Genomic DNA, 41,942 nt, shown 5'->3' on the forward strand with positions numbered 1-41,942 from the left:
ACGGTGATCTTGCCGCCCACCACGGAGACCTTCTTCCAGGTCTGGCCGTAGTCGTACGACACGTACACCGTCAGCGACTTGAGGTTGCCGCCCTTCGCCGAGCCCTCGACGGTCACCGGGATCTTGACCGTCTTGCCGGCCTCGACCTTGCTGCCGAGGTCCGTGGTCGCGTTGAAGCGGACCGTGGACGCCGGAAGCTTGGTGAGGGCGGACGGTTTCTTCGAGCTGAACGTCCAGCTCGCGTCGATCCGGGTGGACGCGGCCGCGACCTTCACACTGCGCTTGACCGACGTCGTCAGCTTGTACGACGCCTGGCCGGCCGGCACCTTGAACGCCTTCTCGCCGAACAGCGGGTCGTCGTTGGAGCCGACCTTGGCGCCGTTGCGGTACAGGGTCGTGGCGACCGAGGTGAAGGCCGAGGAACCGGCGTGCGCCGACGAGTCGGCGAACAGCGGGACCACGCCGTAGATGTTGTTGCCGTCACGGTAGAGACCGAAGTCGGCGTTCAGGTGCGGGCCGAAGACCGCCCGGTTGAACGTCTTCGAGTAGGTCTGGCCCGCCTTGAACGTCTGCGCGGCACCGAGCGTGTAGTACGCCTCGGAGACCGGGAAGCCGTCCGAGCCGACACCGCCGTCCTGCTCGAACTCCATCTCCCACTTGACGCCGTTGGTGGCCGACAGGTGCAGCTTCCGCGTGGAGGGCAGCGTCTGGCTGATGCCGATCGCGGAGGCTCCGCCGCTGAACGGCAGCCAGCCGTACGCGCTGACCGAGCCCTTCTTGCCGCTCGCCGCACCGCCCAGGCCGACGTTGACCGTGGCCAGCTCGCTCGTCTTCCAGTGCTTGGTGAAGCCGGTGGCGAGCTGCTTGACGACGGCGCCGGTGGTGGCGCTGTACTCCTCCTTGTCACCCTTGGTCCAGTGGCCGTCCCACTGCTGGGTCACCGAACCGTCGGTGATCTGCGGACCGAGGTGCGCGGTGCGGAAGTTGTCGTACGACTGCAGGAACCAGCCGAAGCTGAAGCCCGAGTTCGGCGTGTTGACGTCGTACTCCGGTGAGGCGAACGCCGACTTGGCGCTCGCGTCCGGCACCGTGATGTCGACCGGCTTCGCCTTGCGGGCGTCGATCGTGATCGCGGTGTCCTTGGTGACGTTCAGCTTGGGCTGGGCCAGCCAGTCGGCGCCCTTGGAGAAGTCGTCCGGGTCCACGTAGACCGCGGAGTTGAGGATGTAGCTGCCCTTGGGCACACGCACGGTGGCGGTGCCGGACGGGTCGTACGGCGAGTAGAACTTGCCGGCGCCGAGACCGGTGAGGCCGGCCAGGCTCGCGTCCCAGTTCTTCGCCGCGTTGCCGTCCCGGTCCAGGACCTTCACGGTGACGTCGTACGACTCGACCTCACGCGTCACGGCGGTGGCGGTGCGGACGGTCTGGCCGCCGCCCGTCGCCGTCACATACGCCGAGTACGAACCGTCCAGCGTGCCGCCCAGCTTGGTGTTGACGGTGACGTCGACCGAGGTCTTGCCGCCCGCGGGGACGGTCACCTTCGACGCGCCCAGCTTGAAGAAGCCGGCGGGAGCCGCCTGGCCCTTCGGGTTGGTGGCCGCGATCGCCAGGTTCAGCGTGACGTCCTTGGTGCCCAGGTTGCGGTACGTCAGCTGCTTGGTGACCGGGGTGTCGTCGGTGTGCGGCCACTGCTGGGTGCCGAAGCTCACCGACACCGGGTCGGCGATCACCGACTGCTTGATGGCTTTGTCGACCGCGATCCGGCCCGAACCCTGCTCGTACGGCGTGTACTTGCCGCCCTTGGCCGATCCGGTCAGCGCGCCCTTGAGCTCGGAGAACTTCCAGTCCGGGTGCTCCTGCTTGAGCAGCGCCGCCGCGCCCGCGACATGCGGGGTCGCCATCGACGTACCCGAGATGGTCAGGTAGCCCGGCGGGTTCTCGCCGACCTCCTTGTCGATCACGCTGCCGGGAGCGGCCGCCGCGGTGATGTCGACACCGGGGGCGGTGACGTCCGGCTTGATCTGGCCGTCGAGACCCGGACCGCGGCTGGAGAAGGACGCCAGCTTGTCCTTGTCGTCGACCGCGCCGACGGTGAGCGCGTCGGCCGCGCTGCCCGGCGAACCGATCGTCTCGTCGCCGAAGTCGCCGTCGTTGCCGGCGGCGATGGCGAAGAGGATGCCCTTCTCCTCCGAGAGCTTGTTGACCTCGGCTTCGAGGGGGTCGATCTCCGGGGTGTCGCCGCCGCCGAGGCTCAGGTTGACGACGTCGGCGCCCTGCTGGGCCGCCCACTCCATACCGGCCAGGATGTTCGAGTCGTCACCGGAGCCGGTGTCGTCGAGGACCTTGCCGTTGAGCAGCTTGGCGTCCGGGGCGACGCCCTTGTACTTGCCGTTGGACTTCTTGCCGGTGCCGGCCGCGATGGAGGCGACATGGGTGCCGTGGCCGAAGTGGTCGTCGGCGTCGGCGGCGGTCGAGAAGTTCTTGGACTCGATCACCTGGCCCTTGAGGTCCGGGTGCTCGGCGTCGATCCCGGTGTCCAGGACGGCGATCTTGACGCCCTTGCCGGTGTAGCCGGCGGCCCACGCGGTCGGCGCGCCGATCTGCGGCACCGACTTGTCGAGGCTGGCCGTGCGGACCCCGTCGAGCCAGACGTGCGCGATGCCGGAGGCGGTCCGGTCGCCGTTGGTCACGGCGTCCCACAGCTCGGACGCGTCCTGCTTCGGCGTCTGCACGGCGTCCGCGTTGAGCAGCCTCAGGCTCTCGCGGACCTTGCCGGCGTCGCGGACGTCGGCCTTGGTGGCCGCTGCGGCGCCCTGGTAGCCGACGATGACCTTCAGCCCCTTGGCCTGGGACTTGCGGGTCGCCGCCTTGTTGAGCTCGGTGACGTCGAAGAGCCGCTGGTCGACCCTGCCGGTCGCGATCATGCGGGAGACGTCGGCCGGCACGACCAGGGTGTGGCCGCCGGCCCTGCGTATCTGTACGGGTATGTGCTCGCGGCCCTTGGCCGGCTCCAGGCCGACGACACGGCCCTTGGCGTCCACGGCGACGCGGTCACCCGTGATGAGCGTGATGTGGTGCTTGACGGCGAGCGAGGACTTCGCCGCCGTCGAGACGGCCGAGCCGGTCTGCTCGGTCTTCGCCTGCGCGGGGCTGGTCATCCCCGCCGCGAGGGCCACCGCGGCCGCCGCGGCGACGGTACCCGCGCATGCTCGTTTGATCTGTCTGCGCAAAACTCCCCCTTGGAGCGGGTCCGGCCGCGCGGAACGGCGGCCGGACCCCATGGATGCGTCTACGGGATCGGTTACTTGGCGTAGTACGCGTTGTAGATCGAGATCGTCGACTTGTTGTTCTTCTTGTCGGTGATCTTCGCGTGGAAGGAGATCGCCTGGCCCTTGGCCGGGTTCTTCACGGTGATCTTGCCGCCCACCACGGAGACCTTCTTCCAGGTCTGGCCGTAGTCGTACGACACGTACACCGTCAGCGACTTGAGGTTGCCGCCCTTGGCGGCGCCCTCGACGGTCACCGGGATGGAGACCGTCTTACCCGCCTCGACCTTGTTGTCCAGGCCCGTCTTCGCGTGGAAGCGGACGGTGGAGGCGGGCAGCTTGGCCACCGTGTCGGCGGCCGGCTTCTTGGAGGTGAACGTCCAGCTCGCGTCGATGCGGGTGGACGCCTGCGCCACCTTGACGCTGCGCTTGACCGACGTCGTCAGCTTGTACGACGCCTGGCCGGCCGGGACCTTGAACTCCTTGTTCCCGAACAGCGGGTCGTCGTTGGAGCCGACCTTGGTGCCGTTGCGGTAGAGCGTCGTGGTGACCGCGGTGAAGTCGGAGGAACCGGCGTGGCCCGCCCCGTCGGTGAACAGCGGCAGGAAGCCGTAGATGCTGTTGCCGTCGCGGAAGAGACCGAAGTCGGCGTTCAGATGCGGGCCGAAGACGGCGGTGTTGTAGGTCTTCGAGTACTTCTGGCCGGCCTTGTACACCTGCGGGTCGCCGCCCGTGTAGTAGGCCTCGGAGACCGGGAAGCCGTCCGCGTCATGGCCCTTGTACTGGTCGAAGTCGAAGGCCCACTGGATCTTGTCGGCGGTCGACAGGTACAGGGTGCGGGTGCCGGGCAGCTTCTGCTCGACGGGGTTGCCGAAGACGAGGTCCTGGGGGAACTCGCCCATGGTGGTGATCCCACCGGTCTTGCCGGGCTCGCCCGAGCCGAGGTTGGCCTTCACCGTGGCGAGCTCGCCCGCCTTGAAGTGCCGGACCTTGCCGCCCTGGAACCTCTTCACCACGGCGTTCGTGGCCACGTCGTACTCGGTGTCGTCGCCCTTGGTGAACTGGGCGCTCCAGGTCTGCTGCAGCCCGGAGACATCGCCGCCGAGCGAGGCGACGCGGATGTCGTCCCAGCTCTGGGCGCCGAAGGCGAAGCCGATACCGGCCGCGTCATAGCCGTAGTCGATCATCGCGGACTGCTGCTTGGCCTGCGCGTCGGGCACGGTGATGTCGGCGGCCCGGGTCCTGCGGGCGTCGACCGTGACCGAGAGGTCCTTGGTGACGTTCAGGCTCGGCTGGACCAGCCAGTCCAGGCCGCCCGTGAAGTTCACCATGTCCTTGGCGATCCAGGCGTCGAAGAGGTACTTGCCCTTGGGCAGACGCATCGTGGTCGTACCGGAGTTGTCGACGGTCACCGCGTAGCCGCGGCCGTTCGCCAGGCCGGAGTAGCCGAGCAGGACGTCGTTGTAGTCGGCGGTCGGCTGACCGTCACGGCCGATGTGCTTGAAGGTGACGCTGTACGACTGCACCTCGCGCTGTACGGCGGCGGCGGTACGGACCGTCTGGCCGCCGCCCGTCGCGGTCACGTACGAGGAGTACGCGCCGTCGAGCGTGCCGCCCAGCTTGGTGTTGACGGTGAAGCCGACGGAGGCCTTGCCGCCGGCCGGGACCTTGACCGTGGTGGCGGCCAGCTTGAAGAAGCCGGCGGGCGCCGCCTGCCCCTTCGGGTTGGTGGCCGTGGAGGTCAGCTTCAGCGTGACGTCGGTCTTGCCGAGGTTGCGGTACGTCAGCTGCTTGGTGACCGGCTTGTCGTCGGTGTGCGGCCACTGCTGGATGCCGAAGCTCACCGACACCGGGTCGGCGATGACGGTCTGCTTGATCGCCTTGTCGACGGCGATACGGCCCGAACCCTGCTGGAACGGCGTGTACTTGCCGCCCTTCGCGGAACCGGTCAGCGCGCCCTTGAGCTCGCTGAACGTCCAGTCCGGGTGCTCCTGCTTGAGGATGGCGGCGGCACCGGCGACATGCGGGGTCGCCATCGACGTACCCGAGATGGTCAGGTAGCCGGGCGGGTTCTCGCCGACCTCCTGGTCGATGACGCTGCCCTTGGCCGCGGCGGCCGTGATGTCCACGCCCGGGGCGGTGACATCCGGCTTGATGGAGCCGTCGAGGGCCGGGCCGGTCGAGGAGAAGTCGGCCAGCTTGTCGCTCTTGTCGACCGCGCCGACGGTGAGGGCGTCGGCCGCGCTGCCGGGCGAACCGATCGACTCCGGGCCGGAGTTGCCCGCGGCGATCGCGAAGAGGATGCCCTTCTCCTCGGACAGCTTGTTGACCTCGGCCTCGAGCGGGTCGATACCGGGCGTGTCCTGGCCGCCGAGGCTGAGGTTGACGATGTCGGCGCCCTGCTGGGCCGCCCACTCCATGCCGGCGAGGATGCCGGAGTCGTCACCGGAGCCGGTGTCGTCGAGGACCTTGCCGTTGAGGATCTTGGCGCCGGGAGCGACGCCCTTGTACTTGCCGTTCGACTTCGCGCCGGTACCGGCCGCGATGGAGGCGACATGCGTGCCGTGACCGAAGTGGTCGGTGGCGTCGGCCGCGTCGGAGAAGTTCTTGGACTCGATGACCTGCGTCTTCAGGTCGGGGTGGGTGGTGTCGACACCCGTGTCCAGGACGGCGATCTTGACGCCCTTGCCGTCGTAGCCGGCCGCCCAGGCCTTCGGGGCGCCGATCTGCGGCACGGACTTGTCGAGGCTGGCCCTACGGGTGCCGTCGAGCCAGACGTGGGCGATGCCCGAGGCGGTCCGGTCGCCGTTGGTCACGGCGTCCCACAGCTGGGGCGTCTCCTTGTAACTCGTCTGGACCGCGTCCGCGTTGAGGGTCTTGAGGGTCCGGCGCAGGGTGCCCGCGTCACGGACGTCGGCCTTGGTGGCGGTGGCCGCCCCCGTGTAACCCACGATGACCTTCAGGCCCTTGGCCTGGGACTTGCGGGTGGCCGCCTTGTCGAGTTCGGTGATGTCGAAGAGCCGCCGGTCCAGCTTGCCGGTGGCGACCAGCCGGGCCGCGTCCGCCGGCACGACGAGCGTGTGGCCGTCGGCCTTCTGGATCTGGACGGGTATGTGCTCGCGCCCCTTCGCCCGCTGTACGCCGACGACACGGCCCTTGGCGTCCACGGAGACGCGGTCGCCGGTGATCAGGGTGATGTGGTGCTGGGACGTGAGCCGAGACTGCGGGGCAGCCGCCGACTGCTCCGCCGTGGCCGACGCCGGGCTGGTCATACCCGCCGCCAGAGCAACCGCGGCCGCCGTGGCCACGGTTGCCGCGCATGCTCTTTTCACTTGTCTGCGCAAGTCTCCCCCTGGAGATGAGGTACCGGGCGAAAACCCCTGTCACCCGGCCGGGGGTGGTCTCGCACGCAAGCGCGTACACCCCCCGGAATACGCAGTATGCCGGGGGGTGATCAGGCACCTCAATAGATGAGAGAGAGGTGAGAGACGACCTTCACGACTGTTACGAGCCTGCCCGGAAGCCGTTACCGTTCCGTCGAACTAGGCGCCCGCGTTTTCCTTGACAGTGAGCTTGCCCTTGCGGATGGTGGCCAGCCGCGGGGCCTTCTTCGCGATCGCCGAGTCATGGGTGACCATGATGAAGGTCAGCCCCAACTCCTTCCACATACGCTCCAGTACGTCCATGATCTCGTCGCGCATGGACTCGTCGAGGTTGCCGGTGGGCTCGTCGGCGAGAAGCACCTTGGGCTGCTTGACGAGGGCGCGGGCGATCGCGACACGCTGCTGCTGTCCGCCGGACATCTCGCCGGGCAGATGTGCCAGCCGCTCCCCGAGGCCCACCGACGTGAGGGCTTCGGCGGCCCGTTCGCGGCGGTCCCTGGTCTTCACACCCATCGGTACGAGAGCGGCTTCCACGTTTTCCTGGGCCGTGAGGGTGGGAATGAGGTTGAAGCTCTGGAAGACGAACCCGATGTTCTCACTGCGGACCCCGGTGAGCTTGGCCTCGGAGAGCTTGGCCAAGTCGGTGCCGTCGAGCACCACTTCACCCGACGTGGGCCGGTCCAGCCCGCCGAGCATCTGCAGCAGCGTGGACTTGCCGCCGCCGGTGGGGCCCTGGATGACGAGCCTGTCTCCGTCGGCGATGGCGAGGTCCACACCGTCGAGGGCGTGGACGGTGTCCTTGCCCCGGGTGTAGCGCTTGGTGACGTTTCTCAGTTCGTACATGGAGCAACTCCTGGAGTGGGTGGGGAGGTCGGGGCCGGGCGGGAGCTACTCGACACGCCTGAGCGCATCCGCCGGACGCAGCCGTGACGCCCGCCAGCCGCCGAAGGCACCGGCGATCAGACCGCCCGCGACCGCGAGGGCCACCGCCAGGACGATCGTCGTCACACTCACCGGCGCGGTCAGCGCGACCTCCAGGGACTTCGCCGCCTGCCGGCCGGGGCCGCCGCCGAAGGCGCCTCCACCGAAGCCGCCGCCGCCCGGGCGGGTGCCGCCACCGCCACCGCCGCCCAACTGCGCCTGCAGCGTGGGGCTCACGGAGGTGACGACGTACGCGCCCGCCAAGCCCAGCGCGATACCCAGCGCACCGCCCAGCAGCCCGTTCACCATGGCCTCGCCGACCACCTGCCGGGTCACCCGTCCCGACTTCCAGCCCAGGGCCTTCAGCGTGCCGAACTCACGTACGCGGCGGGACACCGCGGACGAGGTCAGCAGGCCCGCCACCAGGAACGCCGCGATGAGCACGGCGATCGAGAGCCACTTGCCGACATTGGTGGCGAGGGAGGACGCCGTGGACAGGGAGCCCGAGACCGTCTTCGCGAGGTCCGACGACGTGGTGACCGTCGTACCCGAGACGTTCTTCTGGATCGTCGACTTGACGGAGTCGATCTGCTGGGAGTCCGTCGCCTTGACGTAGATCGTGGTGACCTTGTTCTTCTCACCGGCCAGCGTCTGCGCCTGCTGCAGCGGGATGTACAGGTTGGCCGCCGAGTCACCGCTGTCCGCCGTCGCGATGCCGATCACCTTGAACTTGACGCTCTTGATGGTGACCGTGGAACCGACCTTGTACTTCTTCTCCTTGGCGTACGCGGAGTCGGCGACGACGACCTTGGCGTCGGTCTCCGTCGTCTTGAAGGTACGGCCACTGGTGATCTTCGACGAGGTCAGCGGGCCCAGACCGGTCCTGGTGACGTCGGTGCCGTAGACCGAGTACGTGTTGAGGCTGAAGTCGGCGCCGCCGCCGCGTACTTCACCCTGGGGAGCCCCGGTGCCGCCGTTGCCCTGGCCACGGCCGCCGCCCGCGCCGCCGGAGTTCGGGTTCTGCTGGAACTGGCCCCGGGTGAACTGGCCGCTGACCTTCACCACGTTGAGGCTCAGCCCGCCCACCGCGGAGGAGACGCCCTTCTGGCTGCCGACCTTGGTCACGGTGGAGGAGGCGAGGGTGGTGAAGCCCTGCACGATGACCCGGTCGCTGCTCTGCGTCGAGGAGCTGCCGTTGTTCTGCGCGTCGAACTGGAAGCGCGGACGCTGGGAGCTGTCGGCGGTCGGGGTGGCCGCCTTGCTGACCGTCATGTCCGTGCCCAGGCCGTAGAGGGACTGGAGGACCTTGTCCTGTGCCTTCCCCATGCCGTTGGACACGGAGTTGACCACGATGACCAGCGCGATGCCCAGCGCGAGACCGGAGGCGACGACGAGGGCCGCCTTTCTGCGGCGGCGCAGTTCGCGCCTCAGGTAGGTGAAGAACATGGCCGCAAGGTAGGGACGGCGCGTGATGACTCGATAAGGCCGAAATAAGAGATGCATGAGAAGGCTGTGGCGGACCTCGGAAAGGCCCCGGAAAACACCGATACCGCCCCTGGGGGCGGCATCGGAGAGCTGTGGACTGCCGGTGGGTCAGACGGCCGAGCCCGCCTTCCAGTCCGCCCAGCTCAGGTTCCAGCCGTTGAGGCCGTTGTCCGGCTGGACGATCTTGTCGCCGGTGTTGGAGACGACCACGACGTCACCGATGATCGAGTGGGTGTACATCCAGTAGGCCGGCGTGCTGGTGTCGTTGGCGCCCTTGGTGTCGGACAGGCCCACGCAGCCGTGGCTGGTGTTGACCGAGCCGAAGATCGACTTCGCGCCCCAGTAGTTGCCGTGCAGGAAGGTGCCGGAGTTGGTGAGCCGGATGGCGTGCGGCACGTCCTTGATGTCGTACTCGGCCTTGCCGTCGTTGTCGGTGAAGCCGACGGTCGTGCCGTTCATCCGGGTCTGCTTGTACTTCTCCGACATCACCATGACGCCGTTGTACGTGGTGTGCTCCGGCGAACCGGCCGAGATCGGGATGGTCTTGATCGTCTTGCCGTCCTGCGTGACCTTCATCTGCTTGGTCTTGGCGTCGACGTAGGAGACCTGGTTGCGGCCGATGTGGAAGGTGACCGTCTTCTGCTGCACCCCGTAGACACCGGAGGCGCCCTCGACACCGTCGAGCGCCAGCTTCAGCGTGATGGTGGAGTTCTCCTTCCAGTACTCCTCGGGGCGGAAGTCGAGGCGGTTGGCGCCGAACCAGTGCCCGACGACCTCCTGGCCGCTGCTGGACGAGACCGTGATGCCCTTCTGGACCGCGGCCTTGTTGGCGATCGCCTTGTTGAAGTTGATCGACACCGGCATGCCCACGCCGACGGTCGAACCGGCCTCGGGGGTGAAGTTGCCTATGAAGCTGTTGGCCGGGGAGACCGTGGTGAACGAGGCGTTCTCGTGGGCCTCCAGACCCTTGGAGTCCTTCGCGGTCGCCGCCACCTTGTAGGTGGTCGAGCGCTCCAGCTGGGCGGTCGGCTTCCAGCTGCTCTTGTCGGCGGAGAAGGTGCCGGCGACGGCGGTGCCGCTCTCCGTCGTCATGGTCACGCCCGTGAGCGTGCCCTTGCTGACGGTGACGGCCGCGGAGTTGTTGATGGAGGCGTTGGCCGAGCCGTCCTTGGGCGTGATCCTGATGTCGGCCTCGGAGGTCTCCTTGGCCGCCGCCTCGTCGGCCTTGGCCTGAGAGGTGTCCTCCTTCCCGCTGCCGGAGGCCTTGCCGTCGCCGCCGCCGGAACAGGCCGAGAGCACCAGAACCCCGCCGAGCAGTGCGGACGCGACCGTCAGGCCCCTGCGCCGCTTACTGTTCGTCATCACACGCTTCTCCATCGTTGCCGTTTCCCCGAAACCCCGAGAGTTCCCCGTTGACGAACTTCAACGCTAAGGCCGGGCTCTCCCGTTCCACCTTCCCGAGAGGTGTGGGGCACGCCACGTCCGCCGGGGCGGAGGGTGCCGAAGGTGCGGGTGCCGGCCGAACGCGTCTCATGAGACGACGAGACCCCGGACGACGGTTGCCGCCCGGGGTCATGACCTTCCCGAGCCGCTCAGACGGCGCCGCCCTCCTCGTCGTCCTCGTCCACATCATCCTCGTCCAGGTCCCACTCGGGCGAATCGGGGTCGTAGTCGATGGGCTCGCTGGACCAGGAGGCCTGCACCAGCTCCACCCCCGGCACCTCGCCGACCAGGTCGAACGGGTCGACGAGATACGCGAGGGCCTCCGCCGTGTCTTCCGTCACAGCGCCCTCGGCATGGGCCCGCTCGTCGTCCGGCATGTCGGTCTCACCGGCGATCCGCTGCAGCGCGGCCTTGGTGACCTCGTCGGCGTCGTCGATCTCGACGACGAGATCCACCCGAAGCCGTACAAAACGTGATGTCTCTTCAGTGCTCATGGCGCGAGCGTACGACCCATTCCTCCCGTGACTTTCCCGTGACCCGCGCCTTTCACTAACATCGGCCCACACGGCCAATTCGCCGACGCCACAAGGGGATCGATATTCCGTGTCATCCGCTCGCCGCCCGTTGCTGACCGCCACCGCCGCAGCCACCCTGCTGGGCGCCCTGTGGTTCGTCCCGTCCGCCAACGCGACCCAGGACAGCCCGGCGAGAACACAGCCCTCCCCCACGGCGACGACGCAGGCCAGGGCCACTTCGGCGACGAGTCCGAGCGACACCGGGACGACCGCCGACGACACCGTGCTCGCCGACACGGGCGCCTTCGACACGACCCCGTACGTCATCGGCGGGACCGCGTTCCTCACGCTCGGTGCGGGCTTCGTGGTCTATTCGGTCCGCCGTGAACGCCTCGGCTTTTAAACCTGCTTGACGATTTCTTGGCGCAACCTTCATAGTCCGATCATGAAGAGATCATCGGGCGTGCGCACAGCCGCCACGGTCACCGTGAGCGCCCTGTCGCTCGCCCTCGTCACGGGATGCGGCGGCAGCTCCGGTCCGGACGAGGCGAAGGACTCCTCGGCGGGCAAGGGCTCCTCCACCACCGCGGCCGCGAAGGCGTACACGGCGGCCGAGCTGGAGAAGCTCGTCATCGCCAAGGGGGACGTGGCCGGCTACGACGTCCGGTCGGCCGACGCCGGCGGCGAGTACGCCGCCTCCAAGGACCTGGTGAAGGTCACGGACGCCAAGTGCGCCCCGATCGCCTACATCATCACCGGCTTCGCACCGGGCGACACGACCTCGTACGCGCACCGCATGGTGACCCGGGCGAGCGACCAGCCCTCCCCGACGGGCACCTCGGACGAGGATCTCGAGAACGCGATGAACGGCCTCGACGACTTCCTGAACTCCACGATGACGATCGTCTCCCTCTCCTCCTACGACGGCGGGGGCGCGCGGGAGACGATGAAGTCCGTGTCCGCCGCGGTGAGCGGCTGCGCCGGAGGCTTCACCGTCTCCGCGAAGGGCCAGGACACCCAGAAGTTCACCAAGGTCGCCGAGGAGAAGTCCGCCGCCACCGCCGACGAGTCGGTCGCCTTCGAGGTGACGGGCAGGACGGAGGGCGAGAACCAGGTCGTCCACGCCGTGGTCGCCCGCCACGGCTCCACGATCGCCACGTACTACTCGATCAGCCTGGCCGCGATGGCCGGCAAGAAGAGCGACTACAGCGTCCCGGCCGAGGTGATGAAGGCCCAGGCGGCCAAGCTGAAGTAGGAGGGAGGGCCCCTGCCCCACAGGGCCCCACCTCTTTCCTGTTTCCTACGACCGCTCGACCACTCGACTACCGCAGCGGGCCGGTGACGGTCTCGACGGCGGCGACCAGCTTGCCCTCGCGCACGAACGCGTCCGCGGCCGCGAGGTCGGGCGCCAGGAACCGGTCGGGGCCCGGCCCCGCGACCCCGGCGGCCCGCGCGGCCCCGATGGCGGCCCGCGAGGCGGGCGCCGGGGTCAGCCCCTCCCTCAACTCGATGGCCCGGGTGGCGGCGTAGAGCTCGATGGCGACGACCCGGGCGAGGTTGCCGACGGCGGTCCGCAGCTTGCGCGCGGCGGACCAGCCCATGGAGACGTGGTCCTCCTGCATGGCGGAGGAGGGAATGGAGTCGGCCGAGGCCGGGACCGCCAGCCGCTTCATCTCACTGACCAACGCGGCCTGCGTGTACTGGGCGATCATGAGCCCGGAGTCCACACCGGCGTCGTCCGCGAGGAACGGCGGCAGCCCGTGGCTCCGGTTCTTGTCGAGCAGCCGGTCGGTGCGGCGCTCGGCGATGGAGGCGAGGTCGGCGGCCGCGATGGCGAGGAAGTCGAGGACGTACGCCACCGGGGCACCGTGGAAGTTGCCGTTGGACTCGACCCGCCCGTCGGGCAGTACGACGGGATTGTCGACGGCGGAGGCGAGTTCCCGCTCGGCGACGAGACGTGCGTGCGCGAGGGTGTCCCGGCCGGCCCCGGCGACCTGCGGAGCGCACCGCACGGAATAGGCGTCCTGGACCCGCGGAGCGTCGTCCTGGTGATGCCCGGTGAGCTCCGAACCCTTCAGTACGGCCAGCATGTTGGCGGCGGAGGCGGCCTGCCCCGGGTGCGGCCGGATGGCGTGCAGTTCGGGGGCGAGCACCTTGTCCGTGCCGAGCAGCGCCTCGAGGCTCAACGCGGCACTGACGTCGGCGGACTTGTAGAGCATGTCGAGGTCGGCGAGGGCCATGACGAGCATGCCGAGCATGCCGTCGGTGCCGTTGAGCAGCGCGAGCCCCTCCTTCTCCCGCAGCTCGACGGGCACGATGCCGTGCTCGGCGAGCAGCTCACCGGCAGGCCGCACGACTCCGTCCGGCCCTTCGGCGTCCCCCTCGCCCATGAGGGTCAGGGCGCAGTGCGAGAGCGGTGCGAGATCTCCCGAGCAGCCGAGCGACCCGTATTCGTGTACGACGGGAGTGATCCCGGCGTTGAGCACGTCGGCCATGGTCCGGGCGACCTCGGGCCGTACGCCCGTGTGTCCCGAGCAGACGGTCTTGAGCCGCAGGAACATCAGGGCCCGTACGACCTCCCGCTCCACCCGCGGTCCCAGCCCGGCCGCGTGCGAGCGGACGATGTTGCGCTGCAGCTGGGCGCGGAGCTCCTGGCTGATGTGCCGGGTCGCCAGGGCACCGAAGCCGGTGCTGACGCCGTAGACCGGCTCGGGCTTGGCCGCCAGCGCGTCCACGATCTCCCGGGCGGCCGCGAGGGCGGCCACCGCCTCGTCCGCCAGCTCGATGCGAGCGCCGCCGCGGGCCACGGCAAGAACGTCGGACGCGGTGACACCCGTCGTCCCCACCACCACAGTGTGCATATCCATATTCAGGAGCGTACGCACTGAAGACGAGAATGTCACCAGTGGGTGGCCGGTACGCCCCTTACATGGTCGAGGCGTTGCGGCCCGTCCGGCGTTTGAGGACGAGGCCGTTGGGGCCGAAGCGGGGGTCCGGGGGCGGCAGCCCCCAGGCGGTCAGGTGGGCCGGCCCCGGAAGCGGCGGCGTTCCGGGCTCTCCCCGGAGGGGCCCGCGTCGGCCAACCGCACGACCGGATCGTCGGGCCCCTCCCGCCCCGCCACCACCGGCTTCCCCGCGCGCAGCGCCTTCGCCCGGTACTGGGCCGCGTCCGCCAGCCGGAACAGCCGGCGGGCCGAGCGGACCGGCCCGATCGCGTCCTCCGTGGAGGCGACCCCGCACGCCACCCCCTCCCCCAGCTCCAGCTCACCGGCCCGGCGGCACAGTTCGTCCGCGGCCTTGACCACCTCGTCCGCGGACGGCCCGACCGCGAGCAGACAGAACTCGTCACCGCCCAGGCGAGCGGCCAGCGCCCCCGGCAGCATCGCGCCGCACAGGGAGAGGACGGACCCGAAGCGTTCGAGCAGCCGGTCGCCCACCGCGTGCCCCCGGGTGTCGTTGACCCGCTTCAGCCCGTTCAGGTCGCACACCACCAGGCTGACGACCGTCCCGTCGGCCCGGTGCCGCTCGATGGCCTCGTCCAGCCGCACATCCACCGCCCGCCGGTTGGCGAGCCCGGTGAGCGCGTCGGTGTAGGCCAGCCGTCTCGCCTCCTCCAGCCGCTCCGCCTGCGCGATCCCCGCGGCGACGACCGCCGCCAGCACGGTCGCGAAGTCGGCGTCCCCCCGGTCGAAGACGGGCACCCCGGCGGGCCGGGCGACATACAGCTCGCCCCACGCCCGCCCGTTCAGCACGATCGGCGCGACCACACAGCAGCCGCGCCCCCGGCGCCGTAGCGCGGCGACGCGCTGATGGACGTATCCCGGCCGCCGCCCCGCCGCGGGCCCCTCGGCCGTCTCGACCCACGCGTTGGGCTCACCGCCCCCGGCCCACCGCTCGTGCAGGAACTCGGTGATCTCGGGGAACTGGTGCACCGGGTACGACTCGTCCTCCGGGAACTCGTCCTCGCCCTCGGCCCGCTCCCCCACGTTGACGAGGACCCTGAGCCGGCCGAGCTCCCGCTCCCACACCGACAGCGCGGCGAAACTCCCGCCCAGCGCCCGGCACGCCCCGACGGCCGCCGCACGCCACGCCCCACGCGAACCGTGGGCCGCCGCCATGCCCTGCGCCAACGCGACGACAGCCGACAGCCGCTTGTCCTCACCCATCACTCCAGGTTAGGGAGGTTTCGGACGTTTCGTACTTCCGGGTACGGCGGTGGGGTGACCCCGTGACGCGCTCCCGTGGGGCTCACTCACCGGGCCACCGGGGCTCGCGCTTCTCGTTGAACGCCGCGACCCCCTCGGCCCGGTCCCCCGAGAACGCCACCGCGCGCCACGCCGCGTCCTCGACCTCCAGCCCGGCCCGCAGATCCAGGCCGTGGCCCAGCCGCAGCGCCCGCTTCGCCGCGCGCAGCCCCACCGGCGAGTTCGCGGCGATACGGGCGGCCAGCGCCAGCGCCTCCGCGCGGTCCCGCCCCTCCTCGACCAGCTCGTCCACCAGCCCCAGCTCCCGCGCCTCGGCCGCCTCCAGCCGACGCGCGGTGAAGATCAGCTCGGCGGCCCGCGCCGCCCCGACCCGTCGCGGCAGCAGCTGCGTACCGCCGCCGCCGGGGATGACGCCGACGGACACCTCCGGCAGCCCCACCACGGCCGTGCGGTCCGCCACGATCAGGTCGCAGGACAGCGCCAGCTCGAAGCCGCCGCCGAGGGCGAATCCGTGCACCGCGGCGATCGTCGGCACCGGCAGCTCCAGCACGCCCGTGTACGCGCCCCGGGCCACGGGCCGCTGCCGCACCAGATCGGCGTCGCTGAAGGAGTTCCGCTCCTTCAGGTCCGCCCCGACACAGAACGCCCGCTCATGCGTCGAGGTCACCACGACCACCCGTACGTCCCGGTCGGCGCCCAGCGCGGCGCAGGCGGCCGCGATCGAGCGGGCCATCTCCGTCGACACGGCGTTCATGGCCTTGGGCCGGTCCAGGACCAGCTCCGCGACATGCCCGGGGCCCCCGGCGCCCTCGGCGTCCCCGTCGCCGTGTCGCCGTACCGCCACGAACTCCCCGTACCGCCGCTCCTCGCCCATGACGCCCTCCGGTTAACGCGGGTTAACATACTTCGGCTCGATCATCGCAGCACAGGCGCGGGAGTGGGAAGGCCGCACCTGGTTCCCGCGCCCGGTTCCCCCGACCGGTTCCCGCGCCCGGTTCCCGCGTCGCCGCCCGGCACCCCGTTCGAGTGACATCCCGCCCAACTCCTCCCCCACCGCCCATGGCAGCGCATAACGTGCGTCCGCCACGGCGCACAGGGGGCGCGAGCGCAGGGGGAGGACCGGATGACGGAAACACTGACCAGGCCGGAGACGGACACCGAACGCGGGGTGGAGCCGGCCACCGCCGCACCGCACCTCTTCGGTCCCCGCGGCCGTCACCGCAGGCCCCGCCCCCGCAAGGTGCTGTTCGCCGTCGGCGGTCTCGCGCTGGCCGCCGGCGTGCTGAGTCTCGTACGGATGGCTCCCGAGTCCGGCGTCGGCGGGCCCGGTACGGCGGAGGCCGGTCCCCACGACGACCAGGCCACCGTGGGGACCGACCGGGCGACCGACACCGCCGCCACGGTGAGTCCGTCCTCGACCTCGGTGATGGGCGGCGTGAGCGCGACCCCGACCACGACCTCGACGGTCGTGCCGGCGGCGACGGCGACCGCGTCCCCGTCGGCGACACGGCCCGGAGCCGTCGTCACCCCGCGGGCCCCCGGCACCCCGGACACGACGACCATCCCGGAGGCCCCCAACACGCCCACCCCGACACCGGCCGCGCCCCACGCGTCGGCGTCGGCTCCGGCCACCCCGCAGCCGTCCCCGAGCCGGAGCACGCCCCCGCCCCCCACCGCACAACCGCCCCAGCCGGGCCTGTGCGTCCCCCTGGTGGGCCTGTGCGTGGCCCCACTCGGACACTGAGCAACCGACCAGGCCCTCCACGACAGCCCCTGGGCCACCCCCAGGGCCTGTCGCGACAGCCCCTAGGCCTGCTGCGCCCGCCGGGTCAGCAGCCAGGGCTCGACCACGCCCAGCCCACGCACCGGTCGCTGCCACATCGGCTGGAGGGCGAAGCGGTACGTCGGGGGCTCCTCGCCCTCCTTCTCCGCGGCCGCCGCGGCCTCGGCCGCCTCCGCCTCGGAGACCGGGGCCTCGCCGGTGCGGATCAGGTCCTGGGCGAAGTCGGCATCGACCAGGACGGCGTCCCGGGGAGCTATCGAGGTCAGCCGGGAGGCCAGGTTGACCGTCGTACCGAACACATCGCCCATACGGGTGGTGACGGTCCCGAAGGCGATGCCCACCCGCAGCTCGGGCATGGTCTCGTCGTTCGCCATCGTCTCGATGAGCCGAAGCGCGATCTCGGCCGCGACCCCGCAGTCGTCCGCCACGTACAGCACCTCGTCGCCGAGGGTCTTGATGAGACGTCCGCCGTGCGCGGCGACCAGGTCCGCGCAGGTCGTCTCGAAGGCCTCGACGAGTTCGCCGAGCTCCTCCTCCTCCATCCGGCGCGTCAGCCGCGTGAACCCGACCAGATCGGCGAAGCCGACGGCGAGCCGCCGGTCCACCATCTCCTCGTCGTCGGCCGCCTGCACGACCCGGCCGGCGGACGCGGCGAGCTGCCGGCGCCAGACGTAGACCAGGAACTCCTCCAGCTCGGGCAGGAGCAGCTCGACGATCGGGTACGTCACCTCGGTGCGGGTCATCCCCGGCTCGGGGGGCTCGGTCAGGCCCTCCAGGAAGGAGTCGATCTGCCACTCGGCGAGCCGGGCCGTCGTCTGGCCGGTGGAACGGGCTACCTGCACGGCCATCGCCTCGCTCAGCAGCCCCGCCTCGACCAGACCGGACAGCCGGCGCAGGGCGAGGACGTCCGCCTCCGTGAGCGCCTTCGCCTGGCCGATGTCGGCGAAGCCCATGGCCCGCCAGAAGCGCGTCGCCAGCTCCACGGAGACACCGGCGCTGCGGGCCGCCTGGAAGGGGGTGTAGCGCCGCTCGGCGCCGAGGATGAGGTGTTCGAGGCGCAGGGCGAGCGGGTCCTCGCCGGGGTCGGCGGCGTCCGCGCCCTCGCCGGAGCCGGTGTCGTCGACGGTCACGCCTGCTGCCCTTCCGATCTGCTGCGGTCAGGTATCGACCGGCCTCAACTGTACGGCAGGTGTGCGGTAGCTCACGTCCCCCCGAGTGGGGGCTGGTCGCACGGTTCCCCGCGCCCCTGGGGCGTCACACCTACGCGGGTCGCAGGTGGACGATGTCTCCCGCCCCTACCGGAGCCTGTACACCGTCCTCCGTCGCGATCACCAGTCGTCCGTCTCCGTCGATCGCCACCGCCTCCCCGACCACCGACCGGTCGCCCGGCAACTCCGCTCGTACTGTCCGTCCCAGCGTCGCGCATCCTGCCGCGTACGTCTCCTGGAGACCGCTCACCGCCGGGTCGCCCGCGGCCTCGCGCCACCGTCCGTACCACTCCTCCAGGGACCGCAGTACGGCCCTCAGCAGCGGGTCCCGGTCCGTGCTGACCGCTCCGGCCAGGGCCAGGGAGCCCGCCCCCGGCACCGGCAGTTCGTCGGCTCGCAGGCTGACGTTGACGCCGACTCCGACGACCACTCCCTGATCCCCCGCCCGCTCGGCCAGGATCCCGCCGGCCTTGCGTTCCTCGCCGCCCACGGTCACCAGCAGGTCGTTCGGCCACTTGAGTGCCGTGTCGACGCCGGCCGCCCGGGACAGGCCCGTGGCCACCGCGACCCCCGTGAGCAGCGGGAGCCAGCCCCACCGGGCCACCGGGACCTCGGCCGGGTTCAGCAGCACGGAGAAGAAGAGGCCGGAGCGGGCCGGGGCCGTCCACCGGCGGTCCAGACGGCCGCGGCCGGAGGTCTGCTCCTCGGCGACCAGGACGGAGCCCTCGGCCGCCTTGCCGGAGGCGGCGAGCGCGACCAGGTCGGAGTTGGTGGAGCCGGTGCCGCGGACGATCTCCAGCTCGTGCCACAGCCCGCCCTCCCGCACGAGCCCGCGCCGCAGCGCGGCGGCGTTGAGGGGAGGCCGGTCCAGATCGGACCAACGGCTGTCGTCTGATGCATCTCGCGGCGTCATGCAAGCCACCCTAGGTGTGTGAAACGCCGCACTGCTGATTCGTAGGTGCACCACTACTCTACGGATGAGTAACCGTCCCCCCTTTTGAGCAGGCAGGGAGCCGCGATCCCGATGTCCGAGCCGGAAGAGATCGACATCCACACCACCGCGGGCAAGCTCGCGGACCTTCAGCGTCGCATCGACGAAGCGACGCACGCCGGCTCGGCACGCGCCGTCGAAAAGCAGCACGCCAAGGGCAAGCTGACGGCCCGTGAGCGCATCGAGCTCCTCCTGGACGAGGGTTCCTTCGTCGAGCTGGACGAGTTCGCCCGGCACCGGTCGACGAACTTCGGGCTGGAGAACAACCGCCCGTACGGTGACGGGGTGGTCACCGGCTACGGCACGGTGGACGGCCGCCCGGTCGCCGTCTTCTCCCAGGACTTCACCGTCTTCGGTGGCGCCCTGGGCGAGGTCTACGGCCAGAAGATCGTCAAGGTCATGGACTTCGCGCTGAAGACCGGCTGCCCGGTCATCGGAATCAACGACTCCGGCGGCGCCCGTATCCAGGAAGGCGTGGCCTCCCTGGGCGCGTACGGCGAGATCTTCCGCCGCAACACCCACGCGAGCGGTGTGATCCCGCAGATCAGCCTGGTCGTCGGCCCGTGCGCGGGCGGAGCGGTCTACTCCCCGGCGATCACCGACTTCACGGTGATGGTCGACCAGACCTCGCACATGTTCATCACCGGGCCGGACGTCATCAAGACGGTCACCGGCGAGGACGTGGGCTTCGAGGAGCTGGGCGGCGCCCGCACCCACAACTCGACCTCCGGCGTGGCCCACCACATGGCGGGCGACGAGAAGGACGCGATCGAGTACATCAAGCAGCTGCTGTCGTACCTGCCGTCCAACAACCTCGCCGAGGCGCCGGTCTTCCCGGAGGAGGCCGACCTGACGGTCACCGCCGAGGACCTGGAGCTGGACACGCTGGTCCCCGACAGCGCCAACCAGCCGTACGACATCCGCACGGTGGTCGAACACGTGCTGGACGACGCCGAGTTCTTCGAGACGCAGGCGCTGTTCGCGCCCAACATCGTCACCGGCTACGGCCGGGTCGAGGGCCACCCGGTGGGCATCGTCGCCAACCAGCCGATGCAGTACGCCGGCTGTCTGGACATCAACGCCTCCGAGAAGGCGGCCCGCTTCGTCCGCACCTGCGACGCCTTCAACGTGCCGGTCATCACCTTCGTGGACGTACCCGGCTTCCTCCCGGGCGTCGACCAGGAGCACACCGGCATCATCCGCCGCGGCGCCAAGCTGATCTACGCCTACGCGGAGGCGACCGTCCCCCTGATCACGGTCATCACCCGCAAGGCCTTCGGCGGCGCCTACGACGTCATGGGCTCCAAGCACCTGGGCGCCGACCTCAACCTCGCCTGGCCCACCGCCCAGATCGCCGTCATGGGCGCCCAGGGCGCGGTCAACATCCTGCACCGGCGCACGATCGCCGAGGCGGAGACGAACGGCGAGTCCGCGGAGAACGCGGAGACGGTCCGCGCCCGCCTGATCCAGGAGTACGAGGACACCCTCCTCAACCCCTACATCGCGGCCGAGCGCGGCTATGTCGACGCGGTGATCATGCCGTCCGACACCCGCGCCCACATCGTCCGCGGTCTGCGCCAGCTCCGCACCAAGCGGGAGTCCCTGCCCCCGAAGAAGCACGGCAACATCCCCCTCTAGGAGCCGCTGTGAACATCAAGGTCGTACGGGGCAACCCGACCCCGGAGGAGCTGGCCGCCGCCCTGGCGGTGGTCAGAGCCCGCGCGGTGGCCGCGTCCGCCACCACGCCGGGCGCCGCGCAGCACAAGGACGCCTGGTCCGACCCGTCGAGAATCGCGAACCACCGCCTGCCCCAGCCGGGGCCGACCTCCTGGAGCCGCACCTACTGGCCGGGCTGAGCGGAGGTCCTTGAGGGGCGCGGGGAACCGCGCACGGCAGGACAGCGCCGGGCCCAACTTGAGTACGTGTACTCAGGCGCCGTGGCCCGGCAAGGCCGCACGCTGGACACATGCTGTGGTCCGACCCCGAGAACGAGCCCCCCGAGGAACTGCGCGACACGCAGGACATGCTGCGCAGACTCGGCGTTCTCATGGCCCTGGCCATGGTCCTGGCGATGGTGGTGATCGGACTACGCTGACCGTATGACCGACCACCCGCGCCGCCTCATCCTCGCCTCGCAGTCCCCCGCCCGGCTGAACCTGCTCCGCCAGGCGGGTCTCGCCCCCGAGGTCATCGTCAGCGGCGTCGACGAGGACGCCGTCACCGCGCCCACCCCCGCCGAGCTGGCCCTCGCCCTCGCGGAAGCCAAGGCATCGGTCGTCGCCGCGCTGCCGGAGGCGACGGGCGCCCTGGTCATCGGCTGCGACTCGGTACTGGAGCTGGACGGCCAGGCCCTCGGCAAGCCCGCCGACGCGGAGGAGGCGACGTCCCGCTGGAAGTCGATGCGCGGACGGGCCGGGGTGCTCCAGACCGGCCACTGCGTCTGGGACACGGCCGGCAAGCGGTACGTGTCGGGCACGGCCTCCACCGTCGTCCGTTTCGGCGACCCCACCGACGAGGAGATCGCCGCCTACGTCGCCTCGGGCGAACCCCTCCATGTCGCGGGCGCGTTCACCCTGGACGGCCGTAGCGCGCCGTTCATCGAGGGCATCGACGGCGACCACGGCAACGTGATCGGCCTGAGCCTCCCCCTCGTACGCAAACTACTGAGCCAACTGGGTGTGGGCATCACGGAGTTGTGGGCGCCGGCGGAGAAGTGACGGGCGCGTCCTCGTCACCGTCACCACCCTCGGGATCCGGCTCCTCGACCGGCGCGGCCGCCTCACCGGGTTGCGCCGGAAGGTCGTAGGACATCAGCAGCAGCACGATCAGCGCCAGTACGACGATCATGAACACGAACGCGGGCCAGCCGACCAGGCCCCACACCAGCGCCCCCAGCAGGCCGTGCACGACCGCCGCGCTGATCAGCAGGATGCGGCCGAGGCCGACCGGGGGGCGGTTCCGTAGCGCGACCAGGAGTGCGACCAGGCCGCACAGGGCGTAGTAGAGGCCGAAGACGATGCCGCCGATCTTCGAGGACATCGACATCGTGTCCGGGTCGAGCCCGGCCAGGGACATGTCCTGACGGTCCACCACGACCCCCAGGAACCAGTTGAGCGCCGCCACGCCGAACGCCTCGGCGAAGAGCACGATCGCCACCACCCACGCCACCGGTCTGCGCACCACCGGTCCACCCCCTCTCGAGCCGAGCCGTCGTCACCGTGTCCACCGTCAGGACATCGCGAACGCTACTAACGGGTAAACCCCGGGACAAGGGTTCTGCGGACCGCAAAGAATCATTGGGCCATTCGTAGGGACTCCACAAAGAAACGGAGTGGCCCGCAGCACGCTCTCACAGAGACCTTGACCACATGGGAGAGCTAGGGTTGCCGGGAGGAGTCGTGCGTACCTAGGTGCGACAAGGGATTTCACGGGTCGAGCGGGCCTGGTATCACGCTCCGTGTGGGCAAGCTCACCACTGGGGACGGGTCGAAGTGCCGTGTCGGCAGTCCCTAAACTCGGCTTGTTTCAAGGAGGGAGCCTCAATCGTGCGCAAGGTGCTCATCGCCAACCGTGGCGAAATCGCTGTCCGCGTGGCCCGCGCCTGTCGGGACGCCGGCATCGCGAGCGTGGCCGTCTACGCCGACCCGGACCGGGACGCTCTGCATGTCCGCGCCGCGGATGAGGCGTTCGCCCTGGGCGGTGACACCCCGGCCACCAGCTACCTGGACATCCAGAAAGTGCTGAACGCGGCGCGCGAGTCGGGCGCCGACGTCATCCACCCGGGCTACGGCTTCCTCTCGGAGAACGCCGAGTTCGCCCAGGCGGTCCTGGACGCCGGTCTGATCTGGATCGGCCCGCCCCCGCAGGCCATCCGCGACCTCGGCGACAAGGTCGCCGCCCGCCACATCGCGCAGCGCGCCGGCGCACCCCTGGTGGCCGGCACCCCCGACCCGGTCTCCGGCGCCGACGAGGTCGTCGCCTTCGCCGAGGAGCACGGCCTGCCGATCGCGATCAAGGCGGCCTTCGGCGGCGGCGGCCGCGGCCTGAAGGTCGCCCGCACCCTCGAAGAGGTCCCCGAGCTGTACGACTCGGCGGTCCGTGAGGCGGTCGCCGCGTTCGGCCGCGGTGAGTGCTTCGTCGAGCGCTACCTGGACAAGCCGCGCCACGTGGAGACGCAGTGCCTGGCCGACACCCACGGCAACGTGGTCGTCGTGTCGACCCGCGACTGCTCGCTGCAGCGCCGCCACCAGAAGCTGGTCGAGGAGGCCCCCGCGCCCTTCCTCTCCGACGCCCAGGTCCAGGAGCTGTACTCCTCGTCCAAGGCGATCCTCAAGGAGGCCGGCTACGTCGGCGCGGGCACCGTCGAGTTCCTGGTCGGCCTCGACGGCACGATCTCCTTCCTGGAGGTCAACACCCGCCTCCAGGTCGAGCACCCGGTCACCGAGGAGGTCGCCGGCATCGACCTGGTCCGCGAGATGTTCCGCATCGCCGACGGCGAGGAACTCGGCTACGGCGACCCCGAACTGCGCGGTCACTCCTTCGAGTTCCGTATCAACGGCGAGGACCCGGGCCGCAACTTCCTGCCCGCCCCCGGCACGGTCACCAGGTTCGAGGCCCCGTCCGGCCCCGGTGTCCGCCTGGACGCGGGTGTCGAGTCCGGCAGTGTCATCGGCCCGGCCTGGGACTCCCTCCTCGCCAAGCTGATCGTCACCGGCGCCACCCGCGAGCAGGCCCTGCAGCGCGCCGCCCGCGCCCTGGAGGAGTTCACGGTCGAGGGCATGGCCACCGCCATCCCCTTCCACCGCGCGGTCGTCAAGGACCCGGCCTTCGCCCCCGAACTGACCGGCAGCCAGGACCCGTTCACCGTCCACACCCGCTGGATCGAGACCGAGTTCGTCAACGAGATCAAGCCCTTCGCGGCCGCCGCCGACACCGAGACGGACGAGGACCCGGACCGCGAGACGATCGTCGTCGAGGTCGGCGGCAAGCGTCTGGAGGTCTCCCTCCCGTCCAGCCTGGGCATGTCCCTGGCCCGCACCGGCCTCGCGGCGGGCGCCAAGCCCAAGCGCCGCGCGGCCAAGAAGTCCGGCCCGGTCGCCTCGGGCGACACCCTCGCGTCCCCGATGCAGGGCACGATCGTCAAGGTCGCGGTCGAGGAGGGCCAGGAGGTCAAGGAGGGCGACCTGGTCGTCGTCCTGGAAGCGATGAAGATGGAACAGCCCCTCAACGCCCACAGGTCGGGCACCATCAAGGGCCTGAGCCTGGAGGTCGGCGCGTCCATCAGCTCCGGCGCCGCGATCTGCGAGATCAAGGACTGACGGGGAGCCTCTCCGGAAGGGGACGCCCCCGCCGGGGCCCCCTTCTCCCCTACGGCGTTCCGAGGCGCCCGGTGGACCTGAGCAGTAGGTCCACCGGGCGCCTCGGCATTTCCCCCGTTCTCCGTCCCCCGAGCGGAGTACACAATCCAGTGAAGCGAGCGGACACCGCGCCGACCACCCGTCAATTCTGAGGGGTCGCGACATATCGCCACGCCCCCGGCGCGCTCCCCCACCCTGCACCGCCGCCCGCTTCAGTCCGTGAGCAGCCCCAGGTCCCGCCCCCGCCGCAGCAGCGCGGCCGTGTGTCCCGCCTCCAGCTTCCGGTGCAGGGAGGCGATGTAGCCCCGCACGGTCACCGGCGACAAGCCCATCAGCCGGGCCGCCTCGGTCGCCGTACACCCGTCGTGGAGGTGGCGCAGGGTCCGGTGCTCCTGCTCGGTGACGCCGTGTAAGCGGGCGAGGGCACGCGGCCGGGCGAGGTCACGCAACAGAAGCAGCACAGGCCGGCCCGGGCCGTCGGGCGCCACGTACCGCACCTCCACGTCCCGCACCACGAACACCCCGCCGCCCCCCAGCCGTGGATCATCGCCGACGACGGCCAGCAGCCCGGCGGCCACGGCGTTGAGGGCGTACGGCCGCCCGTCCTCGTCCAGGGCGGCGACACCACGCTCCCTCCCCCCGGCAAGGTCCACAGCGACGGCCGCGAGCACCCGCAGCTGCTCCCGCTCACGCAACGACCGCTCCGCCACCGTCAGCTGGATCTGGGCGAATCCGAACAGATCCCGCTCCCGCTCGCTGAAGTCGCCTCCCGAGCGGGTCAGCGCGTACCCGGCGACCGCGTTCCTGTCCGAGCCGGCGGAGGCGACCAGGTGCCGGCGCATACCGAAGGGACGGAAGTCGAGGTTGTAGCAGTGGGTCCGCTGCCACTGCCGGTCCCCCGCGACATCACTCACCCGCCAGGCATCCGGAGCCGGCGTCTCCAGCATGGCGTCGGTGAGCGGATGGTCGAGGGGATGGTCGTAGATGACCATCGGATCCTCGTGGAACGACTCCTGGGGCAGGGAGAGGGCGACCAGATCGCCCACCCCGTCCGCCGGGAGCCGGTAGGCCTGGGCCCCGTCGGCGGGAATGAGCCCGAGCAGCCCGGGCAGCGCCCGCTCCCGCAACTCCCCCACCGTGTCGGCGTCTTCCAGCTCCCGCACGAGCGTCAGCACGCGCAGCGCGTCCGCACCGCTGATGTCCATCGCACTCTCCCGGCGCTGCTCCCGCCCGAGAAGTCCTGCGAACTCCCGAGAAGTCCTGGGCAACAAGCTACGGCCCCGACGGCTCTCGGGAGGTCCGCCCGCACATCCCGATGGGGCATCCTGGAAGCACATGAGGGCGCAGGGGAGAGCAGGTGAGAGGCATGGTGCGCACGACCTCGCCGGAGACCGCCGGTGACCGGGACACCACGGTGCCTCCCGTGCCCGTACGCGCCATGCGTGCCGACGCCCGCCGCAACCACGACCGCCTCCTGGCCGAGGCCCGCGCCTCCTTCTCGGCCCATGGCACCGACGCGTCCCTGGAGGACGTGGCCAGACGCGCCGGCGTCGGCATCGGCACCCTGTACCGCCACTTCCCCAGCCGCCAGGCCCTGTTGAGCGCCGTCTTCGAGGACGCGGTGTCCGACCTGCTGACCCGCTCCCGAGAACTGCTCGACGCCCCGGAGCCCTGCACGGCCCTGGTGACCTGGCTGCGCCGGATCATCGCCCACGCGGGCGAGTACCGGGGACTGGCGCTGGCTCTGATGTCCGTGACGTCCGACGGGACCTCGGCCCTGTCCCGCTGCAGCGGCCCGATCCGCGAGGCGGGCGACGCCCTGCTCACCCGGGCCCAACAGGCGGGCCGGGTCCGCGAGGACGTGGCGATCACCGACCTCCTCCAACTCACCAACGCCATCGCACTGGCGGCGGAGGAGTCCCCCGGAGACACCGAACTGGCGGACCGCCTGCTGAACTTGACGCTGCGGGGCCTGAAGTCGGATTGAGCCGTCGCAGCCCCCAAGGGTGAGGCCTGGGCCCTTCCGATGGAGAAGGGCTTCAACGCCGCCGCATGTCCGCGACCCGGGCCCGCTCAGGCCCCGTCGGCTCCCCCAGAACCGCCGTGCTGCGCAGCCCCGCCCCCGGCAGAGCCCCTCGCCGGGGCCCCGGCAGAGCCACGTCCCGGCGAGCCTGTCGCGGGGGGACGGAATCACCGCCCGCCCCCGAGCCCGCCCCGGAGCCGACCCCTCCCGTCGCGCCGGCGACGGCGATCTGCACACCCTGGTCGGCCAGCGCCTGCAACTCGGTGGCGGCCCGGTCGTCGTGCGGCGGCGGCTCGTCCGTCACCAGGCGCGTGATCACATCCGTGGGCACGGTCTGGAACATCGTGTCCGAGCCGAGCTTGGTGTGATCGGCGAGGACGACGACCTCCGCGGCGGCCTGCACCAGCGCCCGGTCCACCGAGGCGGACAGCATGTTGGACGTGGACAGCCCCCGCTCGGCGGTGAGCCCGCTCCCGGACAGAAAGGCCCGTGAGACCCGCAGCCCCTGCAGGGACTGCTCGGCCCCGCTGCCCACGAGCGCGTAGTTGGAACCACGCAGGGTGCCCCCGGTCATCACGACTTCGACCCGGTTGGCATGGGCCAACGCCTGTGCCACCAACAGGGAGTTGGTGACGACGGTCAGGCCCGGCACCCGCGCGAGCCGACGGGCCAGCTCCTGGGTGGTGGTCCCCGCCCCGACCACGATGGCCTCGCCCTCTTCGACGAAGCCCGCGGCGAGATCGGCGATGGCCGTCTTCTCGGCGGTCGCGAGATGTGACTTCTGCGGAAAGCCGGACTCCCGCGTGAACCCGCCCGGCAATACCGCACCGCCGTGCCGGCGGTCGAGGAGTCCTTCTGCCTCCAGTGCGCGCACGTCCCGCCGTACGGTCACTTCGGAGGTCTGGACGACGCGGGCGAGCTCACGGAGCGACACGGCCCCGTTCGCTCGCACCATTTCGAGGATCAATTGGCGACGTTCTGCAGCGAACACGAAACTGACAGTAACGCGGGCGACCGTCTGCTTTCAGCTGTTTGCGGTGAATAGCAGAAGTTGTTCGCACGCAAGGGCAGGAAGTGGTATAGGGCCTACTCGCCCCGCCTATGCCGTACGCATGCTCGACAACTCCCCGTGACCAGCGAGGAATTGGTTTCGGCCGTCAGACGTCCCCGCCCGACTTACGGGTGTGGAGCTGCCGCGCGACCTCGGCGATCGACCCGGAAAGACTCGGATAGACGGTGAAAGCGTTCGCGATCTGTTCGACCGTCAGATTGTTGTCGACGGCGATCGAGATCGGATGGATCAGTTCCGAAGCACGCGGCGACACGACCACACCGCCGACCACGATCCCCGTCCCGGGCCGGCAGAACAGCTTCACGAACCCGTCCCGGATGCCCTGCATCTTGGCGCGCGGATTGCGCAGCAACGGCAGCTTGACCACCCGGGCGTCGATCTTCCCGGCGTCCACGTCGGCCTGGGTGTACCCCACGGTCGCGATCTCGGGATCGGTGAACACGTTGGACGAGACGGTCTTCAGGTTCAGCGGCGCCACCGCGTCACCCAGGAAGTGGTACATGGCGATACGCCCCTGCATGGCGGCGACCGAGGCCAGCGCGAACACCCCGGTCACATCACCGGCGGCATACACACCGGGGGCCGTGGTCCGCGAGACCTTGTCGGTCCAGATGTGCCCGGACTCCCGCACCCGGACCCCGGCCTCCTCCAGTCCCAGCCCGGCACTGTTCGGAATGGCGCCGACGGCCATCAGACAGTGCGTACCGCTGATGACCCGCCCGTCGGCCAGGGTCACCTCGACCCGGTCGCCCACGCGCTTCGCCGCGGCCGCGCGCGACCGGGCCATGACGTTCATGCCCCGGCGCCGGAAGACGTCCTCCAGCACGGCGGCGGCGTCCGGGTCCTCGCCGGGCAGCACCCGATCACGCGACGAGACGAGCGTGACCTTCGACCCGAGCGCCTGATAGGCACCGGCGAACTCGGCACCGGTGACACCCGACCCGACCACGATGAGCTCTTCCGGCAGCTCGGTCAGGTCGTAGACCTGGGTCCAGTTGAGAATGCGCTCACCGTCGGGCTGGGCGTCGGGGACCTCACGCGGATGCCCACCGGTGGCCAGCAGCACCGCGTCGGCGACCAGGGTCTCCTCGCTCCCGTCGGCCGCCGCCACGACGACCTTCCGGGACCCGTCCAGGGCCTGCATGCCCTGGAGCCGTCCACGCCCCCGCATGACACGGGCGCCGGCCCGGGTGACCGAGGCCGTGATGTCGTGCGACTGGGCGAGGGCCAGCCGCTTCACACGGCGGTTGACCTTGCCCAGATCGACCCCGACCACCCGAGCGGCCTGCTCGAGCGGCGGGGTGTCGTCGGCGACGATGATCCCCAGCTCCTCGTACGAGGAATCGAAGGTGGTCATCACCTCGGCCGTGGCAATGAGAGTCTTCGACGGAACGCAGTCGGTGAGCACCGACGCCCCGCCCAGACCGTCGCAGTCGACGACGGTCACCTCCGCGCCGAGCTGGGCGGCCACCAGGGCCGCCTCGTATCCGCCGGGTCCGCCACCGATGATCACGATCCGAGTCACGTACCCCATTGTCCCGCACCGCTCGAGGTGCTACTGCCCGGGGCCGGGGCAATGGGTTGGCAAGGTGCTCCTGATGCGTCAGGGGCACACGATCCCCCTGCCGTACCCTCGACCCATGTCGCTCTACGCCGCGTACGCCGGCAACCTCGACGCGCGGCTGATGACCCGCCGCGCCCCGCACTCGCCGATGCGTGCGACGGGCTGGCTCAACGGCTGGCGGCTGACGTTCGGGGGCGAGCACATGGGCTGGGAGGGAGCGCTGGCCACCCTGGTCGAGGACCCCCTCTCGCAGGTCTTCGTGGCCCTCTACGACATCGCCCCGCCGGACGAGGAGTCGATGGACCGCTGGGAAGGGGTGGGCCTGGACATCTACCGCCGGATGCGCGTGCGCGTCCACACCCTCGACGGCGAGGAACAGGCCTGGGTCTACGTCCTCAACGGCTACGAGGGCGGCCTCCCGTCGGCCCGCTACCTGGGCGAAGTGGCGGACGCCGCGGAATCGGCGGGCGCCCCCCACGACTACGTGATGGAACTCCGCAAACGCCCTTGCTGACCCCACCCACCCCAACCTCCCGCCCCGCCCCACTCCTCGTTGGAAACGACAAGACAACGATCGCCAACCCGTTGGCTCTGTCATCTACGCGCGTAGGCCGAGAGCGGCTACCCTCAACCGCGTGAACGCATCTCTTCTTCCGGACGACATCCAGGGCGACCCCCACGCCGCCGCCGACGCCGCCGCCACGCGCCTGCGCGAACTGACCGGCGCCGAGACCCATGACGTCGCCCTCGTGATGGGGTCCGGCTGGGCCCCGGCCGTCGACGCCCTCGGCGCCCCCGACGCCGAGTTCCAGGTCACCGAGCTCCCCGGCTTCCCGCCGCCGGCGGTGGCGGGCCACGGCGGCAAGATCCGCTCATACACGATCGGCGAGAAGCGGGCCCTGGTCTTCCTGGGCCGCACCCACTTCTACGAGGGCCGGGGCGTGGCGGCGGTGGCCCACGGCGTCCGCACCGCCGTGGCGGCCGGCAGCAAGACGATCATCCTCACCAACGGCTGCGGCGGCCTCCGCGAGGGCATGCGCCCCGGCCAGCCGGTCCTGATCAGCGACCACATCAACCTCACGGCCACCTCCCCGATCATCGGCGCCAACTTCGTCGACCTGACGGACCTCTACTCCCCCCGCCTGCGCGCCCTGTGCAAGGAGATCGACCCCACCCTGGAAGAGGGCGTCTACGCCCAGTTCCCGGGCCCGCACTACGAGACCCCGGCCGAGATCCGCATGGCCCGCGTCATCGGAGCGGACCTCGTGGGCATGTCCACGGTCCTCGAAGCGATCGCCGCGCGCGAGGCGGGCGCCGAGGTTCTGGGCATCTCCCTCGTGACGAACCTCGCCGCGGGCATGACCGGCGAGCCCCTGAACCACGAGGAGGTCCTCCAGGCCGGCCGCGACAGCGCGACGCGCATGGGCTCCCTCCTGGCCCAGGTACTCGGCCGGCTCTGACGTGACAGGGGGGTCGTAGCGGCACACGGGCCCCCGGCCTCAAGATGGGACCGTCAGCCGCCCGCCGCGCGACCCCGAACCGGCCGCGGGCGCCGCGGCAGCCGCGTACGGCGGGAAGGGGACGGGACGGGGGGTGTCCGCCCGCAGCGGCGGGCGTCCATCCCCCTCGCCCTGCCAAGCACCCGTACCGCCCGACCGAGGACGGACACCCCCCGGCCCGGCCCCGACCCACAACGCACCCGTAGGCGCTACGCCCGCCCCCACCCGACCCGCACCGGCGCCGCAGGCGTCCCGAAACCACGACGGCGCCGCAGGCGTCCCGAAGCCACGACGGCGCCGCACCCACACCACCGCTGGAGACCCGCCGTGCACGACGCACTGATCGCCCGCGCCAAAACCTGGCTCTCCGAGGACCCCGACCCCGAAACCCGCGACGAGCTCGCCAAGCTCATCGAGGCCGGCGACATCGCCGAACTCACGGACCGCTTCGCCGGCACCCTCCAGTTCGGCACCGCGGGCCTCCGCGGCGAACTCGGCGCCGGCCCCATGCGCATGAACCGCAGCGTCGTCATCCGAGCCGCCGCCGGCCTCGCCGCGTACCTCAGGAAGACCGGCCACGACAACGGCCTCGTCGTCATCGGCTACGACGCCCGCCACAAGTCCGCCGACTTCGCGCGGGACACCGCCGCCGTCATGACCGGCGCCGGCCTCAGGGCGGCGGTCCTCCCCCGCCCCCTCCCCACCCCGGTCCTGGCGTACGCCATAAGGCACCTCGGCGCGGCGGCCGGCGTGGAGGTCACCGCCAGCCACAACCCGCCCCGCGACAACGGCTACAAGGTCTACCTCGGCGACGGCTCCCAGATCGTCCCGCCCGCGGACGCGGGCATCGCGGCCGAGATCGAAGCGATCACGTCCCTCGAAGACGTCCCCCGCCCGGAATCAGGCTGGCAGACCCTCGACGACAGCGTCCTCGACGCCTACCTCACCCGCACGGACGCGGTCCTCGCCCCCGACTCCCCCCGCACGGCGCGCACGGTGTACACGGCGATGCACGGCGTCGGCAGGGACACCCTCCTCGCCGCCTTCGCCCGTGCCGGCTTCCCCGCCCCGGAACTGGTCGCCGAACAGGCCGAACCGGACCCCGACTTCCCGACCGTCGCGTTCCCCAACCCGGAGGAGCCCGGCGCGATGGACCTCGCCTTCGCGAAGGCCCGCGAGACGGCCCCCGACCTGATCATCGCGAACGACCCGGACGCGGACCGCTGCGCGGTGGCCGTCAGGACCGCCGACGACTGGCGCATGCTCCGAGGCGACGAGGTGGGCGCCCTCCTCGCCGCCCACCTGGTGGACCGCGGAGCACAGGGCACGTTCGCCGAGTCGATCGTCTCCTCCTCCCTCCTCGGCCGCATCGCCGAGAAGGCCGACCTCCCCTACGAGGAGACCCTCACCGGCTTCAAGTGGATCGCCCGGGTCGAGGGCCTGCGCTACGGCTACGAGGAGGCCCTCGGCTACTGCGTGGACCCCGACGGCGTACGCGACAAGGACGGCATCACCGCGGCCCTGCTGATCACCGAGCTCGCGTCCACCCTCAAGGAGCGGGGCCGCACGCTCCTGGACCTCCTCGACGACCTGGCGGTGGAACACGGCCTGCACGCCACGGAGCAGCTCTCGGTCCGCGTGGAGGACCTGTCGGTCATCGCGAACGCGATGCGGCGCCTGCGCGAGCAGCCGCCCACCCAGCTCGCCGGCCTTCCGGTCACCAGGGCCGAGGACCTCACCCAGGGCACCGACAGACTGCCTCCCACCGACGGGCTGCGCTACACGCTGGACGGCGCGCGGGTGATCGTCCGCCCGAGCGGCACGGAACCGAAGCTCAAGTGCTACCTGGAGGTCGTGGTCCCGGTCCGGACCCACGCGGAGCTGCCCGAGGCCCACACCACGGCGAACGGCCTCCTGACGGCGATCAAGCGGGACCTGTCGACAGCGGCCGGCATCTGACCTCGGGGGCGGCCCCGGCGGGCCGCCCCCGTCAACACACCGTTCTCAACGCGCGGTTCGACCCACCTTCCGAGCGACGCTGAACCGGTCCACCTCCGCCCCCGTGGCCGCCAGCGCCCGCACGGTCAACGTGGCCGTCCCACCCGCGTGAGCGGGCTTCACATCGACGCGGATGAACGAGTACCCGGTGTACCGCACCCGCGACCAGTCGACGCTCTCGGTGACCTTGCCGCTCGCCCCCGTGCAGTACGTCGGCACGGCCCCGACCTCGTCCTCGTTCCCCTCGTAGCTGTCGGCCACGGGGAAGCTGTAGACGCTCTCGCCGCCCGCCCCCGCGGTCACGTAGACGACACCACCACGGGACGGCTCGTGCGTACCGCCGATGGGAAGCTCCCGCACGGCCTTGTCCTGCACGACCGGGTCCGTCCGCTCGTACACGTGGTTGTGCCCGTTGACGACGAGGTCGACCTGGTGCTTCTCGTAGAGCGGCACCCACTGCTCCCGCACCCCGCCCTCGGAGGCGTGCGAGCTGGTGGTCGAGAAGGCGCAGTGGTGGTGGAAGACGACCACGAAGTCCACCCCGTCCAGCCGCCGCAGCCGCCCGAGCTCCCGGTCCAGCCAGGCGGTCTGCCTGCCCGCCGTGTAGCCGCGGTTGGCGGGGATCTCGTACGACACGTCGTTGGCGTCCACCGACACGACCGCCACGTCGCCGTGCACGAACGAGTACACACCCGGCGCCTTCTCCGGATCGAACCCGTTGCCCGGCAGGGTGAAGCGTGCCTCGTTGCCGCCATAGCCGTTGGGCGAGTACCAGGCCTCCATGTCGTGGTTGCCGAACGCCACCATCCAGGGCACACGGCTGGCCAGGGGCTCGATCTGGGCGAGGAACTGGTCCCACTGCCGGGCGTCGTAGTTGCTGCTGTCGGCGGGCAGCCCGTGCCCGGTCTCCTCGGCGTAGCAGATGTCGCCGGCGTGCAGGTGGAAGGCCGGGTTCTGGGCCTGGACGAGGGCGTTGAGGCCGATGGAGGTGTAGCTGGGGTTCTGGTCGCCGAAGGCGGTGAAGGTGAAGGGCCGCCTGCTGTGCGCGCGGGGCGCGGTGGTGAAGGAGTACACGGTGTGCGCGGCACCGGGGTCGGCGGGGTCGAACCCGTCGTGTCCGACGCCGTAGTAGTACGTTGTCCCGGGCCGGAGGTTGTCGAGGGCCGCGTGGACGTAGTACTGGTCGATGTCGGCGCTCTTGCCGACCCCGGCCGGTGTGAAGAGGTCGCGGACCTCGGCGGGGACGCGGTGGCCGAGGTCGAGCGGGCTGAGCCCGACGCGCAGGAACGGGTTGCGCACGGGCAGCGGCACCTGCCAGGACACCCGCATCTGGGTGCGCGGGTCGGCGCCGTAGGCGAGGTGCCGGCCGAAGGGGGCCACGAGCGCGCCGTCGACGCCGTCGGTGGCCGACCGGGTGACGAGGGCGGGTGTGGCGGCTCTCGCCGTACCGCTCGCGGCGAGTCCGGCGGCACCGGCCCCGGCGACGGCGGTCGCGGCGAACAGCCCGCGCCGGGACAGGGTGCGCCGCAGGTACTCATGCCGCTCGGGCATGCTCAGGGTGTCGGCGAGCCTGGCGGGGATGCCCATACGGGGCGTGTGCAGAGGTGAGTTCATGAGGCGGACGCTGACAGCGGCCGGTGAATGGCAACTGGACTAAACCTTTTCCGCGCCCCATGAGAAGGCCGAAAAACACCTCGGTTGTCCTAAAGCCTCCACCCTGACCCACCCTCCGGGGCTTCACCCTCAGGGGCTTCACCCTCAGGGCACCAGCAGAAGCACCGCCACCCATCCCACGGCGACCACCACGGACAGCGGCCACACCCGCCGTCTCCGCTCCCGCTCCCCGCACTCCCCCGCCGGGCGGACCGAGGGCCGCTCCCACATCGCACGGATCTCGGCGGCGGCCCGCTCATACGGATGGATCAGCCCCAACCGCCGCTCCGCCCAGGGCCACCGGAAGCCGAACACACTCCACTCCTCGAAGCCGACGCGCCGGCTGTCGACCTTGAGCTCGGTCCCCTTGCACTCGACGGAGCGGATGTCGTCCCAGGCGATGTGCTGGGGCCGGTGCAGCGCGTTGAACCACAGCCCCTCACGGTCGGCGGTGATCCGCCAGGCGACCCACCGGGGCAGCATCAGCACGGCGACGACCCCCGCCACCCCGCCGAAGAGCCACCGCTGGACCCCGTGCTCGCCCCATACGGCGATGTACGCGGCCCACAGTGCGGTCGCCGCCGCCGACAGCCAGTCGGCCCACCCGGCCCGCCACCGTCGTACACCCGCGCCGCCCAGCCCGTACGCGTCCCCCGCGACCGCCCGGGCCGCCGCCCGGCTCCGCTCCTCGTACACCGCGTCCTGCTTGGCCAGGGCCTTCTCCCGCCGCAGCCCACGCCGGACGTGCCCGTCCGACAGCGGCCGTACGGGCCCGGTCGACCGCTCCACGACGGGCGGCTCTCCGGCCCTCTCGGCCGCGCTGACGAGAAGGACCTCGGCGCCGTCGTAGGGAGCCCCGTACAGCACGGCCTCCCGCAGCGGCCCGGGGTCATCACCGCCCTCACCCACCCGGCCGAGAAGCTCCTCGTCATCCTCCTCCCCGTCGTCCTCCCCCTCGTCCCCGTCCGCCCCGTCCTCCACCCCGGTCAGCGACACCGTGAACAGCGGCCGCAACGCGCCCACGTCATCGGCCGCGAAGACCTCCGTGTCCAGCCCGCCGCCCTCCCGGACCAGGACCCTCAACACCGGCGCCGGTCCCCGCCGCAGCTCGGCGGCCCTACGGCGGCCCAGATGCCCGGAGAGCAGCATGGTGAGGCCGAACCCGGCGAGGCCGAATCCCAGCGCCAGGTCGGCGTGGCGATCGTCGGCGGAGTCGAGGCCGGCTCCCGCGGCGGCGGCCAGGCCGACCCCCGCCAGGGCAAGCAGCACGCCCAGCACCCGCAGCAACTTCCCACGCCAGAAAGGCTGTTCGGCGGCCGGCAGGACGGCCGTCACACCACCGGCCGCCGCGAGGGCGAGGTCCCGCTGCCGGAGACGGGCCGTCATACGGAGCTGGGTGGCGTACGCGCAGAAGGCGGCCATCAGGACGCCCGCGGCGGGCAGTGGCCAGGTCGGTGAGAGCGGTCCGTGTCCGAGGAGTCCGACGGCCATGAGGACCTGCGCCGCCGCCGTGAAGCGCACCACCTCGGGCCGCGCCAGCAGCCACAGCACCTGGAGCCCCAGGAACGCGGCGATGAACGACGGCACCCCGGCGAAACTCAGCAGGATGCCGCCGACCAGGCCGAGACCGGCCAGGGACAGGACGAGCCGCCGGGGCGCCCGCACCGGAACCCAGCGCGCGGGCAGCGCGTCCGTCCAGCGGCGCGCCGCCACGCCGTCCCAGGCCAGGCAGCCGTCGGGTATCGCCTCGGGCGTCAGCGGCAGCGGCCGCGGGGAGGTCGTACGCATCGTTTCCCAGACGTCAGGACCACAAAGGTGGCAGCGGTCCTCGGTTCCGTCCGGGTGGGGGCGACCGTCGTGCCCGAGGTGTCGAGCCAGAGCATGCACGAAGAACCCGCAGCCCGAAACCTCCCCACCCACGCCAGCACGCCCCACTCCCGCCCCGACACTCCCCAGCACGCTCCGACCGACTCGGCCCGACACGCTCAGCGCGAGCCGACTCGGGCCGACGCGAGCCGACGCGAGCCGACGCGGGCCGACGCGGGCCGACAGGTCCGGCTCGGCCGAGGCCGGCAGGCGCGGGCCAGTTCGAGCCGGTGCGGGCCGGTTCGAGCCAGCGCGGAACGACTCGGACCAGCGGGCCAACAAGGCCGGCGCCGCCCAGCACGGCTTACGCCACCCAGCACGGTCAGCGCGGCCAATCGGCCATGCGGCCATGCGCCCCCCGGCCAAGTCAGATCAGGCCACGCCCACGTCAGGTCAGGTCAGGTCACCAGCCCGCTCAACCCACCAACCCGCTCAGCGCCCTCAGCCCGCTCAGCGCCCTCAGCCCGCTCAGCACTCACCCCGTAGCAAGCAGGATGGCCAGCAGTACCGCACCGGCCAGCGCCGGCCCCACGACCTCGTACGCCCACCGCACGGTCACCTCACCCCGCGCGCTCTCGGCCTCCGCCTCGCCCCGCGCGCTCTCCGCGGCCTCGCCCCACCCGTTCTCGGCCCCGCCGCGCGCCTCCAGCAGCTCGCGCAGCTCGTCCATCGCCCGGTCGGACTCGGGGCGCACGGGCCCGTCCTGATCGGCGGCGCCCCGGGAGAGGCCGCCGCCGAGGCCGCCGCCCATGCCGAAGCCGCCCAGGCCGCCGCCCCGGCGCGGCCGTCCACTCGCCTCGGCCGCCCTGTCGGCGGCCATCCGGGCCTCCCGCCGGGCGGCCCGCTTGCGGCCCCGCAGCGAGACGGGCAGTGCCCACAGCTGGTACTTGGTGCCGGACTTCACCACCAGCTCGTTGGAGTAGCTGGACCGCAGGGAGACCGCTTCGCTCCAGGGCACCACGATCACCCGGAACGGATTGCGGACGCGCAGCCGCTCCTCGTCGGCGTAGACCGCGGGACGGATGGTGAAGGCGATGATCAGCGGCACGACGAGGATCATGGTGGCGAGGGCCAGCCAGGGGGTGCGGCCGTGCCCGGAGAAGATCGCGTCGAGACCCAGCCAGGCCGTGATGGCGAGCAGGAGGGCGCCTCCGGCGATGCCCGCGGGGGATCGGTAGACACGGTCCTTGGACTCGAGGGTGCTCATGGTGGGAATTCTGCCTCAGCCCTCCACGACGGCCGAGGTCGGACCGGCCCCCTCCGCCCCACCTGCCCCAACTGGACCACCCCGCACCACCCCGGACCACTCACCCCCGCCCGGCAGATGTCCCCTCAGCGGATCCCCCCGCTCGGGGTGTACAGCCGCTACGCGCGTAGATATGCTCGTCTGGTGACCATGCCCACCACTGCATCTCCCGCACACCCGCTTACGGACGTGACCTCGTCCGACAGCACTCTGCGCCGCTTCCTCCACGGGCTGCCCGGCGTCGACGCGGTCGGTCTGGAGGCGCGCGCCGCCTCCCTCGGCACCCGTTCCATCAAGACGACCGCGAAGGCGTACGCCATCGACCTCGCCATCTCGATGGTCGACCTGACGACGCTGGAAGGCGCGGACACCCCGGGCAAGGTCCGGGCGCTCGGCGCCAAGGCGGTCCACCCCGACCCCACCGACCCGACAACCCCGGCGACCGCGGCCGTGTGCGTGTACCCCGACATGGTGCCCGCCGCCAAGGCGGCCGTGGCCGGCTCGACCGTGAAGGTCGCCTCCGTCGCCACCGCCTTCCCGGCCGGCCGCGCCCCGATCGCCGTGAAGCTGGCCGACGTCCGCGAGGCCGTCGCGGCGGGCGCGGACGAGATCGACATGGTCATCGACCGCGGGGCGTTCCTCGCGGGGAACTATCTCAAGGTGTACGACGAGATCGTCGCCGTGAAGGAGGCCTGCGGGGCGGACGCCCGCCTCAAGGTCATCTTCGAGACCGGCGAGCTGTCGACGTACGACAACATCCGGCGCGCCAGCTGGCTCGGCATGCTGGCCGGCGCCGACTTCATCAAGACGTCCACCGGCAAGGTCGCGGTCAACGCGACCCCGGCGAACACCCTCCTCATGCTGGAGGCCGTCCGGGACTTCCGCGCGCAGACCGGCGTACAGGTCGGCGTGAAGCCCGCGGGCGGTATCCGCACCTCCAAGGACGCCATCAAGTTCCTGGTCCTGGTCAACGAGACCGCGGGCGAGGACTGGCTGGACAACCACTGGTTCCGCTTCGGCGCCTCCTCGCTCCTGAACGATCTGCTGATGCAGCGTCAGAAGCTGGCCACCGGCCGCTACTCCGGCCCCGACTACGTGACGGTGGACTGATCACCATGGCATCGGCATTCGCATACGCACCCGCACCCGAGTCCCGCGCGATCGTCGACATCGCGCCCTCGTACGGCCTGTTCATCGACGGCGAGTTCACGGAGGCCGCCGACGGCAAGGTCTTCAAGACGGTCTCCCCGTCCACCGAGGAGGTCCTCTCCGAGATCGCCCAGGCCGGTGCCGAGGACGTCGACCGCGCGGTGAGGGCCGCCCGCAAGGCCTTCGAGAAGTGGTCGGCGCTGCCCGGCTCCGAGCGCGCCAAGTACCTGTTCCGCATCGCGCGGATCATCCAGGAGCGGTCGCGCGAGCTCGCCGTCCTCGAAACCCTCGACAACGGCAAGCCGATCAAGGAGACCCGCGACGCGGACCTCCCCCTGGTCGCCGCGCACTTCTTCTACTACGCGGGCTGGGCCGACAAGCTGGACCACGCCGGCTTCGGCGCGAACCCACGACCGCTGGGCGTCGCCGGCCAGGTCATCCCCTGGAACTTCCCGCTCCTGATGCTGGCGTGGAAGATCGCCCCGGCGCTCGCCACCGGCAACACGGTGGTCCTCAAGCCCGCCGAGACGACCCCGCTGTCCGCCCTGTTCTTCGCGGACATCTGCCGCCAGGCGGACCTGCCCAGGGGTGTCGTCAACATCCTTCCCGGGTACGGCGACACGGGCGCCGCGCTGGTCGCGCACCCGGACGTGAACAAGGTGGCCTTCACCGGCTCCACGGCCGTCGGCAAGGAGATCGCGAAGACGGTCGCGGGCAGCCGCAAGAAGCTCACCCTGGAACTGGGCGGCAAGGGCGCCAACATCGTCTTCGACGACGCCCCGATCGACCAGGCCGTCGAGGGCATCGTCAACGGGATCTTCTTCAACCAGGGCCAGGTCTGCTGCGCGGGCTCCCGCCTCCTGGTCCAGGAGTCGATCCAGGACGAACTCCTCGACTCCCTCAAGCGCCGTCTGTCCACCCTCCGCCTCGGCGACCCCCTCGACAAGAACACGGACATCGGCGCGATCAACTCCGAGGAACAGCTCTCCCGCATCACCACCCTCGTCGAGGCGGGCGAGGCGGAGGGCGCCGAGCGCTGGTCCCCGGCCTGCGAGATCCCGTCCTCGGGCTACTGGTTCGCTCCGACGCTCTTCACGAACGTCACCCAGGCGCACCGGATCGCCCGCGACGAGATCTTCGGCCCGGTCCTGTCGGTCCTGACCTTCCGCACCCCGGACGAGGCGGTGGCCAAGGCGAACAACACGCCGTACGGCCTGTCGGCGGGCATCTGGACGGAGAAGGGCTCCCGCATCCTGGCGGTCGCGAACAAGCTGCGCGCGGGCGTCGTCTGGTCCAACACGTTCAACAAGTTCGACCCGACCTCGCCGTTCGGCGGCTACAAGGAGTCGGGCTTCGGCCGCGAGGGCGGTCGCCATGGCCTGGAGGCATACCTCGATGTCTGATCGCCTGTCTGTCTTCAAGACCTACAAGCTGTACGTCGGCGGGAAGTTCCCGCGTTCCGAGAGCGGCCGGGTGTACGAGGTGAGCGACGCAAAGGGCAAGTGGCTGGCGAACGCACCGCTCTCCTCCCGCAAGGACGCCCGTGACGCGGTGGTCGCCGCCCGCAAGGCGTTCGGCGGCTGGTCCGGCGCCACGGCGTACAACCGGGGCCAGATCCTCTACCGCGTGGCGGAGATGCTGGAGGGGCGCAAGGCGCAGTTCGTCCACGAGGTGGCCGACGCGGAGGGCCTGTCGAAGTCGAAGGCCGCCGAGCAGGTCGACGCGACCATCGACCGCTGGGTCTGGTACGCGGGCTGGACCGACAAGATCGCGCAGGTCGTCGGCGGCGGGAACCCGGTCGCGGGCCCGTACTTCAACCTCTCCTCCCCCGAGCCGACCGGTGTGGTGGCGGTCCTGGCCCCCCAGGAGTCGTCGTTCCTGGGCCTGGTGTCGGTCCTCGCCCCGGTGATCGCGACCGGCAACACGACCGTCGTGGTGGCCTCCGAGAAGTCCCCGCTCCCCGCGCTCTCCCTCGCCGAGGTCCTGGCCACCTCGGACGTCCCCGGCGGAGTCGTCAACGTCCTCTCCGGCCGTACGGCGGAGATCGCCACGCCGCTCGCCGCCCACCAGGACGTCAACGCGATCGACCTCGCGGGCGCGGACGACGTACTGGCGAAGGAGCTGGAGATCGCGGCGGCGGACAACCTGAAGCGAGTTCTTCGTCCACAGCCTGTGGACAACTGGGCCGCCTCCCCCGGCATCGACCGCATGACGGCATTCCTGGAGACGAAGACGGTCTGGCACCCGACGGGTTCCCTGGGCGCGTCGGGCTCGTCGTACTGACCCGATCGGGTGCCGCTCCCACGGGAGGAGCGGCACCCGATCGAGTGACGGCACACAAGACTCATGAACATGGGTATCGCCCGTGACCTCGGCTATCTGAAGGTCCCACCGGGCCTGGTCGTCGACGTCAAGACGCTCGACGACCTCCCGGACCACGAGGTGGTCCTGGTCTGCACGGGCTCGCAGGGCGAGCCGATGGCGGCGCTGTCTCGGATGGCCAACCGGGACCACCAGATCCGTATCGTCCCGGGCGACACGGTGATCCTGGCGTCCTCGCTGATCCCCGGCAACGAGAACGCGGTCTACCGCGTGATCAACGGTCTGACCCGCTGGGGCGCCAACGTCGTCCACAAGGGCAACGCCAAGGTGCATGTGTCCGGCCATGCCTCGGCCGGCGAGCTCCTGTACTTCTACAACATCTGCCGGCCGAAGAACCTGATGCCGGTCCACGGCGAATGGCGCCATCTCCGCGCCAACGCCGAGCTGGGCGCCATGACCGGCGTCCCGCACGACCGCATCGTCATCGCCGAGGACGGCGTGGTCGTCGATCTGGTCGAGGGCAAGGCGAAGATCGCGGGCAAGGTCCAGGCGGGTTATGTCTACGTCGACGGCCTCTCGGTCGGCGACGTCGGTGAGCCCGCGCTGAAGGACCGAAAGATCCTCGGGGACGAGGGCATCATCTCGGTCTTCCTCGTCGTGGACTCGTCCACCGGCAAGATCACGGGCGGCCCGCACATCCAGGCCCGTGGCTCGGGCATCGAGGACTCCGCCTTCGGGGACGTGATCCCGAAGATCACGGAGGTACTGGAGCGTTCGGCCCAGGACGGTGTGGTGGAGCCGCACCAACTGCAGCAACTCATCCGCCGCACCCTCGGCAAGTGGGTCTCCGACACCTATCGCCGCAGGCCGATGATCCTGCCGGTGGTGGTGGAGGTCTGACACCTCGTCCGGCTGAACTGGCAGCGGGGGGGCGGGGGTGGGGTGCTGGGGGGCCCCCGCCCCGGCAGGGGGAGGAGGCCCCACGCAGACCAC

At 70.9% G+C, this 41,942-nt stretch carries 33 protein-coding genes and 1 pseudogene; 16 read left to right on the top strand and 18 right to left on the bottom strand.

Annotated elements, in window-relative coordinates; translation table 11 throughout:
* The 6 genes from ABZT17_RS35680 to ABZT17_RS35705 form a co-directional block, all read right to left on the bottom strand.
* Positions 1-3,218: S8 family peptidase (locus tag ABZT17_RS35680; RefSeq protein WP_356355370.1), on the bottom strand; the 3,218-nt coding region annotated here is incomplete at its 3' end.
* Between the two features lie 83 nt (positions 3,219-3,301).
* On the bottom strand, positions 3,302-6,538 hold the full coding sequence (locus tag ABZT17_RS35685) for a S8 family peptidase (RefSeq protein ID WP_356355316.1): 3,237 nt from the start codon (positions 6,536-6,538) through the stop codon (positions 3,302-3,304).
* Positions 6,539-6,808: 270 nt separating this feature from the next.
* Positions 6,809-7,492: an ABC transporter ATP-binding protein gene (locus ABZT17_RS35690; protein ID WP_356355318.1), complete on the bottom strand. Its 684-nt coding sequence runs from the start codon at positions 7,490-7,492 to the stop codon at positions 6,809-6,811.
* Between the two features lie 45 nt (positions 7,493-7,537).
* Positions 7,538-9,016: an ABC transporter permease gene (locus ABZT17_RS35695; protein ID WP_356355319.1), complete on the bottom strand. Its 1,479-nt coding sequence runs from the start codon at positions 9,014-9,016 to the stop codon at positions 7,538-7,540.
* Positions 9,017-9,163: 147 nt separating this feature from the next.
* The gene (locus ABZT17_RS35700; RefSeq protein WP_356355321.1) at positions 9,164-10,432 is read right to left on the bottom strand and encodes an Ig-like domain-containing protein; all 1,269 of its coding nucleotides are present in this window, start codon (positions 10,430-10,432) and stop codon (positions 9,164-9,166) included.
* A 215-nt stretch (positions 10,433-10,647) separates the two neighbouring features.
* Positions 10,648-10,992 (bottom strand): hypothetical protein, encoded by a 345-nt coding sequence (locus ABZT17_RS35705; protein ID WP_356355323.1) that lies wholly within the window; start codon positions 10,990-10,992, stop codon positions 10,648-10,650.
* Positions 10,993-11,101: 109 nt separating this feature from the next.
* Between ABZT17_RS35705 and ABZT17_RS35710 the strand changes: the two genes are divergently transcribed.
* A complete protein-coding gene (locus ABZT17_RS35710; protein ID WP_356355325.1) occupies positions 11,102-11,416 on the top strand; it encodes a hypothetical protein in 315 nt (104 codons plus the stop codon).
* Positions 11,417-11,458: 42 nt separating this feature from the next.
* Positions 11,459-12,268, top strand: coding sequence for a hypothetical protein (locus tag ABZT17_RS35715; RefSeq protein ID WP_356355327.1), 810 nt, complete (start codon positions 11,459-11,461; stop codon positions 12,266-12,268).
* A 67-nt stretch (positions 12,269-12,335) separates the two neighbouring features.
* On the opposite strand, the gene hutH is transcribed toward ABZT17_RS35715, so the two are convergent.
* The 3 genes from hutH to ABZT17_RS35730 all read right to left on the bottom strand — a co-directional run bounded on the left by hutH (position 12,336) and on the right by ABZT17_RS35730 (position 16,092).
* Positions 12,336-13,874, bottom strand: a complete 1,539-nt coding sequence (hutH, locus tag ABZT17_RS35720) for a histidine ammonia-lyase (RefSeq protein WP_356355372.1) — start codon at positions 13,872-13,874, stop codon at positions 12,336-12,338.
* Positions 13,875-14,030: 156 nt separating this feature from the next.
* Positions 14,031-15,179: a GGDEF domain-containing protein gene (locus ABZT17_RS35725; protein WP_356355329.1), complete on the bottom strand. Its 1,149-nt coding sequence runs from the start codon at positions 15,177-15,179 to the stop codon at positions 14,031-14,033.
* Between the two features lie 82 nt (positions 15,180-15,261).
* Positions 15,262-16,092, bottom strand: coding sequence for an enoyl-CoA hydratase-related protein (locus tag ABZT17_RS35730; RefSeq protein WP_356355331.1), 831 nt, complete (start codon positions 16,090-16,092; stop codon positions 15,262-15,264).
* A 249-nt stretch (positions 16,093-16,341) separates the two neighbouring features.
* Here ABZT17_RS35730 and ABZT17_RS35735 point away from each other — a divergent pair, with 249 nt between their 5' ends.
* Positions 16,342-16,962: a hypothetical protein gene (locus tag ABZT17_RS35735; protein ID WP_356355333.1), complete on the top strand. Its 621-nt coding sequence runs from the start codon at positions 16,342-16,344 to the stop codon at positions 16,960-16,962.
* 62 nt (positions 16,963-17,024) lie between these two features.
* Here ABZT17_RS35735 and ABZT17_RS35740 read toward each other — a convergent pair whose 3' ends face one another.
* Positions 17,025-18,131, bottom strand: a complete 1,107-nt coding sequence (locus tag ABZT17_RS35740) for an adenylate/guanylate cyclase domain-containing protein (RefSeq protein ID WP_356355335.1) — start codon at positions 18,129-18,131, stop codon at positions 17,025-17,027.
* A 130-nt stretch (positions 18,132-18,261) separates the two neighbouring features.
* Positions 18,262-19,122 (bottom strand): biotin--[acetyl-CoA-carboxylase] ligase, encoded by an 861-nt coding sequence (locus ABZT17_RS35745; RefSeq protein WP_356355337.1) that lies wholly within the window; start codon positions 19,120-19,122, stop codon positions 18,262-18,264.
* Between the two features lie 111 nt (positions 19,123-19,233).
* Between ABZT17_RS35745 and ABZT17_RS35750 the strand changes: the two genes are divergently transcribed.
* The 4 genes from ABZT17_RS35750 (at position 19,234) to ABZT17_RS35765 (ending at position 21,917) form a co-directional block, all read left to right on the top strand.
* Positions 19,234-20,838 carry an acyl-CoA carboxylase subunit beta gene (locus tag ABZT17_RS35750; protein WP_356355339.1) on the top strand — a complete coding sequence of 535 codons (1,605 nt, stop codon included), beginning with the start codon at positions 19,234-19,236 and terminating at the stop codon, positions 20,836-20,838.
* Between the two features lie 8 nt (positions 20,839-20,846).
* Entirely contained in the window at positions 20,847-21,056 is a 210-nt protein-coding gene (locus tag ABZT17_RS35755) for an acyl-CoA carboxylase subunit epsilon (RefSeq protein ID WP_356355341.1), read from the top strand.
* Positions 21,057-21,166: 110 nt separating this feature from the next.
* Positions 21,167-21,295 carry a hypothetical protein gene (locus ABZT17_RS35760; RefSeq protein WP_356355343.1) on the top strand — a complete coding sequence of 43 codons (129 nt, stop codon included), beginning with the start codon at positions 21,167-21,169 and terminating at the stop codon, positions 21,293-21,295.
* 4 nt (positions 21,296-21,299) lie between these two features.
* A complete protein-coding gene (locus tag ABZT17_RS35765) occupies positions 21,300-21,917 on the top strand; it encodes a nucleoside triphosphate pyrophosphatase (RefSeq protein WP_356355344.1) in 618 nt (205 codons plus the stop codon).
* On the opposite strand, the gene ABZT17_RS35770 is transcribed toward ABZT17_RS35765, so the two are convergent.
* Complete coding sequence (locus tag ABZT17_RS35770; RefSeq protein WP_356355346.1) at positions 21,886-22,383, bottom strand: hypothetical protein; 498 nt, start codon at positions 22,381-22,383, stop codon at positions 21,886-21,888. The two genes, ABZT17_RS35765 and ABZT17_RS35770, sit on opposite strands and share 32 nt — an antisense overlap.
* A gap of 362 nt (positions 22,384-22,745) precedes the next feature.
* On the opposite strand from ABZT17_RS35770, the gene ABZT17_RS35775 reads away from it, so the two are divergent.
* Positions 22,746-24,518, top strand: a complete 1,773-nt coding sequence (locus tag ABZT17_RS35775) for a biotin carboxylase N-terminal domain-containing protein (protein WP_356355347.1) — start codon at positions 22,746-22,748, stop codon at positions 24,516-24,518.
* Between the two features lie 251 nt (positions 24,519-24,769).
* Here ABZT17_RS35775 and ABZT17_RS35780 read toward each other — a convergent pair whose 3' ends face one another.
* On the bottom strand, positions 24,770-25,762 hold the full coding sequence (locus tag ABZT17_RS35780; protein ID WP_356355349.1) for a helix-turn-helix transcriptional regulator: 993 nt from the start codon (positions 25,760-25,762) through the stop codon (positions 24,770-24,772).
* Between the two features lie 233 nt (positions 25,763-25,995).
* Here ABZT17_RS35780 and ABZT17_RS35785 point away from each other — a divergent pair, with 233 nt between their 5' ends.
* Positions 25,996-26,544 carry a helix-turn-helix domain-containing protein gene (locus ABZT17_RS35785; protein WP_356355374.1) on the top strand — a complete coding sequence of 183 codons (549 nt, stop codon included), beginning with the start codon at positions 25,996-25,998 and terminating at the stop codon, positions 26,542-26,544.
* 52 nt (positions 26,545-26,596) lie between these two features.
* On the opposite strand, the gene ABZT17_RS35790 is transcribed toward ABZT17_RS35785, so the two are convergent.
* Entirely contained in the window at positions 26,597-27,571 is a 975-nt protein-coding gene (locus ABZT17_RS35790) for a DeoR/GlpR family DNA-binding transcription regulator (protein WP_356355351.1), read from the bottom strand.
* Between the two features lie 166 nt (positions 27,572-27,737).
* Positions 27,738-29,186, bottom strand: a complete 1,449-nt coding sequence (locus ABZT17_RS35795) for an NAD(P)H-quinone dehydrogenase (protein ID WP_356355353.1) — start codon at positions 29,184-29,186, stop codon at positions 27,738-27,740.
* Between the two features lie 106 nt (positions 29,187-29,292).
* Here ABZT17_RS35795 and ABZT17_RS35800 point away from each other — a divergent pair, with 106 nt between their 5' ends.
* The 3 genes from ABZT17_RS35800 (at position 29,293) to ABZT17_RS35810 (ending at position 32,674) form a co-directional block, all read left to right on the top strand.
* Positions 29,293-29,730 carry a gamma-glutamylcyclotransferase gene (locus ABZT17_RS35800; RefSeq protein ID WP_356355355.1) on the top strand — a complete coding sequence of 146 codons (438 nt, stop codon included), beginning with the start codon at positions 29,293-29,295 and terminating at the stop codon, positions 29,728-29,730.
* Positions 29,731-29,851: 121 nt separating this feature from the next.
* Entirely contained in the window at positions 29,852-30,676 is an 825-nt protein-coding gene (locus ABZT17_RS35805; RefSeq protein WP_356355357.1) for a purine-nucleoside phosphorylase, read from the top strand.
* Between the two features lie 366 nt (positions 30,677-31,042).
* Positions 31,043-32,674, top strand: coding sequence for a phospho-sugar mutase (locus tag ABZT17_RS35810; RefSeq protein WP_356355359.1), 1,632 nt, complete (start codon positions 31,043-31,045; stop codon positions 32,672-32,674).
* Between the two features lie 45 nt (positions 32,675-32,719).
* Here the strand turns inward: ABZT17_RS35810 and ABZT17_RS35815 are convergent, their stop codons facing one another.
* From ABZT17_RS35815 to ABZT17_RS35825, 3 genes are all read right to left on the bottom strand, one after another.
* The gene (locus ABZT17_RS35815) at positions 32,720-34,300 is read right to left on the bottom strand and encodes a metallophosphoesterase family protein (protein WP_356355376.1); all 1,581 of its coding nucleotides are present in this window, start codon (positions 34,298-34,300) and stop codon (positions 32,720-32,722) included.
* A 171-nt stretch (positions 34,301-34,471) separates the two neighbouring features.
* Positions 34,472-36,154, bottom strand: coding sequence for a hypothetical protein (locus ABZT17_RS35820; RefSeq protein ID WP_356355361.1), 1,683 nt, complete (start codon positions 36,152-36,154; stop codon positions 34,472-34,474).
* A gap of 553 nt (positions 36,155-36,707) precedes the next feature.
* A complete protein-coding gene (locus ABZT17_RS35825) occupies positions 36,708-37,439 on the bottom strand; it encodes a PH domain-containing protein (protein WP_356355363.1) in 732 nt (243 codons plus the stop codon).
* A 189-nt stretch (positions 37,440-37,628) separates the two neighbouring features.
* Between ABZT17_RS35825 and deoC the strand changes: the two genes are divergently transcribed.
* The 4 genes and pseudogenes from deoC to ABZT17_RS35845 all read left to right on the top strand — a co-directional run.
* A complete protein-coding gene (gene deoC / locus ABZT17_RS35830; protein WP_356355364.1) occupies positions 37,629-38,588 on the top strand; it encodes a deoxyribose-phosphate aldolase in 960 nt (319 codons plus the stop codon).
* 5 nt (positions 38,589-38,593) lie between these two features.
* Positions 38,594-40,030, top strand: coding sequence for an aldehyde dehydrogenase family protein (locus ABZT17_RS35835; RefSeq protein ID WP_356355366.1), 1,437 nt, complete (start codon positions 38,594-38,596; stop codon positions 40,028-40,030).
* The gene (locus tag ABZT17_RS35840; RefSeq protein WP_356355368.1) at positions 40,023-40,910 is read left to right on the top strand and encodes an aldehyde dehydrogenase family protein; all 888 of its coding nucleotides are present in this window, start codon (positions 40,023-40,025) and stop codon (positions 40,908-40,910) included. Before ABZT17_RS35835 ends, ABZT17_RS35840 begins: the two co-directional genes overlap by 8 nt.
* Before the next feature lie 66 nt (positions 40,911-40,976).
* Positions 40,977-41,849 (top strand): annotated as a pseudogene (locus ABZT17_RS35845) (ribonuclease J); the annotation flags it as partial.
* Positions 41,850-41,942: the final 93 nt, after the last annotated feature.

Origin of the sequence: Streptomyces sp. NPDC005648 (genome assembly GCF_040605395.1) — a bacterium.
Lineage (GTDB): Bacteria > Actinomycetota > Actinomycetes > Streptomycetales > Streptomycetaceae > Streptomyces.

Excerpts from the sequence above, each read along its gene's own strand:
- ABZT17_RS35685 (WP_356355316.1), bottom strand. The coding sequence starts at position 6,538 with ATGACCAGCCCGGCGTCGGCCACGGCGGAGCAGTCGGCGGCTGCCCCG.
- ABZT17_RS35690 (WP_356355318.1), bottom strand. The coding sequence starts at position 7,492 with ATGTACGAACTGAGAAACGTCACCAAGCGCTACACCCGGGGCAAGGAC.
- ABZT17_RS35695 (WP_356355319.1), bottom strand. The coding sequence starts at position 9,016 with ATGTTCTTCACCTACCTGAGGCGCGAACTGCGCCGCCGCAGAAAGGCG.
- ABZT17_RS35700 (WP_356355321.1), bottom strand. The coding sequence starts at position 10,432 with ATGGAGAAGCGTGTGATGACGAACAGTAAGCGGCGCAGGGGCCTGACG.
- ABZT17_RS35705 (WP_356355323.1), bottom strand. The coding sequence starts at position 10,992 with ATGAGCACTGAAGAGACATCACGTTTTGTACGGCTTCGGGTGGATCTC.
- ABZT17_RS35715 (WP_356355327.1), top strand. The coding sequence starts at position 11,459 with ATGAAGAGATCATCGGGCGTGCGCACAGCCGCCACGGTCACCGTGAGC.
- hutH (WP_356355372.1), bottom strand. The coding sequence starts at position 13,874 with ATGCACACTGTGGTGGTGGGGACGACGGGTGTCACCGCGTCCGACGTT.
- ABZT17_RS35725 (WP_356355329.1), bottom strand. The coding sequence starts at position 15,179 with ATGGGTGAGGACAAGCGGCTGTCGGCTGTCGTCGCGTTGGCGCAGGGC.
- ABZT17_RS35730 (WP_356355331.1), bottom strand. The coding sequence starts at position 16,092 with ATGGGCGAGGAGCGGCGGTACGGGGAGTTCGTGGCGGTACGGCGACAC.
- ABZT17_RS35735 (WP_356355333.1), top strand. The coding sequence starts at position 16,342 with ATGACGGAAACACTGACCAGGCCGGAGACGGACACCGAACGCGGGGTG.
- ABZT17_RS35745 (WP_356355337.1), bottom strand. The coding sequence starts at position 19,122 with ATGACGCCGCGAGATGCATCAGACGACAGCCGTTGGTCCGATCTGGAC.
- ABZT17_RS35750 (WP_356355339.1), top strand. The coding sequence starts at position 19,234 with ATGTCCGAGCCGGAAGAGATCGACATCCACACCACCGCGGGCAAGCTC.
- ABZT17_RS35760 (WP_356355343.1), top strand. The coding sequence starts at position 21,167 with ATGCTGTGGTCCGACCCCGAGAACGAGCCCCCCGAGGAACTGCGCGAC.
- ABZT17_RS35765 (WP_356355344.1), top strand. The coding sequence starts at position 21,300 with ATGACCGACCACCCGCGCCGCCTCATCCTCGCCTCGCAGTCCCCCGCC.
- ABZT17_RS35780 (WP_356355349.1), bottom strand. The coding sequence starts at position 25,762 with ATGGACATCAGCGGTGCGGACGCGCTGCGCGTGCTGACGCTCGTGCGG.
- ABZT17_RS35785 (WP_356355374.1), top strand. The coding sequence starts at position 25,996 with ATGCGTGCCGACGCCCGCCGCAACCACGACCGCCTCCTGGCCGAGGCC.
- ABZT17_RS35795 (WP_356355353.1), bottom strand. The coding sequence starts at position 29,186 with ATGGGGTACGTGACTCGGATCGTGATCATCGGTGGCGGACCCGGCGGA.
- ABZT17_RS35800 (WP_356355355.1), top strand. The coding sequence starts at position 29,293 with ATGTCGCTCTACGCCGCGTACGCCGGCAACCTCGACGCGCGGCTGATG.
- ABZT17_RS35815 (WP_356355376.1), bottom strand. The coding sequence starts at position 34,300 with ATGGGCATCCCCGCCAGGCTCGCCGACACCCTGAGCATGCCCGAGCGG.
- ABZT17_RS35820 (WP_356355361.1), bottom strand. The coding sequence starts at position 36,154 with ATGCGTACGACCTCCCCGCGGCCGCTGCCGCTGACGCCCGAGGCGATA.
- ABZT17_RS35825 (WP_356355363.1), bottom strand. The coding sequence starts at position 37,439 with ATGAGCACCCTCGAGTCCAAGGACCGTGTCTACCGATCCCCCGCGGGC.
- deoC (WP_356355364.1), top strand. The coding sequence starts at position 37,629 with ATGCCCACCACTGCATCTCCCGCACACCCGCTTACGGACGTGACCTCG.
- ABZT17_RS35835 (WP_356355366.1), top strand. The coding sequence starts at position 38,594 with ATGGCATCGGCATTCGCATACGCACCCGCACCCGAGTCCCGCGCGATC.
- ABZT17_RS35840 (WP_356355368.1), top strand. The coding sequence starts at position 40,023 with ATGTCTGATCGCCTGTCTGTCTTCAAGACCTACAAGCTGTACGTCGGC.